This is a genomic window from Agromyces binzhouensis, from assembly GCF_042672355.1.
Lineage (GTDB): Bacteria > Actinomycetota > Actinomycetes > Actinomycetales > Microbacteriaceae > Agromyces > Agromyces binzhouensis.
In genome coordinates, this window is record NZ_JBHXVJ010000004.1 from 168,800 (window position 1) to 225,735 (window position 56,936).

The window sequence follows — 56,936 nt, forward strand, 5'->3', positions numbered from 1 at the left end:
GGTCGGCGGCCTGAGCCGGGCCGCCGACCACGCCTGCGCCCGAATGGGGCGCCGGCGGGACGGCGCGCCTCAGGCCGCGCGCACCGCCCCCGCGTCATCCGCCGCGTAGACGCGCTCGCCGTCGACGAACGTCTGCTCGACGCGCGTCGCGCCGATCTCGTCGGATGCGCCGGCGAACGGGTCGCGGTCGAGCACGACCAGGTCGGCGTACTTGCCCACCTGGATCGTCCCGGTCACGTCGTCGAGGTGGTTCACCCACGCCGAGCCGGCGGTGTATGCCGTGAGCGAGGTCGCGAGGTCGATCGCCTGCTCGGGCAGGAACGCCTCGTAGTCGCCCTCGGCGTAGGCGGGCGCCGACTTCCGGTTCACGGCCGTGTGGATCGCGGCGAGCGGATCGGGCGTCGAGACCGACCAGTCGCTGCCCGCCGCGAGCACCGCGCCGGAGCGCAGCAGGTCGCCGAAGGGGTACTGCCAGGCGCTGCGCGGGTCGCCGAGGAACGGCAGCGTGAGGTCGACCATCTGCGGCTCGAGCGCCGCCCAGAGCGACTGCATGTTCGCCGCGACGCCGAGCTCGCGGAACCGCGGGACGTCCTCGGGGTGGACGACCTGGATGTGCGCGATGTGGTGACGGTGGTCGTTGCGGCCGTTCGCGGCGATGGCGTGCTCGACCGCGTCGAGGCACTCGCGCACGGCCCGATCGCCGATGGCGTGGAAGTGCAGCTGGAAGCCGAGGCGGTCGAGCTCGGCCGCGGCGGGGTTCAGCACGGCGGGGTCGACGAACGAGATGCCGGAGTTGTCGGTGAAGTGCCCGTGGCCGTCGCAGTACGGTTCGAGCATCGAGGCGGTGAAGTTCTCGGCGACGCCGTCCTGCATGATCTTGATGCTCGTGGCGGCGAACCGGTCCGCGCGGTACGCGTCGCGCTTGGCGACGAGGTCGGGGATCTGCTCGATGCCGCGCGTGCGGTCCCACCAGATCGCGCCGACGACGCGGCCGGTGAGCGTCCCGGCGTTGGCTGCCGCGACGTACGCGGGACCGGGGTCGCCGGCGTCGCCGTACGTACCGACGATCGCGTCCTGCCACGCGGTGACGCCGTAGGAGTGCAGGTACCGCTGGCCGAGGAGCACCGCCTCGGTGAGCGTCTCGAGGGTGGTCTCGGGGAGGAGGCGGTTCACGAGCGACATCGCCCCCTCGTGAAGGGTGCCGCTGGGGTGACCATCGGCGTCGCGCTCGATCCGGCCGTCCGCGGGATCCGGGGTGTCGCGGTCGATCCCCGCGAGCCGCAGCGCGGCCGAGTTCACCCAGGCGCCGTGCCCGTCGCGGTTGGGCAGGAAGGCCGGGCGGTCGGGCACGACCCGGTCGAGGGCCGCAGCGGTCGGGGTCCCACCGGGGAACGCCGACATGGACCATCCGCCGCCGAGCACCCACTCGTCGTCGCGGTGCGCTGCCGAGTACTCCGCGATGCGCGACAGGTACTCGTCCTGCGTCGAGAGCTCGGCGAGGTCGCAGCGCATCAGGTCGAGCCCGCCCCAGACCGGGTGGACGTGCGCATCCTGGAATCCGGGCACGAGCAGCCGCCCGCGGAGGTCGACGACCTCGGTCGACGCGCCGATCAGGTCGCGGACGTACTCGTCGGATCCGACCGCGACGATGCGGCCGCCGCGCACGGCGACCGCGGTCGCTCGGGAGCGGACGGTGTCGGCCGTGAAGACGGGTCCGCCCGTGAAGACGAGGTCGGCGTGGGTCATGGCGATGGGCTCCTTCGGATCGCGGACAGGACGGGAGTGGGCGGGGGAGGAGGTGCAGGGGCGGAGCGGATGCCGCGCGGCCGCGGCGTTCGGGTCGGACCGCGGCCGCGCGGGGCTTCAGCCGCCCGACATGGTGCGGGCGATCTGCGTCGCCGAGTCGCCGGCGCGCTTCAGCACGACCGCGACGAGGGCGAGGGCGGCGAGCGTGAGCAGGAGCATCACGGTCGACACGGCGGCGATCTCGGGTCGGAGGCCGCCGCGCAGCGCGCTGAGCACGTACACGGGCCACGGCGTCGAGCCCGAGACCTGGACGAAGGCCGCGACGACGGTGTTGTCGAGGCTCAGCGTGAACGACAGCAGCAGGCCGGCGAGCACCGCGGGCATCGCGAGCGGCAGCGTCACGCGCCGGAAGGTCGTCAGCGGCCGCGCGTAGAGGTCGGCGGAGGCCTCCTCGAGCTGTGCGTCGAGGCCGACCAACCGGGCTCGCACGATGTACGTCACGACCGCGGTCGAGAACAGCGAGTGGCCGACGACGAGGCGCACGGTGCCGTCGTTGAAGATCGACAGCCCGGCGTCCTGGCCGAGGAACACGAGCCACGGCAGGAGGGCGACGGCGTCGACGATCTCGGGCGTGACCGAGACGAGCAGCAGCAGCCCGATGAACCAGAGCGCCCACTTGCCGGGCTTGCGGGCGAGCGCGATCCCGGCGAGCGTGCCGAGGAGCGTCGCGAGCACCGCCGCGATCGCACCGGTCCGCAGCGACACCGCGACCGCGTCGCGCACCGCGGGCTTCTCCCAGAGCGCCCGGTAGGGCTCGAACCCGAACTCGTTCCACGCGATGAGCAGTCGCCCGTTGTTGAACGAGTACACGAGGATCACGATGATCGGCGCGAACAGGAACAGGAAGACGAGCACGCTCCACACCGTCAGGCCGATGTCGACGGGGGAACGTCGCGCGCGACGCGCGACCGGCGCGGGGGGCGTGCGGGGCGCGGATGCCTCGGCGGCGCCGGGCGCGGCATCCGTCAGCGTCGCCTCGGGTGCGGTGGTGGTCATGCCGTGGCCTCCAGGACGACGCGGTTGCGGACGCGGAACGGCAGCGACGCGAGCCAGAGCAGGAACCCCATCGCGGCCGCCGAGACCATGATCACGAGGATGAGCAGCACCGCCATCGCCGAGCCGAGCGCCCAGTTCTGCGCGGCCTGGAACTGGCTGGCCACCAACTGGCCCACCATGTTCCCCTGCGCGCCGCCGAGCACCGTCGCCGTGATGTAGTCGCCCATGAGCGGGATGTAGACGAGCAGCAGGCCCACGATGATCCCCGGACGGGCGAGTGGGAAGGTCACGCGGATGAACGTGCCCACCCGGTTCGCGCCGAGGTCCTTCGACGCCTCGCGCAGCGCGGGCCCGACGCGGTCGAACGCCACGTACAGCGGCAGGATCATGAGCGGCAGGTAGTTGTAGACGACGCCGATCAGCACGGCGGTGCGCGTGTACAGGATCGCGAGCGGGCCGTCGGTGATGCCGACGGTCTGGAGCAGCTGCGACATCCACCCCTCGGGGGCGAGGATGATCTGCCAGCCGATGGTGCGCACGAGGAAGTTCGTCCAGTACGGCACCATCACGAGGGCGATGAGCAGCCCGCGGCGGTGCGCGGGCGCCTTCACGGCCATCCAGTACGCGACCGGGAGGCCGATCGCGAGGCAGAGCAGGGTGCCCGCGATGCCGACCCACAGGGTGTTCATGAACACCTCGAAGAAGGTCGGCGAGAGGGCCTCGGCGTACCGGTCGAACGACAGCACGTCGGTCGCGTGGGTGCCGAAGATGCCCGGCTTGTAGCCGAAGCTGAAGTACAGCACCGCGCCGACCGGTACGACGAAGAAGGTGACGAGCCACGCCCACGCGGGAATCGCGAGGGCGAAGCTCGGCAGGCGGAGACTACGCACCGGCGGCGGCCTTCGCCTTGTTCCAGATGTCGACGTTGACCTGCTGGGCCTCGTTGACCTCGCCGTCGTTCATGGTCGCGATCTGCTCCTCGGTGAAGAACACGAGGTCGAGCATCTCGAGGCCGGCCTCGTTCGCGGCCTCCTCGATGCCGGCGGCGCCGGTGTGGTAGCCGATGTAGTCGACCTGGAGGAGCTGGTTCTCCGGGACCATCGTCCAGTCGATGAACGCGTGCGCCGCCTCCGGGTGCGGAGCGCCGACCGGGATCGCCCAGTTGTCCATCCAGAGCTCGGTCGCGGGCGAGCCGAGCACCCACTGCCAGCGGTCGGGGTCGGGCGACTCCATGATGCCGATGCGGGCGTCGCCGTTCCAGGCCTGCATGAGCACCTGGGTGGCCTGCGGGATCGCCTGGCCGCCGGGGTAGGAGTCGAACGCCGAGATGTGCGGGGCGAGCGTGTTGACGATGAAGTCCTCGCACGCGGCGAGGTCCGCCTCGTCGGTGGTGTTCCAGTCGATGCCGTTCGCCCAGTAGTAGAGGCCGGTGACCTCGGCCGGGTCGTCGAGCACGCTGGTCCTGCCGCTGGCCTCGTTCTGCGCGGCGTCGAGGAAGTCGTTCCAGTCCTTGAGCTCGCGCGTGATGACCGTCTTGTCGTAGACGAAGCCGGTGGTGCCCCACGCCTTGCAGATCGAGTACTCGTTCTCGGGGTCCCAGCTCCGGCCGAGGAACGCGGGGTCCATGTGCTCGATGTTCGGCAGCAGGTCCTTGTTCAGCGGCTGGATGATGCCGTTCTCGATCATCTGGGGGATGAACGCGCCGGTCGGGACGATGATGTCGTAGCCCGACGTGCCCTTCGCGGCGACCAGCTTCGAGATCAGCTCCTCGTTCGAGCCGTAGGAGTCGAACGTGACCTTCGGGCCGAAGTCGGACGTGAACGACGCGACGACGTCGGGCGAGTCGTAGTCGCCCCACGTGTAGATGTTGAGCGAGGCCTCGAGCTCGCCGCCGGTGGCGACCGGCGCCGAGGAGGTGCCGCCGCCGGGCGAGGAGCACGCCGCGAGGAACGCCGTGCCGCCCATGGCGGCGGCGAAGCTCAGGAACCGGCGGCGGTCGATCGCGCGCTGGAGGATCGGCACCTGCTCGGTGCTCGCGAGGATCCGGATGGGGGTGGACTTCTCGGCCATGTCGCTCCTTGGGGGTCGGGCGGATTGCTGGGTTCGGTGGTGCGTCGGGCGGTTCGGGTGCGTTCGGGCGTCGTCAGTGCGTCGGCGGCGCGACGTAGCCGCCGGCCGCGGCCGCGTCGTCGGACGGGAAGACCTGCACGCTCGCGTCGCTCCACGAGCACGAGACCGCCTGGCCGACGGCGAGGTCGGGGGCCTCCGGGGTGGGGCGACGTGCGATGAGGCTCTGGTCGTCGCCGAGCCGGACGAGGTACTGCATCGTCTCGCCGAGGTGGGAGACGCCGAGCAGGGTGCCCTGCACGCGGTTCGCCCCGGTCGCGGGGGCGCCGGCCGCGGCATCCGCCTCGATGCGCACGAACTCGGGGCGCACTGCGGCCTGCACCGACGTGCCGTCGGCGAGGGGGGCGAGGCGGTCCGAGCGGATGCCGCGCACGAGGCCGTGCTCGGACTCGACCGCCGAGCCGCCCTCGGTCGCGGTCCCGCGGAAGAAGTTCTGCTGGCCGACGAACGCGGCGACGTAGGCCGACGTGGGCCGGGCGTAGATCGTGTCGGCGTCGGCGAGCTGTTCGATGCGGCCGTCGCGCATGATCGCGATGCGGTCGCTCATCGAGAGCGCCTCGCCCTGGTCGTGCGTGACGAACACGAACGTGATGCCGAGTCGGGACTGCAGCAGCTTCAGCTCGAGCTGCATCTCCTCGCGGAGCTGGCGGTCGAGCGCGCCGAGCGGCTCGTCGAGGAGCAGCACCGACGGGCGGTTGACGAGCGCGCGGGCCAGCGCCACGCGCTGCTGCTGCCCGCCGGAGAGCTGGGTCGGCTTGCGGTCGGCGAAGCGACGCATCTGGACGAGGTCGAGCGCCTCGGAGACGCGCTGGCGGACCTCGGCCTTCGGCGTGCGGCGCTGCTGGAGGCCGTAGGCGACGTTCTCGGCGACGGTCATGTGCGGGAAGAGCGCGTACGCCTGGAAGACGGTGTTGACGTCACGGCGGTAGGGCGGCGCACCCAGGACGGATCGTCCGGAGATGCGGATGTCGCCCTCGTCGGGCTGTTCGAACCCGGCGATCATGCGCAGGGTCGTCGTCTTGCCGCAGCCGGACGGGCCGAGCAGCGAGATGAACTCGCCGGGCTGGATGGTGAGCGACAGGCCGTCGACCGCGATCGCGTCGCCGTAGCGCTTCGTGACCTGCTGGAGCTCGACGGAGCCCGATGCGGCATCCTGCTGGTCAGGGTGTGAGACGGTCCTCGCCTCGGTCGCTGTCGTCACCTGTGGGCACCTCCGGTTCACTGACGCCGCGTCGCGTCCGGCCATTCAAACCCTTGTTGCACGCGTGTGCAATGGACACGTGGATAACCGGACGAACCTCCGCCCGAGGCGGCTGTACCAGACAGATCGTCCGGAGGATCGTCACGCGGGCGAAACAGTGGGGCCGGATCCGTCATGCGGGCGAAACGCGGCGGCGGCGTCTGCGGTCGGCGGCCGAGGCCTACGCGTCGGAACCCGTACGGCCGGGCGAGGCCGAGTCGGGCTGAACGGGGTCGTCCATCGGCGACGTGCCGACCGACCGCGCCCGTTCGAGGCGTGTCAGCACGCGCAGGCCGGCGAACGTGGCGCCGAAGCCGACGCCCAGGCCGAGGACCACCAGCAGCCACCAGCGGGGATCCTCGCGGAGCCCGACGACCGCTCCGACGACCGCGAGCGCCGTGCCGAGCACCGGCCCGCAGACGAAGAGCGCGACGCCGAGCACGCCCAGCCGCGACCGTCGCCGCTCCAGGCGACGCTCGTCGTCGGTGAGGCCGTCGTCGTGCGTCACGCCCTCATTCTGCCCCCGGCGCCGCCGGGGCATCCGCCCGCCCCGCGGTTGTTCCGCGACGCGGAAGAACCGGGAAAGTTCACCCCCCGATTCGTCGTCGGACCCCGGTGCGGGGCACGCAGCATGGTTCCACAGACCCCCGGACGGCACCGCATGAGGAGCCGGACGGACCACGAGACATCCGCACCGCTGCACCGAAGGAGCACCACGATGAGCACCCAGAACCGCCCCGGCGACCAGACGCAGACCGCCGCCGAGCTCCAGCTCGAGTGGGACGCCGACCCCCGCTGGGAGGGCGTCAAGCGCGACTACACCGCCGAGGACGTCATCGCCCTCCGCGGCCCGGTCCGCGAGGAGCGCACGCTCGCCCGCCGCGGCGCCGAGAAGCTGTGGGAGAACATCCGGAAGAACACCGGCACCGCGTTCGAGCGCATGGAGGACCCGGAGTGGTCGGCCGCGCTCGGCGCCCTGACGGGCAACCAGGCCGTGCAGCAGGTGCGCGCCGGCCTCAAGGCGATCTACCTCTCGGGCTGGCAGGTCGCGGCAGACGCCAACCTGTCGGGCCAGACCTACCCCGACCAGTCGCTCTATCCCGCGAACTCGGTGCCGGCCGTGGTCCGCCGCATCAACAACGCGCTGCTGCGCGCCGGCCAGGTCGAGCAGGGCACCGACGACCGCGACTGGATGGCGCCGATCGTCGCCGACGCCGAGGCCGGCTTCGGCGGCCCGCTCAACGCCTACGAGCTCATGCACCAGATGATCGAGGCCGGCGCGGCCGGCGTGCACTGGGAGGACCAGCTCGCCAGTGAGAAGAAGTGCGGCCACATGGGCGGCAAGGTCCTGGTCCCGACCGGCCAGCACATCCGCACCATCAACGCGGCCCGCATGGCGGCGGATGTCGCGGGCGTGCCCTCGATCATCATCGCCCGCACCGACGCGCTCGCCGCGACCCTGCTGACGAGCGACCACGACGAGCGCGACAAGCCGTTCGTCACCGGCGAGCGCACCGCCGAGGGCTTCTACAACGTGCAGAACGGCATCGAGCCGGTCATCGCCCGCGGCCTCGCCTACGCCGAGTACGCCGACCTGCTGTGGGTCGAGTCGGCCGAGCCCGACCTCGAGCTCGCCCGCCGCTTCGCCGAGGCCGTGCACGCGAAGTTCCCGGGCAAGCGCCTCTCGTACAACTGCTCGCCGAGCTTCAACTGGAAGCGCCACCTCGACGACGACCAGATCGCGAAGTTCCAGCGCGAGCTCGCCGCGATGGGGTACGCGTTCCAGTTCATCACCCTGGCGGGCTTCCACTCCTTGAACCACGGCATGTTCACGCTCGCCAAGGACTACAACGAGCGCCACATGTCCGCGTACGTCGAGCTGCAGGAGGCCGAGTTCGCCTCCGAGGCCGACGGCTACACCGCCACGCGCCACCAGCGCGAGGTCGGCACCGGCTACTTCGACCAGATCGCCACGGCGCTGAACCCGAACAGCGCGACCCTCGCCCTCGTCGGATCGACCGAGGAAGAGCAGTTCCAGCACTGATCGACGGGCGCACGCCCGCGAAGGAGACGAGATCATGACCATCACCATCGAGCGACCGGACGCCATCGGCTCCGCTCGCGCGCAGACGACCACGCCCGAGCCGAAGCCGGCGACGGGCAGCTTCCAGACCGTGCAGCCGCACCTCGAGGTCACCGCGCCGCTCGGGCAGCGCTACGACGAGATCCTCACGCCCGAGGCGCTCGCGTTCCTCGCGAAGCTGCACGACCGCTTCGCGCACACCCGGCACGAGCTGCTCGCCGTCCGCCTGCAGACCCGGGTCGACGCGGCCAACGGCCGCGACCCGAAGTTCCTCCCCGAGACCGAGTGGATCCGGAACGACCGCACCTGGCGCGTCGCCGGCGCCGGCCCCGGCCTCGAGGACCGCCGCGTCGAGATCACCGGTCCGACCGACCGCAAGATGGCGATCAACGCGCTGAACTCCGGTGCGAAGGTGTGGCTCGCCGACCACGAGGACGCCACGAGCCCCACCTGGGCGAACGTCGTCGAGGGCCAGCTCTCGCTCTTCGACTTCCTGCGCGGCGAACTGGAGTACACGAGCCCCGAGGGCAAGGAGTACCGCGTCACGGCGACCGAGACGCCCACGATCGTCTTCCGCCCTCGCGGATGGCACCTCGTGGAGAAGCACCTGAAGTTCCACGACCGCGCGGGGCGTGCGATGCACGCCTCCGGGTCGCTGGTCGACTTCGGGCTCTACTTCTTCCACAACGCCAAGGCCCTCATCGAGGCCGGCCGCGGGCCGTACTTCTACCTGCCGAAGCTCGAGTCGCACCGCGAGGCGAAGCTCTGGAACGACATCTTCACCTTCGCCGAGGAGGAGATCGGCATTCCGCACGGCACGATCCGGGCGACCGTGCTGATCGAGACGATCCAGGCCGCGTTCCAGATGGACGAGATCCTGTACGAGCTGCGCGACCACTGCGCCGGCCTCAACGCCGGCCGCTGGGACTACATCTTCTCGATCGTGAAGACGTTCCGGTCGCGCGGCCGCCGCTGGGTCATGCCCGACCGCAAGTCGATCACGATGACGGTGCCGTTCATGCGGGCCTACACCGAGCTGCTCGTCTCGACCTGCCACCAGCGGGGCGCGCACGCCATCGGCGGCATGAGCGCGTTCATCCCGAACCGTCGCGACCCCGAGGTGACCGAGCGCGCGCTCGCCGCCGTCTCGGCCGACAAGCGTCGTGAGGCGGGCGACGGCTTCGACGGCACGTGGGTCGCGCACCCCGACCTCATCCCGACCGCACGCGCCGAGTTCGATGCGGTGCTGGGCGACCGGCCCAACCAGGTCGACCGCCTCCGCGAGGACGTCCGGGTCACCGCGGCGCAGCTGCTCGACATCCCGTCGATCGGCGGCGAGGTCACCGAGGCCGGCGTGTACGACAACGTCTCGATCTGCATCCGGTACATCGAGTCGTGGCTCCGAGGGACCGGCGCCGCGGCGATCGACAACCTGATGGAGGACGCCGCGACCGCGGAGATCTCGCGCTCGCAGGTGTGGCAGTGGCTGCACGACAACACGGTCACCGCCGAGGGCACGCGCATCGACCAGACGTCGATCGTGCGGATCATGGCGGCCGCCGTGGCCGACCTGCCCCGGTTCGAGGGCGACCGGTTCGACGACGCCATCTCGGTGTTCCGGTCGGTCGCGCTCGAGCCCGAGTTCCCGACGTTCCTCACCGTCGGGGCGTACGCCCGGTTCCTCTAGGCCGGGTCGCGCGTCAGCGCACGACGAGCGGATGCCGCGGGATGGGAAGACCGCGGCATCCGCTTCGTCGTGTCAGCGGAGCGGGACGGGAACGTCGACGCCGCCCTCGGGCGTGACGCGCGAGTTCATCTTCAGCAACGTGGGCGCGGGCACGAACCCGCCCGCGAAGAGCGCCTCGCCCTGCCGGAACCACGGCGACCGCGCGATGAGGCCCGTCGGTGCGTAGCCGAAGTAGGTCGCGAGCCCCTCGAGGTCGATCGGCGAGCTCATCTTCATGAGGGCGAGGTTGTCGCACTGCGAGATGATCCCCGGATGCACCTTCGATGGCCGCTGCGTCGAGAGCAGCAGCCACAGGCCGAACTTCCGGCCCTCCGCGGCGATCTGCACGAGGCGCTCGCGTACGGCGATCGCGACGGGGGAGTCGAGCTGCGGCGAGCAGAGGTTGTGCGCCTCGTCGATCACGAGCAGCACCGGACGGCGCTCCTCGCGCCTCGCCCAGAGCTCGTCGAGCACCGCGAGCGCCACGACGAGCTGCTGCTCGGGCGTCGAGAATCCGCCGAGGTCGAGCACCGTGGCATCCGGTCGCTCGTCGATGACGTCGGTCGCCGCGCGATCCGTGCCGGCCCACACCTCCCATCCCATGAGCCCGAGGTTCTCGATGCGCAGCGCCAGCTCGCGCTTGACCGGGTCGTCGGACGAGCCGAGCGTGGGGAGGATCGCACCCAGGTCGGTCGTGTCGAGCGTCTCGCGCAGGTGCACGAGCGCGTTGTACTCCTGCCGGTCCGCGACCGGATCCAGCTGCAGCACCGCGGCCTTCGAGGCCATCGGCATCCCCACGAACCGGGCGCGCAGCGGCTCGGACCCGGGCACGTTCGGGCGGAGCACCCGGATGTCGCGCTCGCGCAGGGCATCTGCGGTCGGTCCGGACGCACCCGGGTTCAGCTCGCCGAGCCGCACGAAGTCGGAGTTCGGGTCGAACACGACGACCGGCAGCGCGGTGTGCGCGATGACCTGCTCGAGCACGACCCCGAGCGCGTAGGTCTTGCCGGAGCCGCTCTGCCCGCACCAGAACGTGTGCCGGTTGAAGCGGTGCGGGAGCAGCTTCGCCGGACCGCCCGGGGGCGTCAGGTCGGTGCCGACCTCGAGCGCCGCACCGGTCGCCGCGTGCAGCAGGTCCACGGATGCCGGGTCGACCGCGGCCACGCTCGCGGCGACGAACGGCAGCGTCGCGCGGGTCTCGAGGAGGCCGTCGGCGATGACGCCCAGCAGGCGCCCGCGGAGGTGCCCGCGCTCGTCGTCGCGCTGCTCGACGAGCCCGAGCTGGCGGCGCTCGCCGTCGTCGATCACGACGAGCGCGCCCACGACGAAGCCGTCGACCGGGCCCGGGATGTGGAACGAGCGGCCGTCGTCGGAGCGGGCCGTCACGCGATCGAGGGGAACGTCCATGCGCCGATCCTGCCACCCCGCGGGGGCGTCGAGCACTGCCGTGACACACGAGGCTTCCGGAATCGATGGCCGGATCGCGAGCACCCGGGTAGCGTCAGGCGTGTGACCGTGACGATCCGGCCCGCGACGGCGGGCGATGCCGAGGCCCTCGCGCGCCTGGCGGCCGTCACCTTCCCGCTCGCGTGCCCGCCGTCGACGACGGCCGACTCGATCGCCTGGTTCATCGCCGAGGAGCTCAGCGAGGTGCGATTCGCCGAGTACCTCGTCGACCCCGAGCGGACGATCCTCGTCGCCGAGCCCGATGGCACGAGCGGGGCGGGCATCGCGCTGGCCGACGCCCAGGAGGTCGCCGCCACGGGCGGACTGGTCGGCTGGTCGATGCTGGTGTCCACCGAGGGTGGGGTGCCGGCCGACGAGGACGCCGCGGCCAGCGTCTCGACGCGTCCGGCGATCGAGCTCAGCAAGATGTACGTGCACCCGGTCGCCCACGGGGCCGGCATCGCCGGCTCGCTGATGGACGAGACCCTCGCGGCCGCAGCGGCGACGGGTGCGGCGGTCGTGTGGCTCGGCGTGAACCAGGAGAACCGCCGCGCCATCCGCTTCTACGAGAAGCAGGGCTTCGAGGTGGTCGGCACGAAGGGGTTCCGCCTCGGGGACCGGGTCGAGCACGACCACGTGCTCGAGCGCGCGCTGCGGTAGCGGCTACTTCGCGGCCTTCACGCGCTCGTACGCCGCGAGCGCCGCGGCCCGCGTCTCCTTCAGGTCGACGATCGGCTCGGGATACCCGTCGGAGTCGAGCTCCGGCAGCCATCGCCCGACGTACCGGTCGTGGGGGTCGAACTTCGCCCGCTGCAGCTCGGGGTTGAACACGCGGAAGTACGGCGCGGCATCCGCCCCGGAGCCCGCGACCCACTGCCAGCCGAACGGGTTCGAGGCGTGATCGGCGTCGACGAGCGTGTCCCAGAACCACTGCTCGCCCCGACGCCAGTCGATGAGCAGGTTCTTCGTGAGGAAGGACGCGGTGATCATGCGCGCGCGGTTGTGCATGCTCCCGGTGTGCCAGAGCTCGCGCATCGCGGCGTCGACGACGGGCACGCCCGTCCGGCCGCGTTCCCACGCCGTGAGCGCGGTCGGGTGCAGTCGCGGCCACGGGAACGCGTCGAACTCCTCGCGCCAGTTGCGGGTCGCGAGGTCGGGGAAGTGGAAGAGCACGTGCCAGGCGAATTCGCGCCATCCGACCTCGGCGAGGAACTTGCGCGCGCCCGCGGTGCCCGCGGCGCGTTCGCGGGTCGCGTGCCAGACCTGGTGCGGGCTGAGCTCGCCCCATCGCAGGCGCGGCGAGAGCCGGCTCGTCGCCTCGCGATCGAGGCGGTCGCGCGAGGCGGCGTAGTCGGCGAGGTCCGCGGCGAGGAAGTCGCGCAGCCGCCGGTGCGCTCCGCGTTCGCCGGGCTCCCACGTCTCGCGGAGTCCGCCCGCCCAGTCCGGGTGCGTCGGGAGCAGCTCCCAGTCGTCGAGGTCGTCACCGGCCGGGCCGCCTCGCCCGTCGGCACCGCCGTAGCCGTCGAGCTCCGCGGGTGCGTGCAGCGGATGCCGCGGCTCGTCGGCCGCGAGGCACGCCTTCCAGAACGGGGTGAAGACCGAGAACGGCGTGCCCGATGCGGTGCGGATCGTCCACGGTTCGAACAGCAGTGACGCGCCGAAGCTCCGCACCTCGAGCCCCGCGTCGGAGAGGTCGGACTTCAGGTCGGCGTCGATCTCGCGCTCCGCACCGCCGTAGCGGCGGTTCCAGAAGACGGCGCCGGCGCCGACCTCGTCGACGAGCGTGCGGATGACCCGGCCCGCAGGCCCACGTCGGAGCACGAGGCGCACGCCGCGATCGCGCAGATCGCCTGAGAGCGAGGCCAGCGAGTGGTGCAGCCACCACTTCGCGGCTCCGCCGAGCGGGCGCACGCCGCTCGACTCCTCGTCGAGCACGTACACCGCGACGATCGGCTCGCCGCGTTCGACCGCGGCATGCAACGCCGGATGGTCGCCCACGCGGAGGTCGTCGCGGAACCAGACGATCGACGGCGTGGCGGTCATGGTCCGACGCTAGCCGAGGCCGCCGTCGCCGCTGCTGGGGGTTGACTGGGCATCCGGTCGACGCCGCGTGCGGCGGACCGGGCGATCGCCCACGTGCCGAGGCCCGAGGCGAGGAAGATCGCGCCGAGCACCACCCAGCCGGCGAGCCCGTGCTCGAGCGCGGTCGCGGTGACGACGAGCGGCGCGCACATCGCGCCGAGCGAGTAGCCCATGCCGAACACGCCCTGGTAGGTCCCGGCGCGGACGGGGTCGGCGAGCTCGAAGCCGAGTCCCCAGCCGCCGGCCTGCGAGAGGACCTCGGCGAACGCGTGGGTGAGCGCCGCGAGGAGCACGACCGCCACGGCGCCCCAGGCGGGCAGTCCTGCCGAGAGCGCGTAGACGACGCAGGCGGCGGCCATGAGCCAGGCGGCGATCGCCGAGACGCGGCCCGCGACGCGCACGTCGTGGGTGCCGCGCGAGAGCGGCACCTGGAACAGCACGACGATCGCGGTGTTGAGGATCAGCACGGCGGACACGACGACCGTGGGTGCCTCGGTGGCATGCGCCACCCAGAGCGGGACCCCGACGTTCGTGACGGCGAACTGCATGCCGAACACCGCGCTGAGCAGCGTCAGCAGCAGGTAGCGGGGGTCGCGCCAGGGGGAGTGGGCGCGCAGCGCGATGCGCTCTGCGCGGCGGGAGGCCGCGGCATCCGTCGACCCGGTGGCCGTGCTCACGGGCTCGGCCGCGCGCGGCGCGGGCGCGTCGACCGATCGGGGCAGCCGGACGAGTTGCGTCACGCCCAGGAGGGAGGTCAAGCCGGCGATCACGATCGTCGCCCGATACGCCTCCGGCGTCCCGAGTACGAGTGCGAGGGCGCCGATGCTGGATCCGACCGCGATCGAGACGTTCGTGACGGCCCGCAGCGTCGCGCGGGCGCCGACCTGGGCCTCGCCGGTGAACGCGCGGGCGATGATCGCACTGCGGGTCGAGTTCGCGGCCTGGTCGACCGCTCCGACGGCCACCGCGATGACGAGCGCGGTCGCGAGGTCGCTCGCGAAGACGTACGCGATGAGCCCGAGGCCGTCGGCGATCGAGAGCCCGATGAGCAGGCGCCGGGCCGGCACGCGATCGGCGAGCCATCCGCCGGTGAACGACGAGAGCACGCCGGCCGCGCTCGCGAGCGTCAGCACCAGCGCGACCTCGTGCGCGGGCAGGCCGACGACGAACGTGAAGTAGAGGACGGTGACGGTGAGGAAGATCCCGCGCCCGACGCGGCCGATGAGCGTGGCGACCACGAGCGCGCGGAGGACGGGGTCGGCGAGGGAGTCGAGGACGCGCGAGCGGGACGACGGTCGAGGGGGTGCGGTGGTCACGGTTCCGTTCTCGCAGGGCCGCGGCGGCGGTGGAATCGATGTAGCGTTGTGCTACATGTTGCGCTACGTGCTCGACGAGCAGGACGTCGCCGCCGTCCGCTTCGGCATCTCCCCGCTGTGCGAGCTCGGCCTGTCGCTCCGCGCCGTCCACGCACCCGAGTGGTTCCCGCTGCAACTGCCGTGGGTCCGGCGCACCGAGGCCTCGCGCGCCGACCTCGACCACGCGGCGCTCGACGCGCTCATCGACGATCGCATGTGGACGCCGGACTTCCTCAACCCGCGACCGTCATCCCCGCTCACGCGGCTCGACGACGAGCTCGCCGCACTGCGCGACCTGCCCGCAGACCGGTTCCACGCCGACCTCGTGGCGGTGCACGGCCGCGTGCCCGACGCGCTCGCCGGCCCGCCGAGGGCGGCGATCGGTCGCATGGTCGCGGCACTCGAGGAACTCTGGGCGGCGAGCTTCGCTCCGTACTGGTCGCGCATGCGCGCGGTCCTCGAGGCCGACGTCGTGCACCGCGGGCGGCAGATCGCGCAGCAGGGACTCGGCGCGATGCTGAACGGGCTCACCGCGACGGTCGACTTCGACGGCGACGTGCTGCGGGTGCGGCTCCGGGACCCGCGCGACCGCACCCAGGCGATCGTGGGCACGGGCCTCACGCTCGTGCCGACGATGTTCACGCGGCGCGCCTCGGCGCCGGTCGGCGACGGGCCGCCGATGCTCATGTACCCCGCACGCGGGCAGGGGGCCCTGTGGGAGGCCGAGCGGGTCGCGAATCCGGCGGCGCTGGCCGGCATCCTCGGCGACACCCGGGCCTCGCTCCTGGCGGCGCTCGGTGATCCGGCGTCCTCGACCGAACTGGGCGTCCGCTTCGGCGTCACGCCGAGCGCCGTGAACCAGCACCTGCGCGCGCTCCGGGACGCGGGCCTGCTCTCGAGCGCGCGTCACGGCCGGAGCGTCCTCTACCTGCGCAGCGAGCTGGGGTCCGCACTGCTGGAGGGTGCGCTGCCCGCGTCGTGACCGCGCGCGTCGACGCATCGCCCGGGGCCGGCTACTCCGGGTCGTCGGCCACGCGCAGCACGAGCTTGCCGCGCACGTGACCCCCGCCGAGTCGCGTGTGCGCGGTCTCGCCCTGGTCGAGCGGGAAGACCTCGTCGACGTGGACGCGGATGGCGCCGTCGTCGACGAGGCGTGAGATCACCGACAGCGTGCGCGCGTCGGGCGAGACGACGAAGCCCGTCGCGCGGATGCCGCGTGCGGCCGCCTCCTCGGCCATCGTCGGCCACGACTTCGTGGGCACGTTGACGATGAGTCCGCCGCGGCGGATCACGTCGAGCGAGCGCGTGCCGGTGTCGTCGATGACGTTGCCGATGAGGTCGATGACGACGTCCTGTTCGCCGACGACCTCCTCGAACCGCTCCGAGGTGTGGTCGATGACGTGCTGCGCGCCGAGCGACCGGAGGAAATCGGCGTTGCGGGGCGATCCGGTGGCCGTGACCTGGGCGCCGAAGTACGTCGCGAGCTGCACCGCGAAGTGGCCGACCCCGCCGGCGCCCGCGTGGATCAGCATGCGCTGGCCGTCGTGGGCGCGGGCGACGTCGACGACCGCACCCCACGCCGTGAGCGCCGCGCAGGGGATCCCGGCCGCCTCGACGAAGCCCGTCCCGATCGGCATGGGCGCGACCGACATCGACGGGATGCTGACGACCTCGGCGTACGTTCCCGTCATGCGCGGGACGCGGCCCATGCCGTAGACGCGATCGCCGACCTTCAGCGGATGCGCGGCGTACGGGACCTCCTCGACGACGCCCGCGAAGTCGAGGCCGAGGATCGCCGGGTACGACGGGATCGCGGCGGAGACGCCGCGGCCGAGCTTGGTCTTGCGATCGATGGGGTTCACGCCCGCGGCGATCACCCGCACGAGCACCTCGTCCTGCACGCGGAGCGGCTGCGGGACGTCCTCCGCCATGCGGAACACCGCGCCCTCGCCCGTCTCATCGACCACCAGTGCCCGCATCGCGTCCCCCATCCGCTCGGCTCCCGTCGCACCATTCTGCGGCAGATCAGGCGTGCACGCTCGTGCGCGGGTCCGGACGGCGCCGGAGGAAGATGCGACGTCCGCGCCCTCGTGCTCTCGGTGTCCGACGTGCAACCTCCCGTCCAGTTGCCGTTCACCCGATTGGTATCATTCTCGGAGCATCGCCTCCGCTTCCCGGTGACCCGATCCCACCCGGAAGGACCCCCCCGCACGGCGGTGCGGAAGGACCCCCGAATGTCTCCGCGCGCGCCACGCATCTCCCTCGTCTCCGCCGTCTACGGCGTCGAGGCGTACCTCCCCGAATTCCTCGACAGCCTCGCGGCGCAGGAGGGCGGGCTCGAGGACACCGAACTCGTCTTCGTCGTCGACGGTTCGCCGGACGACTCGGCCGGCGTCATTCGACGTTGGATCGAGGCGACCGGCCACGACGCCAACCTGATCGTGCAGGACAACGCAGGACCCGGGGCTGCGCGAAACGCCGGTATCGCGGCGTCGACGGGAACGTGGATCGGGTTCCCGGACCCGGACGACGTGCTCGCCCACGGCTACCTCGAGGCGTTCCGTCGGTTCATCGCCGACGGAAGCGCCGCCGGCATCGACTTCGTCGCGGCACGCGCGATGCGGTTCTCCGAGTCCGTGGAATTCGCGCGGGACGACCACGCACTCGGCTATCGCTTCCGGCGAGGGACCAGGATCGCCGCCCCAGCCGAGGATCCCAAGGTGATCCACCTGCAGATCTCCAGCGCCTTCGTCCGCCGCGACGCGCTCCAGGCGTACGCGCCCGAGGGCTTCGATGCGACCGTGCGCCCGACCTTCGAGGACGGCCACCTCATCGCGAAGCTGTGGCTCCGAAGCGGGACGCCCCCGATCGGCCTGCTCGCCGACGCGATCTACTACTACCGCCAGCGCAGCGACGGCACGTCACTGGTGCAGAGCTCGGTCAAGGACCATGCGCGATATCTCGAGCTCCCCCGTCGCGGATACCTGAGCCTCCTCGAGGAGGCCGCAGCCGGAACCGGCGTGCCGAGATGGCTGCAGTACCTCGTCCTCTACGACCTCCAGTGGCCGTTCCGCGAGGACGACGGGATGGCCTCGCTCACGTCCGGGCTCGACCCCGAGGTCAAGTCGGCGTACCTCGACGCCGTGGAGGCGATCCTCCAGCACATCGACGAGGAGGTCATCCTCCAGTTCAATCCGACGTGGATCCCCCAGCCGATCCGCTTGGCCTGGTTCGTGATGAAGACCGGTCGGCTGCCGGACGAGCTCGATGTGCAGGTCACGCGGCTCGACGCACGCGAGCAGCTGGTTCAGCTGCGCTGGTTCCAGGCGGATCGAGCCGTGGACGAACGCCTCCAGCTGGACGGACGCGATGCGGTGCCGGTCCATGCGAAGACCCGCGCCGTCGAGTACTTCGGGCGTGAGATGCTGTTCGAGCGCATCCTCTGGGTGAGCGCGCTGCACGACATCCGGCTGCTCACGCGGGGCGGCACGCGGCTCGAGCGCGTACGGTTCGGGACGGGGGACCTGCCGTACTACGAGGCGACGGTGAACCGCGTCTGGCGCGGTCGCACATCCGGGCTGCCGCGTGGGCATGTGGAGGCGGCCGCGGCCGCGATCGCTCCCCGCCCGGAGATCGTGCCGTGGTCGAAGCCGTTCAGGCGCGCGCGCCTCGCCGTGCGGTGGCGATACCTCGTGACTCGCGATCGTTTCCGTCGCGCCCGCGAGGCGGACCACGAGCGCCGCGATCGGCGAGCGGTGGATCGGGCGATGGGTCGGGAATCCGTGCGGCGACGCTTCGCCGGTGCGTGGGTGCTCATGGATCGTGACGACTTCGCTCGCGACAACGCCGAGGCGCTGTACCGATACCTGCAGGCCGAGCAGCCCCACGTGAACGCCTGGTTCGTGGTCCGAAGGGATTCCCCGGACTATCGTCGGCTCCGCCGGGAGGGCTTCCGTCTGGCAGCGTTCGGCTCACGCAGGCACCGCGTCCTGATGCGATTCGCCGCGAACGTGATCTCCTCCCAGGCGAACGCGTACGTCACAGCTCCCCACGGCCACCGGGAAGCGGGGTTGGGCGATTGGAAGTTCACGTTCCTGCAGCACGGCGTGACGAAGGACGACCTCTCCCGATGGCTCAACCCCAAGCAGATCGACCTGATCCTCGCGTGCACGCGTCCCGAGTACGACGCCTTCGTCGCCGACGGGTCGCAATACGTCTTCACGACGCGTGAAGTCGCACTCACGGGCTTCCCGAGGCACGATGAACTCCGGTCCGTCGCCGACCACGTCCCCGAGCAGGAGCGCGACGTGATCCTGCTCGTCCCGACCTGGCGCAACTACCTGCTCAAGCGCGAGACGGGGATCGGTTCCGCCCGTGAGATCGTGGACGACTTCTGGGAGTCGTCGTACATCACGAACTGGACTGCGCTCGCGGCCGACCCGCGACTCGCCCGACTGGCGGAGCGGACCGGCTCCCGGATCGTGTTCGCCCCGCACCCGAACCTCCAGGCTCACCTCCGTCCCGAGCACCTTCCGGCGCACGTCGAGTACTTCTCCTACGCGGATGCCGACATCAAGTCGATGATCGTACGGGCGCGGATCGCGGTCACGGACTACTCGTCCCTCGGCACGGAGGCTGCGCTGGTCGGCGTGCCGCTGGTGTACTTCCAGTTCGACCGCGAGGAGTTCTTCACGGGAGCCCACGCCTACCGTCCGGGGTACTTCCGCGCCGAACGCGACGGCTACGGACCCATGGTCGAGGACCTGGACTCGGCGGTCGCAGCGATCGACCGGCTGCTCGGCGACGCCGAGTTCTCGCGCCGCTACCTGGAGCGGGTCGAGTCGGATTTCCGGTACCGCGACACCCGCAACAGTGAGCGTGCGTACCGCGCCATCGCGTCGCTCGATCGTCCGTGGTACGACCGGGATCCCGGTCTGTTCGACGGCTCGACCGTGGAGTACGAGGCGGTGGGGGAGTCGGGCGCGACGGAGGAGGCGTCGAGCACGCGGATCGAAGAACCGACGGCACCGGACGAACCGGCATCGGCCGGGTCGGGGATTCCCGAACCGGCGGCCGCCGAGTCTGCGGATTCCGAGATGGCGCCGGCGTGATGCGCTCCGAATCCCGGCTTCTCGTGCGGCGTTCCGCGCCGGTGATGCGGGGCCCGCTCTGGCGGTTCCGGAACCTCCTCCGCAACATCCTGCTGATGCCGGGCCGCGTCAAGGAACTCCATGAGATCGCGATCGAGACGCAGCACCTCATGCTGCGCGAGCTGCAGGGCCAGCGGGACCTCACCAAGGTGACGCTCGCCCGCACCGCGGAACTCCAGGTGCCGGCCGCGTGGGCCGACGGTCCGATCCGCGTCCTGCTGCTCATCCACTACCCGGAGGCCTGGGCATCGCTCGCGGGTGTCCACCGTGCGCTCGAGGCGGACGCGCGGTTCGCGGTGACCGTCGCGACGATTCCGCGCCGGTTCCCCGGGGCCGACCGCTTCGCCGGAGAGGACGTCACCCATGCGGCGCTCGCGGCGAGCGGCGTACCTCACATCCGGCTCGACTTCGCCGATTCCTTCGAGTCGCTCGATGTGGTGCGAGCACTTCGGCCGCACTTGGTCTTCCGACAGTCGCAGTGGGATTCGGACGTGCCGCCGGCGTTCTCCGCGCAGGCGCTCGGGTTCACGCGCCTCTGCCTCGTCCCGTACGAGACCATGAACCTCATCGAGAACGTGCGGCATGACGCGTCGCCGACGGACTCAGCAGTGGACGCTCCCTACCATCGGGCAGCCTGGCGGATCTTCTGCGCGAACGACGAGGTGAGGTCGGCCGCGGCGTCGAACGGCACACTCGGCGCGGACCGATTCGTCGTGACCGGACATCCGAAGGCCGCCTCGATCGGCAATGCGGCCCCGCACTGGCCGGTGTCCCAGGGCGACGGGCGGCGGGGACGCATCGTCTGGTCCGCGCACCACAGCATCGGCGAGCATTGGACGCGGTTCGGGATGTTCCACCGCATGCACCGGCGGATGCTCCTCTTCGCCGCCTCCCGACCTGACCTCGAGTTCGTGTTCATGCCGCATCCGATGCTGCCGAGCTACGTCGGGCATCCGGATTCCCCGACCGGACGTCGCGAGTTCGCCGCGTTCGTCGACGACTGGGACCGCCTCCCCAACACCGCGCGGTACACGGGCCCCGACTACGCCGGCGTGCTGCGCGCCGCCGATGCGGTGATCACGGACGGGATCAGCATGCTCATCGAGCCTCAGATCGTCCGGCGTCCGGTCGTGTTCATCGAGCGGGACGATCACCGGCCGTTCAACGCGACGGGAAGGGCGGTCATACGCGGGGTCCACAGCCATCACGACATCGAGTCGGCGATCGAGGCGGTCGCCCGATTCGCGCTCGGCGGGCCGGATCCGCTGTCGGAACTGCAGGAGCACAATGTCCGGATGCTGTTCGCGCACCCCGATCCCGAGCGCCGCATCATCGACGCGATCATCGGCGGCCTGCAGCGGGAATCGGGCGGGTCGGCCACGCTCGCGCCGGTGATTCCCATCGGCGATGCGATCGATACGGAGCCGGAAGCGGGCCCGGACCGCGTCACGGCCGGCTGAGCCGGAGCTCCACGACCTCGCGCACCGGCTGCGGTCGGCGCCCAGCCCGTGCAGGAGCACGAAGCTCACGCGAGCGGCCCCGGGCGGTAGAAGGAACGGTCGGCGCCGCCGCCGACGCGAGCCGGTTCGCCGGGGGACTGGGGCCGGATGGCCTCGAGCAGCATGCCGGCCAGGCGCACGAGCTGCGCGATCTGGTCCTCGTCGCGGTCGACCCATCGGCACTGCGGGTCGCCGATCGGCACGAAGCCGTCGTGCTGCTCCCAGACGACGAGCGTGCGCTCGGCGCCGAGCACGTACTGCTGCCACCACACCTGCCGCAGGTAGCCGCGCGGGATGCCGCGCCACGGCTTCGACGTGGTCTTGATCTCGCAGAGCTCGAGCGTGCCGTCGCCGAGCACCTTGAGCCCGTCGGGCGTAGCGAGATGGCGGCGGTCGGACTCGGCGTGGAAGAGCAGGCTCGACGGGGCGATGCCGTGCTCGGCGCGGGCCCAGCGGGCGATGACCGGTTCGCGCTCCCTGCCGTGGTCGGTGTAGCGGCTGCCGCCGAATCCGCGACTGCGGCCGTCGTGGAGCTTCTCGTTCGCCGCGGCGCGGACGGATGACTCCGACGCGAGCTTCGCTGCATCCGTCGCCGTCACGCCCCGGGCGCGCGCCCGGAGCCACGCCACCCGGTCGCCCGAGTCGGCGACGATGCGGGTCTCGTGCGGCAGCGGCGGCTGGCGCAGCGCCGACGCGACGCGGGGTGCGACCGACTCGAGGTCGAACAGCGCGAAGGGGGTGTCGGTCACCCGACCACGGTACCCCCGGCCGCCCCCGGACGACGCGTGCGGCGGACGCGCGGCGCTACTTCACCGCGCGGAGCGCGCCGCCCGCGGACTGCGCGATCATCGCCTCGATGTTCGCCGGCGAGAGCGAGTGGTGGATGGCGAGCATGCTCGCGCCCAGGACCGCGGCATCCGCGCCCGTCTGCGACAGCGTGATGTGCAGCGACTCGGTCGCGAGCGGCATCGAGCGGCGGTACACGACCTCGCGCACGCCGGCGATGAGGTGCTCGCCGGCCTCGGCCATCGAGCCGCCGAGCACGATCACGGACGGGTTCATCAGGCTGAGGCAGGTCGTGAGCACCTCGCCGATGTCGCGGCCGGCCTGGCGGACCGCCTGGATGGCGTTCACGTTGCCGTTCTTGACCAGGTCGACGACGTCGCGCGAGTTGCTCGCCGGGATGCCGGCCGCCGTGAGGGCGCGTGCGATGGCGCTTCCCGAGGCGAGCGCCTCGAGGCATCCGAAGTTGCCGCAGTTGCAGGCGATCTCGGCGCCGCGGGAGACGTAGACGTGGCCGATGTCGCCTGCGGTGCCCTGCGCGCCGCGCTGGAGGAACCCGCCGGAGATGACGCCCGCGCCGATGCCGGTCGCGATCTTCACGAAGAGCAGGTGGTCGGTGTCGGGCCACGCCTTCTCGCGCTCGCCGAGCGCCATGATGTTCACGTCGTTGTCGACGAGCACGGGAACGTCGATCTCCTGGCGGATCCACCCGGCGATGTCGAAGCGGTCCCATCCGGGCATGATCGGCGGGTTGATCGGCCGGCCGGTGCTGAACTCGACCGGGCCGGGGACGCCGACGCCGATCGCGAGCAGGTCGCCGGTCCGTCGACCGGTGTGCTCGATGAGCTCGCGGATGACCGTGAGGACCGCGTCGAGCACGACGCGTGGACCCTCGGAGACCGCGATGACCGAGTTCGTCTCCTCGATGATGCGCCCGGTGATGTCGGCGAGCGCGACGCGGATGTGCGATGCGCCGATGTCGACCCCGACGACGAACCGCTCGCTCGCCGTGATCGCGAAGAGGGACGACGGCCGGCCCCCCGTCGAGGCGGCCTCGCCGACCGGGCCGACGAGGCCCAGGTCGGTGAGGGCGTCGATGCGCATCGCCACCGTCGTGCGTGCGAGCCCGGTGATCGAGGCGAGCTCGCTCCGCGTGCGCGGTTGACCGTCGCGCAGGATCTGGAAGAGATCGCTCATCGCGGTCGAGCCCAGCGCGTTCACGTGGGGTCGCGCGTCGGCGTTCGCGCTTACGTCAACCATCCGTCGATTCTCCCATACTCATCGGCGTAACTCGCATGCACATGCATCCACCGGAATACGTCCGGCGACGTATCGGCGCTGCGGCTAATGCGACTTCGAACCCTGCCCGGCGAACCGCTGCTGCAGGAGCACCGCGACCACGATGATCACGCCCTTCGCGACCGCCTGCACGGACGTCGAGAGGTTGTTCTGCGTGAACACGTTCGTCAGCGTCGCGAAGATCAGGACGCCGAACACGGTGCCCGTGATCGTGCCGCGTCCGCCGACGAGGAGGGTGCCGCCGACCACGACCGCGGCGATCGCGTCGAGCTCGTAGAGCTGACCGTGCGTGGAGGTCCCCGCAGTGGTACGGCCGAGGATCATGACCGCGGCGATGCCCGCCGTCAGCCCGGCGAGCGCGTACAGGTACATCGTGTGGCGGCGGACCGCGAGACCCGCGAGGCGCGCCGCCTCGCGGTTGCCGCCGATCGCGACCGTCCGGCGGCCGAACGTCGTGCGGTTGAGGAGGATCCATCCGGCGACCGCGACGAGCACGAAGATCCAGATCAGCATGTCGATGCCGAGCAGGTCCATGTTCATGAACTCGATGAACTCGGGGATCCGCACGACCTGGGTCGTCCGGTTCGCCAGGATCTCGGCGAGGCCGCGCGCGGCCACGAGCATCGCCAGCGTCGCCATGAAGGCGACGACCTTGCCGTAGGCGATGACGAAGCCGTTGAGGAAGCCGGCCGCGAGGCCGACCGCGAGGGCGGTGAAGACCATCACGAGCCAGGTCGAGTTCTCGGCGAGCGCCTGGACGGCGGACAGCGTCGCGACCACCGATGCGAGGCCCATCACGGAGCCCACCGACAGGTCGATGCCGCCGCCGATGATGACGAACGTCATGCCGACCGAGATGACGCCGATGATCGAGGCGAGCCGGACGATGACGAGGATGTTGTCGATGTTCGTGAAGCGGTCGCCCGCGGTGATCGCGCCGACGACGAAGAGCGCGGCCAGGGCGAGGATCAGGCCGAGGTTCCGGCCGACGGAGCCGCTCAGCAGGCTCCTCGCGGTGAACCGGCGCCGCTGCTCCGGCGGCTCCGGTGATGCGGGGCCGGATTCGGCCTGGGCGATGGTCGGGGACTGGGACTCGCTCACGCGGCGGTTCCTTTCATGACGAGGTCGAGCACCTGGTGCTCGTCGATCTGGTCTGACTTCACTGTCGTGAGGATGCGGCCGTCCCCGACGACGAGGACGGTGTCGGCGAGTCCGAGCACCTCCTCGATCTCGCTGGACACGACGACGACGGCGTCGCCGTTCGCTGCGAGCTCGCGGATGAGGGCGTAGATCTCGGCGCGGGCGCCGACGTCCACGCCGCGCGTCGGCTCGTCGAGGAGGAGCACGGACGTGCGGTTGACGAGCCAGCGCGCCAACAGGATCTTCTGCTGGTTGCCGCCCGAGAGCGTGCGGGCCGGCCGGTCGGGATCGGCGGGGCGGAGCTCCAGCGCGTCGATCTGCTCGGCCGCGATGCGGCGCTCGCGGCGCTCGTCGACGAACCCGCCGCGGGCGAACCTCGCGAACGAGGAGAGCGTGACGTTCCGGAAGATCGGTTCGTCGAGGAGCAGGCCCTGGCTCTTGCGCTCCTCCGGCGACAGCCCGATCCCCGCCTTGACCGCATCGCGGACCGAGCCGCGGCGGAGTTCGCGGCCGTTCGCCCGGACGGTGCCGGTGGTCGCGCGCCGTGCGCCGTAGATCGTCTCGAGGATCTCCGATCGGCCCGAGCCGACGAGGCCCGCGAGTCCGACGATCTCGCCCGCCCGGACCGTGAAGGCCACGTCGTGGAAGACGCCCTCGAGCGAGAGGTCCTCGACCTCGAGTGCCAGCGGCGCGTCGTCGGGGATCGGCGTGGCCGGCGGGAAGACGTTCTCGACCTCGCGGCCGGTCATGCGCCGGATGAGCTCGGACGTGGGCGTCTCGGAGACGTCGAGGCCGTTCGCGGTGCTGCGCCCGTCCTTCAGGACCGTGATGCGATCTCCGATCTCCCGGATCTCCTCCAGTCGGTGCGTGATGTACACGACCGCGATGCCCGCGTTCGTGAGCTCGCGGACGACCCGGAAGAGGTTCTTCACCTCTTCGCCGTCGAGCACCGCGGAGGGCTCGTCCATGATGATGAGCCGCGTGTCGTGCGAGAGCGCGCGGGCCATGCTGACGATCTGCTTGTTCGCCGCGCTCAGCGTCCCGACCTCGCGCGACGGCGGCAGGTCCCCGTGGCCCAGTCGGTCGAGCAGCTGCCGGGTGCGTTCGTTGGCCTCGCCGGCGCGGAGGAAGCCGCCCACGGAGAGTTCGTGTCCGAGGAAGATGTTCTCGGCGATGGTCAGCCCGTCGACGACGTCGAGTTCCTGGTACATCGTGGCGATGCCGAGTTCGATCGCGTCCTGGGGGGAGTGCAGCGAGACCCGCTCGCCGTTCCACTCGATCGTGCCCGAGTCGGGGATGTGCGCCCCGGCGAGCGTCTTGATCAGCGTCGACTTGCCTGCGCCGTTCTGGCCGAGGATGCAGTGGACTTCGCCAGCGGCGATCTCGAGGTCGACGTTCTTCAGCGCCTGCACGCCGGAGAAGTTCTTCGAGATGCCGGTCATGCGGAGTAATGCCGGAAGATGGTCGTCTTTGATCACTTGGGAATCATAACCGGAACTCGCGATGTCGCAAGTGGTTTCGTCGAAATCAGGTCGAGAATCCTCTGGCACATGCGGCCATGCGCCTGGGTGGGCGCCCCATCACTTATAACGCGATACAAACATAAGTTGCGCAGAGTCGGCTACCTTCTGCTACGCTCACGAAACGTCAGCGTGGACTCCGTTGGGTGTGGTGGCACCCGGATGGATACGAGGTCCATCTGGCGGTGCTGCGTCACATCCAATGAGAGGACTACACGAATGAGTGTCACCCGCACTTCACGAGCCCGCATGCTGGTCATGGCGGGCGCATCCCTGGCGGTCGCCGGCCTGCTGGCCGGCTGCACGGCGGGCGGATCCGAGTCGAACATCACGGAGAACCAGAACTCCGCCGAGGAGAACGCCGAGGCGGGCGACACGGTCGTCATCGGCTTCTCGGGCCCCGCGGCCGACCACGGTTGGCTGGGAGCGATCAACTCGGCGGCCATCGCCGCCGCCGAGAGCTACCCCGACGTCGAGCTCCGCGTCGCGGAGGGGACGAACGACGCCAACCTCCAGATCAGCCAGGTCGAGACGTTCGTCAACGACGGCGTCGACGCCATCGTGCTGCTGCCGACCGACGGCGCCGCACTCACCGAGGCGGCGACCGCGGCGATGGAGGCCGGGATCCCGGTCATCAACGTCGACCGCGAGTTCTCCAGCCCCTTCGCCGCACGCGCGACCATCCTGGGCGACAACTACGGCATGGGCGTCAGCGCCGGCACGTACATCTGCGAGCAGCTCGGCGGACAGGACGACGCCGTCGTCGCCGAGATCGCCGGCATCGACTCGCTGCCGCTGACCCAGGACCGCTCGGCGGGCTTCGCCGACGCGCTGTCCGACTGCGGCCTGGAGGTCTCGAACCGCGTCGCCGCGGACTTCACCATCCAGGGCGGCGAGGCCGTGACCTCGCAGCTGCTCTCGGCCGCGCCGGAGATCGACGCGATCTGGAACCACGACGACGACCAGGGCGTCGGCGTCCTCGCGGCCATCGACGCCGCGGGCCGCGACGAGTTCTTCATGGTCGGCGGCGCGGGCAGCGCGAACGCGATGCGCGCCATCCAGTCGGGCGACTCGGTGCTCGAGGCGACCGTCATCTACCCGTCGACGCAGGCGGCCGACGGTATCGCGCTGGCCCGCCTGATCGCTCAGGGCAAGACGATGAGCGACCTCTACACGCCGAGCGTCGCCAACCGGATCGTGCTCGACGCGCCCGTGGTGACTGCGGAGAACGTGGACGAGTACATCCAGTTCGCCTTCGAGTCCTGACCCGATCACCACGTGGCTGGGCGCCCTTCGGGGCGCCCAGCCTCCCCTACCCAGAAAGGCAGTTCGATCTGCATGCGTGAACGACTCCGCGTCGCGATGGTGGGCAACGGCTTCATGGGGGCCGCCCACTCGCAGGGATGGCGCGTCGCCCCGAGGTTCTTCGACCTCACGGCCGAGCCGACGATGGATGTCCTCGTCGGTCGAGATCCGGATCGGGCCGCCGCCTCCGCCGAGAAGTGGGGCTGGCGGGAGTCCGCGTCGGATTGGCGCGAGGTCGTCGCGCGGGACGACATCGACGTCGTCGACATCGTCACCCCGGGAGACAGCCACGCGGAGATCGCCATCGCCGCGCTCGAGGCGGGCAAGCACGTGCTGTGCGAGAAGCCGCTCGCGAACTCGTCCGCCGAGGCCGAGGCGATGACCCGGGCGGCCGAGGCCGCCGCCGCACGCGGCATCCGCTCGATGGTGGGCTTCACGTACCGTCGCCTCCCGGCGACGGCCTTCGCGCGGCACCTGATCGCCGAGGGGCGCATCGGCGAGGTCCGCCACGTGCGCGCCTCGTACCTGCAGGACTGGCTCGTCGACCCTGCGTCGCCCATGACCTGGCGGTTGCAGAAGGACCGTGCCGGATCGGGCGCCCTCGGGGACATCGGCGCGCACGCGGTCGACATGGCCGAGTACCTCACGGGGCTCCGGGTCGCCGAGGTGTCGGGCCTGCTCGAGACCTTCGTCCGCGAGCGGCCGATCGCCGGTTCCTCGTCCGGAGCCATCTCGGGCGGATCGACCGCTCCCCCCACGGGAGTGGGCGAGGTCACCGTCGACGACGTCGCGTTCTTCCACGGGCGCTTCGCATCGGGCGCGCTGGGCTCGTTCGAGGCATCGCGCATGGCGACCGGCCGCAAGAACGCCCTGCGCGTCGAGGTGTCGGGATCACGCGGCGCGATCGCGTTCGACCTCGAGCACCTCAACCGCATCGAGTACTACGACGCGTCGGCGCCCGCGAGCGAGCAGGGGTTCACGTCGATCATCGTGACCGAGCCGGAGCACCCGTGGGTCTCGGCGTGGTGGCCGGCCGGCCACCTGCTCGGCTACGAGCACGGCTTCGCCAACCAGGCGAGGGACTTCGTCGAGGCGATCGCCACGGGCGCCGACCCGAATCCGTCCTTCGCCGACGGGCTCCACGTGCAGCGCGTCCTCGACGCGGTCGAGGAGAGCGCCGCATCGACGGGTGCGTGGGTGGGGGTCGCCTCCGAGGCGGCCTCGGTGGCCGGCTGACGCGGCCCCGATCGGCCGGTATCCGCGAACGAGGGGAAGGTGCGGGATGTCGTCCACCGCATCCGTGCGACTCGATGAGCGGGCCGGGCGGCGAGCCGAGACCGTCGATGGCGTGACCGGAGGGGTGGACGAGGTCGAGCACGGTGCGGCCGGACTCGCCGCGCGCGTCGAGAAGGCGGTCGCACGCGCGCCGGCCGCGACGGCGGCCGCCTGGGCCGCCCTCGTCGCCCCCGCCGACGACCAGCCCGAACTGCGGGAGCTCATCGACGGGCTCGCCGCGCAGCGCGGGGGCAAGTACCTCCGCTCGAGGCTGGCCGCGGCGGCCTACCTCGGCATGGGCGGCAGGGACGCGGGGGCCTGCGACGGGCTGTCCGCGGCCGTGCAGTTGCTGCATCTGGGGCTCTGCGTCCACGACGACCTGATCGACGGCGACGACCGCCGTCACGGTCGCCCCAACCTGTTCGGCGTCACCCGGGAGACGCTGCGATCGATCGGCGCGGCATCGACGGCCGAGCACCGTGCGGCGTCGGCCGCCGTCCTCGCCGGCGACCTCGCGATCGGCGAGTGCATCGGGCTCCTCGCCCGCGCTCCCGTGCCTGACGGGATCCGGGTCTCGCTCGTGCTCGAGGTCGTCACCGCGCTCGGGCAGGCGGTCTCGGGCGAGCTGATGGACGTCAGCGGGGAGGGCCTCCCGGTCGAGGCGGCTCGACCCGCCCGCACGGCCGAACTGAAGACCTCGGGCTACAGCGTCGTCCTGCCGCTCCGGCTCGGCGCCCTCGCGTCGGGGCGAGCGGATGCCGCCGCGCTCGCCGCGCTCGGGGAGTTCGGACGCCACCTCGGGGTCGCGTACCAGTTCATGGACGACGAGCTCGCGGTCTTCGGGGATCCGGAGCGGACCGGCAAGTCGACCAGCTCCGACATCCGCTCGGGCAAGCGCACCTTCCTGCTCCAGCTCGCCTACGCCGGGTCGTCGGAGCAGCAGCGGGCGAGCCTCGACCGCGACATCGGCCGTGCCGACCTGTCCGATGCGGGCGTCGAGCGCGTCCGAGCCGTCATGCGCGACAGTGGCGCGCTCGAGCGGCATCGCGCCTGCATCGTGCGTCGGGCGGCCGATGCGGTGGCGGCGCTCGAGGGCGCCGGGCTTCCGGCGGAGCTCGAGGCGTACCTCGGGGTGCTCGCCAGGAGCGTGCCCGGCCGCTCGGCCTGACTTTCAACTGAACGTGAGCGGGTTATCGCGAAAGCAGTGCAACTTCTGATTGACCGAGGATTCAAGCTCGGCTAGCTTCGAGATCGGGGCCACGGCGCCCACGCGCAACGGTGCACAGGGAATGGAGTTCGACGATGAACGAAGGACGGACCGGGATCTGGTTCGTGGGCGCTCGAGGGAGCGTCGCGACCACCGCGACCGTGGGCCTCGCCGCCCTCGCCGACGAGCTCGTGGCGCCGGTGGGGCTCACGACCTCGGGGCCCGAGTTCGACGGCGTCGCGCTCCCGGCGTTCGGCGACCTGGTGGTCGGCGGCCACGACGTCGACGACACCCCGCTCGCCGATCGCGCACGCTCGCTCGCCGCCGGCGGAATGCTGCCCTCACGGATCGTCGACGCCGTCGGCGCCCGGCTCGACGCCGTCGACGCCGACATCCGCCTGCTCGCTCGCACCCCGCGCGGCACCCAGCGCGAGGAGATCGAGCTCCGCGCCGCCGACATCCGCGACTTCCGCGACCGCCACGGCCTCGCCCGGGTCGTGGTCATCGACGTCGCCTCGACCGAACCGCTCCCCGCCGATCGACCCGAATTCCACGCCCGTGCAGCGCTCGACGCCGCGCTCGACGACCCGGCATCCGAGCCGCTGCCCTCCAGCACGCTCTCGGCGATCGCGGCCGTCGCCGGCGCCGGTGCGCCCTACGCGTGCTTCACGCCGTCGCTCTCGCTCGGCGTCCCGGCGCTGCGCGACCTCGCCGCGGAATCCGCCGTGCCGATCGCCGGCCAGGACGGCAAGACCGGTGAGACGCTGCTCCGCACGGTCCTCGCGCCCATGTTCGCATCGCGTGGGATGCGCGTGCTCTCCTGGGCCGGCGCCAACCTCCTCGGCGGCGGCGACGGAGCGACGCTCGCCGATCCCGCCGCGGTGCAGTCCAAGCTCGTCTCGAAGAACCGGGGCCTGCACGACCTGCTCGGCGACGACGTCGTGACACCGCTGCACATCGACAACGTGCCCGACCTCGGCGACCTCAAGACGGCGTGGGACCACGTGCACGCCGAGGGCTTCCTCGACACCCGGATCACGCTGCAGACCACCTGGAGCGCGTACGACTCGACGCTCGCGGCGCCGCTCGTGATCGACCTCGCACGACTGCTCTCCCTGGCCGACGGCGCCGGCGTCACCGGCCCGGTCGCCGAACTCGGCTACTTCTTCAAGGACCCGTGGGGGAGCGACGAGCACGCGTTCGCCCGCCAGGCCGACGAGCTGGTCTCGTGGGCGCTCCGGACGGCGGTCCGGAGGTCCGCGGCGCAGGTGGCGTGACGTGGACGCACCCACGTTCCTGCAGCTGGTCCGGGCGCCCGCCGGCCTGACGGTCCTCGGCGACGCGACCACGGGCATGGCCGCGACCGGGCGTCGGGGCATCCTGCCCAGGCTCGGACTGCCCGTCGCCTCGGTGCTGCTCTACTGGGGCGGGATGGCGCTGAACGACGCGGCCGACGCGGACCTCGACCGGGTCGAGCGGCCCGAGCGGCCCATCCCCTCCGGCCGGGTGACGCGGCGCGCTGCCCTCGCCACGGCCGGCGCACTGACGACGGCGGGGATCGCGGTCGCCTGGCTCACCGGCGGCCGGTCCTCCCTGGCCGTCGCCCTCCCGCTCGCCGGCTCCATCTGGGCGTACGACCTCTCGGCCAAGCGGAACGTGCTCGGCCCGTTCGTCATGGCCGCCTGCCGGGGGCTCGACGTGCTGCTCGGCGCGGGGTCCGACGGCGCTCGGGTCGCCGCGCGGCCCGCGCTCGTGATGGCCGGGCACACCGCGAGCGTCACGGCGCTCGCCCGCGGCGAGGTGCACGGCACGAGTCCCGCCGTGGCGGCGGCCGCCGCCGTGGTCACCGCCGGGTCGGCCGTCGCCGCGGTGCGGCCGAAGGCGGATGCCGCGGGCATCGTGTCGTGGGTCGCGGCCGCCCGGTTCGCGCTCCCGACCCTCCGTGCCCAAGCCGGCGCGGTCGGCACCCCGACCGGTCCGGTCGTCCGCGACGCCACGCGCCGGGGCATCCTCGCGATGGTGCCGCTGCAGGCGGCGCTCACGGCCCGCGCCGGTCGCCCGATCGACGCGGTCGTCCTCCTCGCGGTCGACGCGCTCGGCATCCTGCTCATGCGCCGCGGTGCGAGGGGACGTGAGATCACGTGACCGGGTCCACGACGCTCGTCCGGCCCGTTCTGGGCTACGGCACGAACGGGCTCGCCGACCATCCGCTCGGCGCCGCGCTCGATGTGGTGCAGCGAAACGGGTACGGCGCGGTCGCGCTGACCCTGGGGCATCCGCACCTCGACCCGTTCGCCGACGGATGGCGCGATGACGTCCGACTCCTGCGCGACGACCTCGAGGCGCGCGGCCTCCGGGTCGTCGTCGAGACCGGCGGACGCTACGTGCTCGACGCCTTCCGCAAGCACCGCCCGAACCTGCTCGACGACGACGGCGAGGCCGAGCTGCGCGTGGCCTTCCTCGTCCGCGCGATCGAGATCGCCGAGGTCCTCGGCGCCGACTGCGTCTCGCTCTGGTCGGGCGTGCTGCCCGAGGGGGCCGACGCGGCGGGTGCGTGGCGTCGTCTCGTCGACCGGATGTCCCGGCTCGTCGTCACGGCCCGGGCCCACGGCGTGCGGCTCGGCTTCGAGCCCGAGCCGGGGATGCTGGTCGAGACCGTCGCCGATGCGCTGCGGCTGCACGGCGAGCTCGGCGATCCGCCGGAGTTCGGGATCACGGTCGACCTCGGCCACTGCGTGGTGGTCGAGCCGGGCGGCGTCGAGGGCGCCCTCCGCGCCGCGGGCGACCTCCTCGTGAACGTGCAGGTCGACGACATGCTGCCGCACGCGCACGAGCACCTCGAACTCGGCACGGGTGCGCTCGACCTCGACCTCGCGTTCCGCACGCTCGCCGAGCTCGAGTACGGCGGGATCGCCGCCGTCGAGCTGCCGCGCCACTCGCACGCGGCGCCGCGCCTGGCGCGGGAGAGCATCGCACGGCTGACCGAGGTCATGGAGAGGATCGGGTGAACCGCATGGAGGAATCGATGGGATCGAGGGCCGGTGCGCCGGCGATCGTCGTCGCCGACGAGCTCGAGACGCGCTACCGGGCCGGCGACACCGATGAGCGGATCCTCGTGCTCGGCGCGCTCGACCGGATCGTCGCGGAGCAGCCCGCGCCCGACCTCGTGCGCGCCGTCGGCGTCGACCTGGTGCGCGACGCGCTCCGCACCAACGACCCGCGACTCGTCGCGGCCGCGATGGGCCCGTTCGCCGGTCGCCACCTCGGCGATCACGACTGGCGGCACGGCGTCGTGAAGCTCGTCTTCATGGGCGTGCCGCTCACGGGCGTCGCCCGGCTCGACGAGCGCGCCGACGACGAGCTGGCCCGCATGGCCGAGGACCTCGCGGAGGAGCGCGCGGCCGCCGGGCGCCCCATCCCCGACGACCTCCGCGCGCTGCTCCCCGCGGCCGCCGACGCATCCCACGAGACAGGACGCTGACATGCGCATCTTCGACCCGCACATCCACATGACCTCCCGGACGACCGACGACTACGAGGCGATGTACGCCGCGGGCGTGCGCGCGGTCGTCGAGCCGGCGTTCTGGCTCGGCCAACCGCGCACGGGCGTCTCGAGCTACCTCGACTACTTCGACGCGATCACCGGGTGGGAGCGGTTCCGTGCGTCGCAGTTCGGCATCCGCCACCACGCGGCGATCGCGCTGAACCCGAAGGAGGCGAACGACCCGCGCTGCCGCGAGGTCATGCCCGAGCTCGACCGCTACCTCGGGCGCGAGTCGGTCGTGGCGGTCGGCGAGACCGGCTACGACTCGATGACCCCCGAGGAGGACGAGGTCCTCGAGGCGCACCTCGACCTCGCGATCCGCCACGCGCTGCCCGTCGTCGTGCACACGCCGCACCGCGACAAGAAGCACGGCACGCAGCGCACCCTCGACGTGATCGCGAACTCGGGCATCGCACCCGAGATGGTCGTGCTCGACCACCTGAACGAGGTCACGGTCGACCTGGTGGCGGAGCGCGGCTGCTGGATGGGCTTCTCGATCTACCCCGACACCAAGATGGACCCCGGTCGCATGGTCGCGATCCTCCAGCGGCTCGGCACGGAGCGGATGCTCGTGAACTCCGCCGCCGACTGGGGCCGCTCCGACCCGTTGCTCACGGCGAAGACGGGTCGCGCCATGCTCGAGGCGGGCTTCGCCGACGCGGAGGTCGACACCGTGCTCTGGGGCAACCCGGTCGCGTTCTACGGGCAGAGCGGCCGCCTCGACGTGAGCCCGCTTCCGGGGTTCGAGCTCGGCGGCGAGGCCGAGCTCTTCGAGGGCAACTCGATCCTGCGCGGTGCCGCCGCGGTGCCTGCGGAGGCGCCTGCCGGCGCGGGGGCGAACTGAGGATGCACCTCTCCTACTGCACCAACGTGCACCCGGCGGAGGACCTCGACGGGGTGATCGCGCAGCTGCACGCGGCGGCGGGTCCGATCCGTCGCGCGGCCGGCCTCGACCTCCTCGGCGTCGGCCTGTGGCTGTCCGCGCCGCTCGCGGCGCGCCTGGCGAACGAGACCGCCGCACCGGCCCGGCTGCGCGCCGCGCTCGAGAAGGAGGGGCTCGAGGTGCGCACCCTGAACGCGTTCCCGTACGAGGCCTTCCACGCGGAGGTCGTGAAGCTCGGCGTGTACCGGCCCGACTGGACCGACCCCGCACGCCTGGAGTACACGGTCGATGCGGCGCGAGTGCTCGCCGAACTGCTGCCGCCGGACGGCGAGGGCAGCATCTCGACACTGCCGCTGGGGTGGCGCGAGGGGTGGGATGCCGCGGCCGACCGTGCGGCGACGGACGCGCTGGTCGCACTGTGCGCCGAGCTCCGCGCCATCCGTGCGGAGACCGGACGCGTCATCCGCCTCGCCATCGAGCCCGAGCCGGGCTGCGTGCTCGACGACGTCGCCGACACGGTCGCGTGGCTGGATGCGCACCGCGACCGGGTCGACCTCGAGCACGTCGGCATCTGCCTGGACACCTGCCACCTCGCGGTCTCGTTCGCCGACCCGCGCATCGAGGTGGAGCGGATCGCGGCGGCTGGCATCCGGATCGTGAAGGTGCAGGCGTCGGCGGCGCTGCACGTCGAGCACCCCGGTGCACCCGACGCGCGGCGAGCGATCGCCGAGTACCGCGAGGACCGCTACCTGCACCAGGTCCGAGAGCAGGCGGCGAGCGGTCCGATCCGCATCGACGACCTCCCCGAGGCCCTGGAGGTGCTGCCCGCGTCGGCGCCGTGGCGGGTGCACTTCCACGTGCCGCTGCACCTCGAACCCGAGCCGCCGCTGCGGGCGACCACGGAGGTCCTCGAGGCCGCCCTCGACGCGGTCGTCGCAGTGCAGCCGGTGGACCAGCTGCACGTGGACGTCGAGACGTACACGTGGTCGGTGCTCCCGGGCGTCGACGCCGACCATCCCGTCGACCTCGTGGACGGCGTCGCGGGCGAGCTGCGGTGGGCCGCGACCCGCCTGGCCGAACGTCAGGGGCAGCCGGCATGACCCGCCGTGTGCTGCTGCTCGACGTGGTCGGGTTGACCGCCGACGTGTTGCGGTCCATGCCGCGCCTGTCCCGGATGGCCTCCGCCGGTTCGCGGGCCGAGCTCGGGACGGTGCTGCCCGCCGTGACGTGCTCGGTGCAGTCGAGCGTGCTGACCGGGCGGATGCCGTCCGGGCACGGCATCGTCGGCAACGGATGGTACTTCCGCGAGCTCGGCGACGTGCTCCTCTGGCGGCAGCACAACCGGCTGGTCGAGGGCGAGAAGCTCTGGGAGACCGCGCGACGCCGGGCCGACGGCGCGTACACCAGCGCGAACCTGGGCTGGTGGTACGCGATGGGCGCGAGCACCGACCTGACCGTCACGCCCCGCCCGATCTACCACGCCGACGGCCGCAAGTCGCCCGACTTCTACGCCCGTCCTCCCGCCCTCCACGACGATCTCCGCGACGCGCTCGGCGAGTTCCCCCTCTTCCAGTACTGGGGTCCCACGGCGAGCATCCGCTCGACGCACTGGATCGTCGACGCCACCCGCCGCGTGCTCGACCGGCCCGACGCACCCGAACTCACCATGGCGTACCTGCCTCACCTCGACTACGACCTGCAGCGCTTCGGCCCCGACGCCCCGGAGGCGGCACGCGCCGCCGCCGACCTCGACCGGGCGATGGCCCCGCTGCTCGACCAGGCCGACGCGCAGGGCGTCACCGTCGTCGCCCTCGCCGAGTACGGCCTCGCCGCCGCCGACCGCCCGGTCGACGTGAACCGCGCGCTGCGCCGCGAGGGACTGCTCGAGGTGTACGTCCAGGACGGCCGCGAGCAGCTGGACCCCTGGACCTCCCGCGCGTTCGCCGTCGCCGACCACCAGGTCGCGCACGTCTACGTCGCAGACCCGGCCGACGTGCCCCGCGTCGCGGCGATCCTGCAGGACCTCGACGGCGTCGACGAGGTCCTCGACCGGGACGCGCAGGCCCGGTACGGCCTCGACCACGCCCGCTCGGGCGAACTGGTCGCGGTCGCCGCACCCGGCGCGTGGTTCACGTACTACTTCTGGCTCGACGACGACGCGGCGCCCGAGTACGCGCGCGGCGTCGACATCCACCGCAAGCCCGGCTACGACCCCGCCGAGCTGTTCTTCGACCCGGCCGACCGGCTCGCGAGGGCCAAGGCCGCCGGCAACCTGGCGCGCAAGGCGCTCGGGCTCCGCTACGCGATGAGCACGGTGCCGCTCGATCCGTCGTGCGTGCGCGGCACGCACGGGCGCCTGCCCGACTCCGCCGCCGACACCCCGCTGCTGCTCGCCTCCGACCCGGCGTTCCTCGACGGCGCCGGCGAGCGCGTGCCGGCGACCGCGGTGCGCGACCTCGTGCTCCGCCACCAGGGCCTCGGCGAGCGCATGCCGCAGCCCGCCGGGCGCGACCGTGTCGCGCCCCGATGACCACCGAACACCGAGAGAGGATCCGAGAATGACCGACACTCCCGCCACCCACCCCGTCACCCTGTTCACCGGGCAATGGGCCGACCTGCCGTTCGAGGAGGTCGCGCGCCTGGCCTCCGAGTGGGGCTACGACGGCCTCGAGATCGGCGTCGGCGGCGACCACCTCGACACGAAGCTCGCCGACGAGGAGCCCGGCTACCTGAGGGAGAAGCAGGAGCTCCTCAAGCGCTACGACCTGAAGGTGTACGCGATCTCGAACCACCTGACCGGCCAGGCCGTGTGCGACGACCCGATCGACTTCCGCCACCAGGCGATCGTGCGCCCGTACACGTGGGGCGACGGCGACGCCGAGGGCGTGCGCCAGCGCGCCGCGGAGGACATGAAGCGCACCGCGCGCGTGGCCCGCAAGCTCGGCGTCGACACCGTCGTGGGATTCACCGGCTCGAAGATCTGGCAGTACGTGGCGATGTTCCCGCCCGTGCCGGCCTCGGTCATCGACGCCGGCTACGAGGACTTCGCGAACCGCTGGAACCCGATCCTCGACGTCTTCGACGACGAGGGCGTCCGCTTCGCGCACGAGGTGCATCCGTCCGAGATCGCGTACGACCACTGGACGAGCGTGCGCACGCTCGAGGCGATCGACCGGCGCCCGGCGTTCGGGTTCAACTGGGACCCGAGCCACATGATGTGGCAGGGCGTCGACCCGGTCGGCTTCATCTGGGACTTCCAGGACCGGATCTACCACGTCGACTGCAAGGACACGCGCATCCGAACGGCGAACAGCCGCTCCGGCATCCTCGGTTCGCACCTGCCGTGGGGCGACCCGCGTCGCGGCTGGGACTTCGTCTCGACCGGGCACGGCGACGTGCCGTGGGAGGACGCGTTCCGCGCGCTCGACGCGATCGGCTACACCGGTCCGATCTCGGTCGAGTGGGAGGACGCGGGCATGGACCGCCTGCACGGCGGTCCGCAGGCGCTCGAGTACGTGCGCTCGCTCATCTGGCCGCGCCCGACCGCGTCGTTCGACGCGGCCTTCTCGAACCAGTAGCGAGCGGATGCCGCGGGCCGCGCGCCCGGCCGTACGATCGAGACCATGCGTCCCGAACCGACGGCCGCGCGACGCGGCCCGCGACCGTCGCCCCGCGGCGATCGGGGTGCGCGGCCCTCGCGGCCCGACCGCGACCTGTCGCGTCCGCTGCCACCCGGGCTGAGCTGGGGTGCGCTCGCCGCGTTCGCGACGGCGCTCACCCTCGGACTGCTCCTCGACGTCCTCCCCTGGTGGCTCGCGGCGTGGTACGGCGCGGCGAGCCTCGTCGCGTTCGCCGCCTACGGCATCGACAAGGCGGCGGCGCGCCGCGACGCATCCAGGATGCCCGAGCAGACCCTGCACCTGATCGACGTCGCGGGCGGATGGCCCGGGGCGCTCGTCGCCCAGCAGCTCTTCCGGCACAAGACGCGCAAGCGCACCTTCCGGCGTGCGTTCTGGCTCACGGTCGTCGTGAACCTTGCCCTCGCCGCCGGCCTGGTCGCGCTGCTCGGCTCGCCCGACCTCGTCGCCGGCGGCGTCACGGATCGCCTGGGCGGCTGAGGGTCTCAGGTCCCAACGGCGTTCGTTCGCCCCGTGGTACCGTCCGCGCGGAATCGGCCGTCGGTCGAGCCCGGCATGAGGTCGGGCGAACCGGCGCCGGCAAGGGGGAGGAACATGCAACGCCATGCCCGGGTCAGCACCAGGCTGACCAGAATCGCCGCGCTCGCCGCCTCGGCCGCCGTCGCGGTGGTCCTGTCCGCCGTCGCACCTGCGGCCGCCGCACCGCCGTCGGGCAACAACGGGGGCAAGGACATCGCCTCGACGACGGAGAACTACGTCACCACCTTCTATCCGATCTGGTTCACGCACTTCCAGACCACCGCGCTCCCGGTGCCGGTGAACCACTTCATCGGGCCGAACGAGATCTCGCCGGTGTACCAGGCGGTCGTCGCCATCAACGACGACACCCTCTACGCGAGCACGCCGCTCGACGTCAGCGGGGGCCCGGTCGGCGTCGTCGTGCCGGCCACGCCGGTCGCCTACTCGGTCCTGCTCGTCGACCCCTACGGCAACGTCTACCCGTCGGGCATCCCGTCGCGGAAGGCGGGCGAGGGCACCCAGACCATCGAGTACGCCCTCATCGGACCGGACGCCTCGGACGACCTCCTGGGCGCCGAGGTCGTCCGGCTGCCGCTCGACCACATGATCATGATCTTCCGCGTGGACAAGCACATCGGCACTGAGGACGTGACGACCGAGGCGGAGGAGTTCCGGAAGGGCATCCTGGCGAACGGCGTCCCGACGGCCGTCAAGCCCGTCGAGGAATTCGGGGTCCCGGTGAAGACGATCGCCGACGACCTCGTCCGCCTCGCTCCGATCGAGTTCCTGCGCCAGACGCAGGTCGCGGTGGCCGACGACGGCTGGACCCCGCCGCTGAACCGGCAGGAGCAGAAGCTCTCCGACGACTTCGACGCGCTCTTCGGCGACGGTTCGAGTCTCACGGATGCCGAACGCGCGCAGTTCGCGGAGGGCGCCCGGTCGGCGCACGACGCCCTCATCGCCAACTACCTGGACCATCGGGGCGCGACGAACTGGACCCACTTCACCAACATCGGCGCGTGGAAGAAGAACGTCCTCGACCGGGCGTCGATCACCGAGTTCTGCCAGTACTGCAACACGATCGAGACGGCCGCGTACTACCACGCGTTCTACGACGGCAACGGCGCGCCCCTCGACGGCTCGAACCCGGGCGGCTACGTGCTGACCTTCCCGGCCGACGCGATCCCCGACGCGGAGCGCTTCTGGTCGGTGACCGCCTACACGCCGAACGCGATCCAGCCGATCCCGAACGCCCTCGACAAGTACCTCGTCGCGAGCTACACGGAGGGCCTGGAGACGAACCCCGACGGCTCGATCTCGATCTACCTGGCGGTGACGCAGCCCGACGGCGTGCCCCAGGCGAACTGGCTCCCGGTGCGCGACGGCGCGTTCAACGTGATGCTGCGCGTCTACGGCGTCGTGCCGAAGAGCGACATCGCCAAGGACAAGTACCTCCCGCCGGCGATCCAGCTGCACTGACGCGACGGCCCACGGCACCCGCCCGCCACGCCGGTGGGCGGGTGCCCTCGCGCGCTGAGGCCACGTCGCGGATGGCCCGGATCGGCCATGGGCGGATGGCCCGGACTCGCGATGTGCGCGGGGCCGGATCGGAGTGGACTCGAAGGGTCGATCAGCCCCGCCCGGGGCCGGAGAACCAGGAGTCATCATGTCCACCGCCGTCGCACCCGCATCCGTCGCACCCGCGCCCGCGCCCGCCGCGCCGGCCCGCGTCGCGGTCCCATCGATCGTCCCGCCGTCGCCGTCGCCGTCGCCGTCGCCGTCGCCGGCGTCCGCCGACGCATCCGCGCTCGCGTACGCCTCCATCGCGCACGGCACCGTGCGCGGCTACTACCGCGTGCTGTTCGAGGCGGGTCCCGTCGACGCCGCCGCGTTCGCTGCGCTCGCGGGCGTGTCCCGCCGCGAGTCGCAGCGCTGGCTGGCCGAGCAGCTCGAGCTCGGGCTGCTGCGTCCGGTCGCCCCGACCGTCGCCCCGGTCACCGAGGTGTACCTGCCCGGCGAGTTCGCGCCGGTGCTGCTCGACGGCCACGGACCGGCCGAGCTCGCCGCGGCGCGACGCATGTTCGCGGAGCACGCCGACGAGCTGCCCGAGGTGCTCCGCACGCTCTGGACGGTGACCGAGGATCCCGCCGACCACCTGTCCCGCGGCATCGGCCGTCTCTGGTCGCGGATGTTCGCCGGCGACCGCTGACCGGCCGACCCGGGCCCGGATGGTGGCCCGAGCATCCCTCGCCTTCCTAGACTGAGGCCGTGGAGGCCGCAGACCAGGTCATCCGGTACGCAGAGCACGACGGCGCGCCGGTCGCGTGGTCCGCGATCGGCCGCGGTCCGCCGCTGGTGCTCGGCGGATGGTGGTGCAGCCACCTCGACCTCGACTGGCGCCAGCCCCGCTTCCGGCGCTTCGCGTCCGGTCTCGCGCAGGGTCGGACGATCATCAGGTACGACCGGCCCGGAACCGGTGCATCCGATCGAGGGCGGGTGCCGCCACGCACGCTCGACGAGGAGCTCGCCGTGCTCGAGGCGGTGCTCGCCGCCGCAGGGGTCGCGCGCGCGTCGCTCTTCGGCGCGTCGTCGGGCGGCGGCGTCGCGTCGCTCTTCGCCGCGCGGCATCCCGACGCCGTCGATCGCCTCGTGCTCTACGGCACCTACGCCCGAGGCGCCGACCTGGCGCCTCCCGCCGCGCGCGACGCCCTGCTCGCCGTCGTGCGGCAGCACTGGGGGATCGGCTCGCGCGTCCTCTCCGACCTCTTCGAGCCCGATGCGACGGCCGCGGAGCGCGACGAGTTCGTCGAGTTCCAGCGTCGTGCCGCGACGCCCGAGGCCGCCCTCGCCTCGCTCGCCGAGGTCTACGCGATGGACTCGACGGCGCACCTCGGCGAGGTCCGGGCGCCGACGCTCGTGCTGCACCGTCGTGAGGACCGCGCGATCGCGTTCGCGCTCGGTCGGGACGTCGCGGACCGGATCCCGCACGCCGGCTTCGTGCCGCTCCACGGCGAGGACCACTTCCCGTGGCGGGGCGACGCCGACGCGATCGTGCGGGAGACCCGTCGGTTCCTCGGCGACCGGGTCGAGCCCGCAGGCGACGCCCCGGCGGCCGCGACCGGCGACGCGGGCGCGGCGGCGAGCGGGACACCGCACCTCACCGAGCGCGAGCGCGAGGTGTTGCGGCTCGTCGCCCGCGGCGAGACCGATGCCGAGATCGCCGCGCACCTCGTGCTCTCGGTCCACACGGTCCACCGGCACGTCGCGAACATCCGCTCCCGACTGGGGGTGCCCTCGCGAGCCGCGGCGGCGGCCTGGGCCCTGCGGACCGGGCTCATCTGAGCCCGGTCACACCCGCTCGGTCACCGTTCCGTGCGTGAGGTGCAGCCGACGTTCGGCGCGCCTCGCGACGGCCGAGTCGTGGGTGACGATCACCACCGTGAGCCCGCGGTCGCGGTGGAGCCCCTCGAGGAGGTCCATGATCTCGTCGCGCGTCTGCTCGTCGAGGTTGCCGGTGGGCTCATCGGCGAGGAGCACCTCCGGTTCCTTGACGAGCGCGCGGGCGATGGCGACGCGCTGCTGCTGCCCTCCCGAGAGCTCGCTCGGGACGTGGTGCGCGCGGTCGCCGAGTCCGACGGACTCGAGGGCCGTGGTCGCGCGGCGACGGCGCTCCTCGGTCGGGACGCCGAGGGGCTCGAGCGCGGTCTCGACGTTCTCCCGCGCCGAGAGGGTGGGGATGAGGTTGAAGCCCTGGAACACGAAGCCGATCTCGCTCGCCCGGATCCGGCCGAGCTTCGCATCGCGCATGCCCGACAGGTCGGCCTCGCCGAGTGCGATGCGCCCGGACGTCGGACGGTCGAGCGCGCCGAGCATCTGCAGCAGCGTGGACTTGCCGCCGCCCGTCGGGCCCTGGATCGCGACGAGCTGACCGGTCGGGATCGTGAGGCTGACGTCCGTCAGCGCGTGGATCGTGCGGTCCTTCCGTCGATAGGTCTTCGTGACGTTCTCGAGGGTGTACATGCGGGTGGTCCTTTCCGGTGTCCGGTGGTCTGGCGACGGATGCCGCGGTGCGCGTCGGTGCGGTCGGAGTCGTCAGGCGACGCTGCGCAGCGCCTCGGCGGGGCGGAGCCGGCTGGCGCGCCATCCGCCGATCGCCCCGGCGAGGAGGCCGCCGAGGACCGCGAGGCCGACCGCGAGCGCGACGACCGTCACGGTGACGGGGGCGTTGAGGATCACCTCGGTGGTCTGCTGCGCTGCCGCGAACGGGCCGCCCTGGCCGCCGAAGCCTCCGGGGCCGCCCTCGCCGCCCGGGCCGGCGGCCATGGGGGAGGAGGTGGTCGCGAGGCTCGGGGAGATCGCGTTGATGACGCCGATGCCGATGAACCCGAGCGCGAGGCCCGCCGCGCCGCCGATGAGCCCCTGCACGAGCGACTCGCCGGCGACCTGGCCGACGATGCGGCGGTTCGACCAGCCGATCGCCTTCAGCGTGCCGAACTCGCGCGTGCGCCGGGTGACGCCCTGGATGGTGAAGAGGATCGCGATGAGGAACGCGGCCGCGAGCACGGCGACCGAGAGCCAGAGGCCGAGGCTCGAGACGAGCGCGCTCGCGCTGCCGAGCGAGCCGGAGACGCTCGCCGCGAGGTCCTCCTGCGTGCTCACGGTCTGGTCGGGGAGGGCCGCCTCGAGGTCGGCCTTCACGGCGGGGATGTCGGAGGCCGACGCGGCCCTGACCGAGACGACGGAGACCCGGCCGTCCATGCCGGACAGCTCCTGTGCCACGTCGAGCGGGATGTAGGCGTTCGACGCGGTCGCGGCATCCGCCGACGTCGAGGCGACGGTGCCGACGACCTCGAACTCGGTGCCGCCGAGGTCGATGGCGTCGCCGACTGCCACGCCCTCGGCCGTGGCGTACTCGGCATCGAGGACGACGACGTGCTCGCCCGTGTCGCCGGAGTCGAGGCCGCGGCCGTCGGCGAGCGCGACCGCGCTGAGCGGCCCGATCGCCTCGTCGGCCGGGTCGACGCCGGTCACGCTCACGCTCGTCACGTCGAACGCGCCGCCGCCGAAGCCGCCGCCCTCGCCGGGCCCGGGCATCGTGCCGCCCGCCGCCCGGTCCCCGGCCGACTGGTCGGTCGGGGGCTCGGGCAGCTCGCCGTCGAACGTCACGTTCGTGAGGGCGAGCGTGGCGGATGCCGCGGCCACGCCGTCGACGCCCTCGACCGTGTCGAGCGCGGAGGCGTCGAACGTGGACGTCCCGGGGTCGACGGTCAGGCGCGAGTTGCTGAGCGTGGTGCCGCCGTCGCTGGTCTCGCCGTCCGCCGCCCCGAACTCGAACCGGACGCCGGGCCCGCCTCCCTCGCCCTCCTCGGGCGGGCCCGCCGCCTGCGAGATCGCGAGGTCGGTGCCGACCCCGTAGACTGACTCGAGCACGGCGGCCTGCGCATCGCGCACGCCCGCCGAGACGGCGTCGACGATCATGACCAGCGCGATGGCGAGCGCCATCCCCACTGCGATGATCGCCGTCTGCCTGCGGCGCCCGGCGAGTTCGCGCCGGAGGTAGGTGAAGAACATGCGGGGTCCTCATCTGGTCGTTCGGCCCGCGGCGATCGCGGGCCCGACTCGGACGCTACGAACGCGGGCTGTGCCGCACCGTTGTCGCACCTATGGATCGCGTATGAGCGAGGGACGCATCGGTTCATCGCGAGGTCACAGGCCGCATCCGCTCGGGTCATAGGAAGTCCACAGGAATTCCCGCATACTCGGAAGGCATGAGCATGGAGACCGGGACCGGGACCGCGCACCGACCGCAGATCGGGAAGGCGGACGGCAGCCCTGTGCGCGTCCTCGTCGTCGACGACGAGAACTCCCTCACCGACCTCCTGAAGATGGCGCTCCGCTACGAGGGCTGGGAGGTGCGCACCGCGTCGGACGGCCTCGGCGCCGTGCGGGCCGCGCGGGAGTTCCGCCCCGACGCGATCGTGCTCGACATCATGCTCCCCGACATCGACGGGCTCGAGGTGCTGCAGCGCGTGCGCGCCGACGGCACCGAGACGCCCGTGCTGTTCCTCACCGCCAAGGACTCGCTCGACGACCGCATCGCGGGGCTCACCGCCGGCGGCGACGACTACGTCACGAAGCCGTTCAGCCTCGAGGAGGTCGTGGCGCGGCTGCGCGGCCTCATCCGGCGATCGACGCTGACGCTCGCCCAGGCGAAGGATCCGGTGCTCCGCGTCGGCGACCTCTCGCTCGACGAGGACTCGTACGAGGTCGAACGCGGCGGCACGGCGATCGAGCTCACGGCGACCGAGTTCGAGCTGCTCCGCTTCCTCATGCGGAACCCTCGCCGCGTGCTCTCGAAGGCGCAGATCCTCGACCGGGTCTGGAACTACGACTTCGGCGGCAGGGAGTCCGTCGTCGAGCTGTACATCTCCTACCTGCGGAAGAAGATCGACGCGGGTCGCGACCCCATGATCCACACGGTCCGCGGTGCGGGCTACATGCTGAAGGCGGCGGGATGACGCACCCGGGCGAACCGGGATACGCGTCGGCCGCACGGCGTGCCGCCTCCGAGCGCACGCGGTCGATGGACGACGCCGGCGGCACCGGCGACGGATCCGCCGTGCGTCGTCGACGGGCGCCGCAGACGCTGCGGCGCCGGCTCCTCGTCGTCATCGCCGGGCTCGTCGTGCTGGTCAGCGCGATCGTCGGCCTCGTGAGCGTCGCGTCGCTGCACGACCAGCTCATGGCGCGCATGGACGCGCAGCTCGTCCAGGCCACCGACCGCGCGGCGCGGACGCTCGGCGAGGAGCGGGAGGAACGCGAGGATCGGGTGCCGCTCCCGCCCGAGGGCGCCGAGGCGCTGCTCCGCATCCCCGGCCAGCCCGTCGGCGCGATCGCCGCACTCGTCACGGATCGCGCGGTCGTGACGTTCGGCGCGATCGACGAGGAGGGCGACTTCGTCGATCCGCCCGAGGCGATCGCACCGGTCCTCGCCTCGGTCCCGGCCGACCGGACGCCCGTGACGGTCGAGCTCGACGAACTCGGGGAGTACCGGGCGATCGCCGCGCCCACCGACGGCGGGTTCTCGTTCGTCGTCGCCTTCCCGCTCGCCGAGGTGAACGCGACGACGGCACAGCTCGCGGTCACCGTGGGCGTGGTCGCGATCGCCGGCCTCGCCGCCGCCCTCGTGCTCGGCGCGGTGATCGTGCGGCGCGCGCTCGTGCCGCTCGACCGCGTCACCGAGACCGCGACACTCGTCTCCGAGCTGCCGCTCGCGCGCGGCGACGTCGAACTGCCCGACGAGGTCCCCGTCGACGACGAGCGGACCGAGGTCGGGCGGCTCGCGACATCCTTCAACCGCATGCTCGGCCACGTGGCCGCATCGCTGTCGGCTCGCGAGCAGTCCGAGCGCAAGGTGCGCCGGTTCGTCGCGGACGCCAGCCACGAGCTCCGGACGCCGCTCGCCTCGATCCGCGGCTACTCCGAGCTTACGCGCCTGCACGGCGGCGAACTGCCGCCCGACGTGGTGCACGCGCTCGGCCGCATCGAGTCCGAATCGCTGCGGATGACGGAGCTCGTCGAGGACCTGCTCCTGCTCGCCCGGCTCGACGAGGGGCGCGAGCTCAGGCGGGAACGGGTCGACCTCACCCGGCTCGTGATCGACGCGGTCGGCGACGCCCAGGTGGCGGCGCCCGACCACGAGTGGCGCGTCGAGGTGCCCGACGACGAGGTGACCGTGACCGGCGACGCCGGCCGCCTGCACCAGGTCGTGGCGAACCTCCTCGCGAACGCCCGCGTGCACACGCCCGAGGGCACGGAGGTCGTCGTCCGCGTGGCGCGTGTGCCCGCGGCATCCGGGGCGCCCGACCCGACCCGCGTGCGCGTGACGGTCACCGACGACGGACCCGGCATCGACCCCGCCGTGCGGGCGACCCTGTTCGAGCGGTTCGCGCGCGGCGATGCGTCGCGCTCGCGCCGGGCCGGCAGCACCGGCCTCGGCCTGGCCATCGTGAAGGCCGTCGTCACCGCGCACCGCGGCACCGTCGAGGTCGAGAGCGAGCCCGGCCGCACGGTCTTCGCCGTCGACCTCCCCGCCTGACCCCCGGCCCCCCGCCCCGCCCCGCCCCCCGCCCCCGCCGGGCGGTGAGATGACGCGAATGGTCGCACGACCGACGGTTCGCGTCATCTCGGCGCCGACCCTGCGGGCGGGCGAGGGGGGGTGAGGTCAGCCCTCGGCGACGATGCGCAGCACGTCGGCGACGGAGCGAAGCTCCTCGATCGATCGCCCCTGCAGCGCGTTGCGGAGTCGCGCCTGGTTCGCTGCGCGCACGCTCGCGACCCGCTCGCGCGCGGACGGCGTCGGCACGAGCACCCTGGCACGGCCGTCCCGCTCGTCGGCACGGCTCTCGACGAGCCCGAGCTCCTCGAGCTGCCGGATCTGCCGGCTGATGGCGCTCTTGTCCATGTCGTAGAGCTCCGCGAGCGCGTGGGCGTTCGTCGAGCCCGCGCGCACGATGCTGCTGAGGAGCTTGTAGCCCGCGGGCTGGAGCTCCGGGTGCACGAGCTTCGCCGACTCGGCCCACACGATCCGTGCGCGGTTGAAGACGATGCCGAACTGGTCCTCGACGGCCGCGATGGCGGCGTCGAGCTCGGGGTCGGCGGTCATGACGGCCATGCTATCGACGCGACCCCGAGGCATCCGTGCCATCCGCCGAGGCGACCGAGCCGGTCGCCGTCGAGACGAGCTCGCGGCGCGCGCCCGCCTCGAACGACTCGGCCGACGGGACGGCCGCGCCGATCTCGGCCTCCGCGAGCTCGATCACCGCGTCCTCGGCCTCCTCCGCGAGCGACTCCGCCGCGGTCTTCGTGGAGAGCGGCCGGTTGGGGAGGAACGCGATCGCGATGAGCGAGAGCACCGCGAGCGGCACGGCGATCCAGAACACGTCGGCGATGCCGTGGCCGTAGGCCGACTCGATGACCACGCGGATCGACTCCGGCAGTTCGTGCACGTTCGGCACGGCGCCGCTCGAGAGGCCCTGCAGCGCCTCGGCCTCCTCGGGCGTCGAGGGTGCGAAGCCCGCGAAGCCGCTCGAGATGCGCGCCTGCACCTGCGTGGCGAGGAGCGAGCCCATGATGGTGACGCCGATGGTGCCCGCGATGGATCGGAAGAAGTTGACGTTCGACGACGCTGCGCCGAGCTGCGACACCGGGGTGTCGTTCTGCACGACGAGGGTGAGGTTCTGCATCACCATGCCCAGTCCCGCGCCGAGCACGACCATCGCGACGCTCACCCACGCGTAGGCGGTGTCGTACCGGAGCGTGGTCATCAGGAAGGAGCCGGCGACGATGAGCGCGGCGCCGACGACCATGAAGCCCTTCCACTTGCCGAACCGGCTGATGAGCGCGCCGATGAGGATCGAGGCGCCCATCTGGCCCACGATCAGCGGGATGGTCATGAGCCCGGACTCGGTCGGCGTCGCGCCGCGCGCGAGCTGGAAGTACTGCGCCAGGAAGACGCTCGTCGCGAACATGGCGACGCCGATCGCGATCGACGCGACGACCGCGAGCGTGAACGTGCGGTTCCGGAACAGGGCCATGGGCACGATCGGCTCGGCCACGAAGAACTCGACGACGACGAAGGCGATGAGGGATGCCGCCGCGATGCCGACCATGACCAGGCTCGCCACCGAGTCCCACTCGAACTGGTTGCCGCCGAGGGTGACCCAGACGAGCAGCAGCGAGACGCCGACGGCCATGAGGACGGCGCCGGCGTAGTCGATCTTCACCGCGCGCTTCGGCAGCTGCGGCAGGTGCAGCGTCAGCTGGATGAGCACGAGCGCGATGATCGCGAGGGGCAGCGGCAGGAAGAAGTTCGCTCGCCAGCCCCACGCGTCGGTGACGACGCCGCCGAGGAGCGGGCCGCCGATCGTGGCGACGGCCATGATGCCGCCGACGACGCCCATGTACTTGCCGCGCTCGCGCGGGGAGATGATGAGCGCGACGATGATCATGACGAGCGACATGAGGCCGCCGGCGCCGAGGCCCTGGATGACGCGGACGGCGATCAGCGTGGTCGTGTCCTGGGCGAACCCGGCGATCGCCGTGCCGACGACGAACAGGGCGATCGCGAGCTGGAGCAGCACCTTCCGGTTCACGAGGTCGGCGAGCTTGCCCCAGATCGGGGTCGACACGGCCGTCGCGAGGAGGCTCGCGGTGATGACCCAGGTGTAGGCGGCCTGGTCGCCGCCGAGGTCGGCGATGATGCGCGGCATCGAGGTCGAGACCACCGTGCCCGAGAGCACCGCGACGAACATCGTCACGATGAGGCCCGAGAGGGCGATGAAGACCTCTCGCGGCGTGCGCGACGGCGCGTCGGCCGAGGTGGGGGTGGTGGCTGCTGCTGACAAGGGCGTGTCGTCCTCCGGGAAAGTTGATCGGGGTCAACCATAGGTCAGATGGTTGAGATACGTCAACTTTGGACTTCGGTCAACTATTCCCGTGCGATGCCGGCGCGGGGGCGGCGAGCGGCCCGCAAGCCGGAGTCGGGCCGATTTGGCCGCGGTCGAGGCATCCGTTATGGTGGTCTGAGCCGAAGACCGCTGGTTGTCGTGTTCGCGTGCGAACTCGACCGAAGTCCTGTGAGAACAGGTGCCCGCGCAGGTGTGACGAAGACTTTCCACTCTTCCCGAATGGTTCGAGCTCCGCGCGTCTGCGCCGGAGCTCTTTTTCTTTCTCTGAACCTCCAGCGCTCCGAGGCCGTGCATCGCCACCGCGGTGCATGCAGGAGACACAAGGAGTGGCCATGGCGAACAAGGAAGCCTCGGTTGCCGAACTCACGAACCTCTTCGAGAGCTCGACCGCCGTTCTGCTGACTGAATACCGCGGCCTCACGGTTGCCCAGCTCAAGCAGCTGCGCACGTCCATCCGTGAGGACGCGAGCTACGCCGTGGTGAAGAACACGCTGACCAAGATCGCGGCGAACAACGCCGGCATCTCGTCGTTCGACGACGAGCTCGCCGGTCCGTCGGCGATCGCATTCGTGCACGGTGACCCGGTCGCCGTCGCGAAGGCTCTGCGCGACTTCGCCAAGGCGAACCCCCTCCTCGTGGTCAAGGGCGGCTACTTCGATGGCAAGCCCCTGACCGCCGAAGAGGTAGGCAAGCTCGCCGACCTCGAGTCCCGCGAAGTGCTGCTGGCGAAGCTCGCCGGCGCCTTCAAGGCCTCGCTGTTCGGAGCCGCATATCTGTTCAACGCACCGCTCTCGAAGGCCGTTCGCACGGTCGACGCGCTGCGTGAGAAGCAGGAGTCCGCTGCGTAGGCGCGAGCCTCTCAAGCGGTGAGTTACCAGGAAATCTAAGGAGAAGAATCATGGCGAAGCTGTCCACTGAGGAACTGCTCGAGCAGTTCAAGGGCCTGACCCTCATCGAGCTCTCGGAGTTCGTCAAGGCGTTCGAGGAGACCTTCGAGGTCACCGCGGCCGCCCCCGTCGCCGTTGCCGGCCCGGCCGCCGCCGGCGGTGGCGCTGCTGCCGAGGAGGTCGAGGAGAAGGACTCGTTCGACGTCATCCTCGAGGCTGCCGGCGACAAGAAGATCCAGGTCATCAAGGTCGTCCGCGAGCTCACCTCGCTCGGCCTCGGCGAGGCGAAGGCCGTCGTCGACGGTGCTCCGAAGGCCGTGCTCGAGGGCGCGAACAAGGAGACCGCCGACAAGGCGAAGGCCTCGCTCGAGGAGGCCGGCGCGACCGTCACCCTCAAGTGATCGCGGCCCTCGCGAGAGGGCGCAGCTTGAGGTGACCTGCGTCACCTGAACACGCGGATGCCCCGTGCCGATTCGTTCGGCACGGGGCATCCGTCGTTCCACGCCTGCTCAGTCGTGCTCGCTCCGTACGAGGAGCGCCTCGATCCCGGCGTACGTGTTCGGGCCGGGGACGCCGTCGATCGGGCCCGAGTACCCGCCGCGCCGGGCGATGCGCTGGAGTCCCCGCCAGGTGTTCGGCCCGGGGACGCCGTCGATGGGCCCGGTGTAGCCGGCGCCGGCGAGGATCGTCTGGATGCCTCGCCAGGAGTTCGGCCCCATGACGCCGTCGTAGGGCCCGAAGTACCCGCCGATGCGGCCCATGGTCTGGAGTGCGCGGTAGGTGTCCGCGTCCGGGACCCCGTCCACCGGCGCCACGTAGCTGAACGGCGAGAGCAGCCGCTGGACGCCCATCCAGGACTGCGCACCCATCACGCCGTCGATCGGCCCGGAGTACCCGCCGAGCGCCGCGAAGCGCTGGAGCGCCCGCCAGGTGTTCGTGCCGGGTGCGCCGTCGATCGCGCCGGTGTACCCGTAGCCGGTGGCGAGCTGTTGCAGCGCCCGCCAGGTGCTCGGGCCCGGGACACCGTCGTTGGGCCCGCCGTACCCGCCTGCGCGGGCCAGCCTCTGCAATGTGATTCCGTCGTCGGACATCATGCCCTCCCTCATCCGTTCCGGGCCCGGTGCCACCCGGTCGGTGCCGGATGACGACCCGCGGTGGACGCTACGGGCGGGCCGAGCGGGGCGCCACCGGGCTGTCCCTGAGACTCCCCCCCCGCTCGCTCAGCGAGCGACGAGCGACCTCACCGACGGCGCGGTCGTGCTGCTGCGCACGACGAGCCGCGTCTCCAGTGGACGATCGAAGTCGGGGAGGCCGTCGGGCGTCACCGGGTCCGCGTCGCCGGTCGTCTCGCCGAGCAGCCGCATGACGGCGTCCACCGCGTAGCGGCCCTGGACGCGCGGGAACTGCTCGATCGTCGTGAGCCCGAACAGCTCCGCGTGCTCGTGGCCGTCGAAGCCGACGATCGAGAGGGCTCCGGGCACCGACAGCCCCAGCCGTTCGGCCGCACGCATCGCCCCGAACGCGATCTCGTCGGATGCCGCGAAGATCGCGGTCGGTCGGGTGGACGGATGGCCGAGCAGTTGGAGCGCCGCCACGTACCCGCCGGGGAGGGTCATCTCCGCCTCCACGATCCCGTCGGACTCGCCGACCGGGCTCAGGTCCGCTTCGCGCATGGCATCGGCGAAGCCCGCCCTGCGGAGCGCCTGCACGCTGCGCGCCGCGGAGCCCGTGCCCGCGCCGGCCACGTGCGCGATGCGCTCGTGGCCGAGGTCGATGAGGTGCTCCGTGGCGAGCCGGGCGGCGCCGCGATCGTCGACGGCGAGCCGCGGCGCGCCGGGGCAGGTGCCGCCGAGCGCGATGATGGGCTTGCCGCGACCCTGGATGACCTCGACCTCGCGCTCGGTGAGGTCGACGCCCACCGCGATGACCGCGTCGACCCGCTTGCGCGCGAGGAAGAAGTCGAAGACGCGGTCGCGTTCCGGGCCGGCGAGCGCGAGGTTGTAGAGCGTGAGGTCGTAGTTGGCTGAGAGGAGCGTCCGCTCCATGCCCTCGAGCGCCTCGCCGAAGAACCAGCGGTTGACGAACGGGATGACGACGCCGACGTTCTTGGTGCGGCCCGTCACGAGGCTCGCGGCGTTCGGCGATGCGATGTAGCCGATGTCGGCCGCGGCCTCGACGACCCGGCGCCGCGTCGCCTCGGAGACGTAGCCGCGGCCCGACAGGGCCCGGGAGGCCGTCGACTTCGAGACGCCGGCCAGGCGCGCGACATCCGAGATCGCGGTCATCACGCTCCCTCCGTCGGGCTCGTGAACGGAGTGTACGCGAATCCCCGGGAGTGTGGAACCGGTGCCACAGTCCGGGCATCCGTCACTCGATCGTGACCCGACGCACTCTTGCCGGGCGCCGCCGCGGTCGCCTAGCGTGGGGTCTGGAACCGGTTCCCGGTTCCGCCCTGCACCACACTCAACGAGGAGATGACATGAGACTCACACGGCATCGCCGTTGGGCGGCGCCCGTCGCGGTGGCCGCGGCGGCCGGCTTGGCGCTCACCGCCTGTACCGGCGACATCGGGAGCGAGGACGCGGCAGACGTCGATTGTTCGGACTACGAGGAGTACGGCACGTTCGACGGCGCCGAGGTCACGATCGGAGGCACGATCCTCGACCTCGAGGCCGACCGGCTCGTCGAATCCTGGTCCGACTTCGCCACCTGCACCGGCATCTCGATCGACTACCAGGGCTCGAGCGAGTTCGAGGCCCAGATCGCAGTGCTCGCCGAGGGCGGCAACGCGCCCGACATCGGCTTCGTTCCCCAGCCTGGCCTCGTCCAGCGCCTCTCGGACGGCGGATGGCTCATCCCGGCGTCGGAGGGCGTCGAGGCGAACGTCGACGAATGGTGGTCGGAGGACTGGAAGGGCTACGGCACCTACAACGACACCTTCTACGGCGCGCCGCTGATGGCGAGCATCAAGGGTTACGTCTGGTACTCGCCGGCGGAGTTCGAGGAGAAGGGCTACGAGATCCCGCAGACCCTGGACGAGCTCAGCGAACTGTCGCAGACCATCGCGGACGAGGGCGATCACAAGCCCTGGTGCGTGGGTCTCGAGTCCGGTGAGGCCACCGGCTGGCCCGGCACCGACTGGGTCGAGGACTACATGCTGCGCCTGCACGGCGCCGACGTCTACGACCAGTGGGTGACGCACGAGATCCCGTTCAACGACCCGCGCGTGGCCGAGGCCTTCGACGCGGTCGGCGAGTACCTGAAGAATGAGGACATGGTGAACGGCGGCATCGGCGACGTGTCGACGCAGATCACCGAGGCGTTCCAGACCGCCGGCCTGCCGATCCTCGACGGCTCGTGCTCGCTGCACCACCAGGCGTCCTTCTACGAGACGTTCTGGAACCCCGAGGGCGGCGACGAGAACACCGTGGCGTCCGACGGCACCGTGTTCGGCTTCCTGCTCCCGCCCGCCGACGCCGACGACCCGCTGTCGGTGACCGGTGGCGGTGAGATCGTCGTCGCGTTCACCGAGGCCGAGGAGGTCGAGGCGGTGCGCACCTTCCTGTCGAGCGACACGTGGGCGAACAACCGCGTCAGCCTCGGCGGCGTCATCAGCGCCAACCAGGGCGTCGACCCCCAGAACGCGTCGAGCGAGCTGCTCGTGCAGTCCATCGAGATCCTGCAGGACCCCGAGACCACGTTCCGGTTCGACGGCTCCGACCTGATGCCCGGTGCCGTCGGTGCCGACTCCTTCTGGAAGGGCATCGTGGCGTGGGTGAGCGGTGACAGCACCGAGCAGGTGCTCGACACCATCGAGGCGAGCTGGCCCAGCAGCTGATCGCCAGCGCGCCGCGCGCGTCCTTCGGGTCGCACGCGGTATGACCGAGGGGCGGGGTGAGGCACCCCGCCCCTCGGGACCCCCAGATTCAACGACGAACCGGGAGGCATGATGACCACGGGCGACCTGCTCGGCAAGATCCTCCAGGTGGTGATGGGGCTCGCGATCTTCGCGGCGATCATCGGCCTCCTGATCTTCTTCATCGACAAGGCACCGAAACGGGGCCGTGACTACTGGCAGCTCGCGGGATTCCTCACCCCGGCGCTGCTCTTCCTCGCCGTGGGCCTCGTGTACCCGGCGATCCGCACCTCAATCCTCGCGTTCCAGGACTCCGGCGGCGACTGGACCTTCGACAACTTCATCTGGACCTTCACGCAGCCCGCGGCGATCCGCACCCTGATCAACACGATCATCTGGGTGCTGCTCGTGCCGACGATCTCGACCGCGATCGGCCTCGCCTACGCGATCTTCATCGACAAGTCGCGCGGCGAGAAGTACTACAAGGTGATCCTGTTCATGCCGATCGCGATCTCGTTCGTCGGCGCCGGCATCATCTGGCGCTTCGTGTACGAGTACCGCTCGGGCGAGCGCGACCAGATCGGCCTGCTGAACGCGATGGTGGTGGGGTTCGGCGGCGAACCCGTGCAATGGCTGCAGACCGACCCGATCAACACGTTCCTGCTGATCGTCGTCATGATCTGGATCCAGACGGGCTTCGCGATGGTCCTGTTGAGCGCGGCGATCAAGGGCGTGCCGACCGAGCAGATCGAGGCGGCGCAGCTCGACGGCACGAACGCGTGGCAGCGCTTCATCAACGTGACGGTGCCGGGCATCCGAGGTGCACTGGTGGTCGTGATCACCACGATCTCCATCGCGACGCTGAAGGTCTTCGACATCGTCCGCACCATGACCGCCGGAAACTTCAACACCAGCGTCATCGCGAACGAGATGTACACCCAGGCGTTCCGTGCGAGCGAGATCGGGCGAGGCTCGGCACTGGCGCTGATCCTGTTCCTCCTCGTCCTGCCGATCGTCGTCTACAACGTCAATATCCTGCGGAAGCAGAGGGAGATCCGATGAGCAGCGTCGCACCCGCCGACCTCCCGGTCAGCAAGGACAAGGGCTCGATCGAGGCCGCCGAGGAGGCCGAGTACGGCCAGAAGCCGAAGACGGCGCGCGTGAAGCAGCGCCTGACCTCGCGCACGGCGACGATCGTCTCCCTCATCATCGCCGTCCTCTGGACGATCCCCACCTTCGGCCTGTTCATCTCGTCGTTCCGGCCCGCGGAGCTGATCCGCACGACCGGATGGTGGACCATCTTCCAGAACCCGGGCTTCACGTTCGACAACTACGCAGAGGTCCTCCTCTCGCCGTCGGCGTCGTCGCCGCAGCTCGGCGCGTACATCGTGAACTCGATCGCGATCACCCTGCTCGGCACCCTGATCCCGCTCGTGCTCGCGACCATGGCCGCGTACGCGTTCGCGTGGATCAAGTTCCGGGGAGCGAACGTGCTGTTCATCTTCGTGTTCGCCCTCCAGATCGTGCCGCTGCAGATGGCGCTCGTGCCGCTGCTCCAGATCTTCTCGACCTGGCTGAGGCCGATGCAGGCTTGGGTGCACGACGTGATCCCGATCATCCCGGAGCAGAACTACGCGCCGGTGTGGCTCGCGCACGCCATGTTCGCGATGCCGTTGGCGATCTTCCTGCTGCACAACTTCATCGCGGAGATCCCCGGCGACGTCATCGAGGCCGCTCGCGTCGACGGCGCCACGCACGGGCAGATCTTCTTCCGGATCGTGCTCCCGCTGGCCACCCCGGCCATCGCATCGTTCGCGATCTTCCAGTTCATCTGGGTGTGGAACGACCTGCTCGTCGCGTTGATCTTCTCCGGCGGCACACAGGACGTGGCGCCACTCACCCAGCGATTGGCGGAGTTGACCGGTACGAGAGGCCAGGCGTGGGAGCTCCTCACGGCGGGCGCGTTCATCTCCATCGTGATCCCGCTCATCGTGTTCTTCAGTCTCCAGAGGTACTTCGTCCGGGGCCTCCTGGCGGGCGCCACGAAGGGCTGATCGACCGGCGCGGATGCCCCGGCATCCGCTGCACGACGGCGGGGCGGATGCTGCGGCATCCGCCCCGTCGCGGCACCCGGGGACCTTGACGCAGGTGAGCAGGCCTCATATCGTGCGCACGTACGGTATCCGTCAAGGGGGAAGGGGAACCGCACGATGAAGAGGATGATGCTCGCAGGAGCGGCCGCCGTGGCACTCGCGATCGGAATGGCGTCGCCGGCCGCGGCCGCGCCGCCGGAGTGCAACTGGGGCGAGGCGACGCGCGACTTCGTCGCCGCCGAGGGCGGGCAGACGCAGGGCGCCCACGCCGCCGATCCGAGCGGCAACGGCCGCGGCTACGAGGCGAGGGTCGGGCTGCCGAACCTCGACCCGTCGGCCGAGGGCCAGGGCAAGCTCGTCGCGACCTGCCTGATCGTCACCGGCGGGTAGTCGGCGGCGCGACATGATGCGGCGGGGGCTCCGGCTCCCGCCGCATCGTCGTCAGCCCCGCCGTCACGCCGTCGGCGAACGCGCGCCTGCTCGCCGCGGCGGGCGGCCGACCCGTCGGCGGGCCAGCCTAGGCTCGATGCATGAGCATGCACGCGAGCTCCCCGGGCGGGCAGTCGGGGCGGATGGGCAAGCCCCGCACCCGCATCAGCGGGGCCGATGAGTCGGCGCAGCGCGCCGAGAACGCGGAGGCGCCGAAGATCCCGCACCTCATGCGGCGCATCGCCGAGCTGTTCGCCCCGCACAAGGGCGCACTCACGGCCACGATCGTGCTGGTGCTCGTCGGCGCCGCGCTGAGCGTCATCCCGCCGCTGCTCACCGAGCGGGCCTTCGACGAGGGGCTGTTCCCGGTCGGCGCCGACGGGCAGGTGATGGGGCCGAACCTGCCGGTCCTCACCACGATCGTCGTCGCGATGCTCGCCGTGTTCATCGTGTCGTCGCTCCTCGGCGTCTGGCAGACCTGGCTCACCGCGACCGTCGGCAACCGGGTGATGGGTGCGCTCCGGGTGCGGATGTTCACCCACCTGCAGCGCATGGAGCTCAGCTTCTTCACGCGCACCA

At 71.6% G+C, this 56,936-nt stretch carries 51 protein-coding genes (2 of these 51 running past the window's edge); 31 read left to right on the forward strand and 20 right to left on the reverse strand.

The window, feature by feature from the left end:
• A protein-coding gene (locus ACFVHK_RS08620) for an NAD-dependent epimerase/dehydratase family protein (protein ID WP_376928451.1) crosses the window boundary here: on the forward strand, window positions 1-14 show its 3' portion. 841 nt of this gene lie to the left of the window's left edge; the window shows 14 of its 855 coding nt (coding positions 842-855); its start codon lies off the left edge, out of view; the stop codon is at window positions 12-14.
• A gap of 55 nt (window positions 15-69) precedes the next feature.
• On the opposite strand, the gene ACFVHK_RS08625 is transcribed toward ACFVHK_RS08620, so the two are convergent.
• From ACFVHK_RS08625 to ACFVHK_RS08650, 6 genes are all read right to left on the reverse strand, one after another.
• Window positions 70-1,746 carry an amidohydrolase gene (locus ACFVHK_RS08625; protein ID WP_376928452.1) on the reverse strand — a complete coding sequence of 559 codons (1,677 nt, stop codon included), beginning with the start codon at window positions 1,744-1,746 and terminating at the stop codon, window positions 70-72.
• 117 nt (window positions 1,747-1,863) lie between these two features.
• The gene (locus ACFVHK_RS08630; RefSeq protein WP_376928453.1) at window positions 1,864-2,802 is read right to left on the reverse strand and encodes an ABC transporter permease; all 939 of its coding nucleotides are present in this window, start codon (window positions 2,800-2,802) and stop codon (window positions 1,864-1,866) included.
• A complete protein-coding gene (locus ACFVHK_RS08635) occupies window positions 2,799-3,692 on the reverse strand; it encodes an ABC transporter permease (RefSeq protein ID WP_376928454.1) in 894 nt (297 codons plus the stop codon). Before ACFVHK_RS08635 ends, ACFVHK_RS08630 begins: the two co-directional genes overlap by 4 nt.
• Window positions 3,685-4,872 (reverse strand): polyamine ABC transporter substrate-binding protein, encoded by a 1,188-nt coding sequence (locus tag ACFVHK_RS08640; protein WP_376928455.1) that lies wholly within the window; start codon window positions 4,870-4,872, stop codon window positions 3,685-3,687. The genes ACFVHK_RS08635 and ACFVHK_RS08640 overlap by 8 nt, the downstream gene beginning before the upstream one ends.
• 73 nt (window positions 4,873-4,945) lie before the next feature.
• Entirely contained in the window at window positions 4,946-6,130 is a 1,185-nt protein-coding gene (locus tag ACFVHK_RS08645) for an ABC transporter ATP-binding protein (protein WP_376928456.1), read from the reverse strand.
• A 220-nt stretch (window positions 6,131-6,350) separates the two neighbouring features.
• A complete protein-coding gene (locus ACFVHK_RS08650) occupies window positions 6,351-6,677 on the reverse strand; it encodes a hypothetical protein (protein WP_376928457.1) in 327 nt (108 codons plus the stop codon).
• Window positions 6,678-6,887: 210 nt separating this feature from the next.
• Here ACFVHK_RS08650 and aceA point away from each other — a divergent pair, with 210 nt between their 5' ends.
• Both aceA and aceB read left to right on the forward strand, forming a co-directional pair.
• Window positions 6,888-8,213: an isocitrate lyase gene (gene aceA / locus ACFVHK_RS08655; protein ID WP_376928458.1), complete on the forward strand. Its 1,326-nt coding sequence runs from the start codon at window positions 6,888-6,890 to the stop codon at window positions 8,211-8,213.
• A gap of 34 nt (window positions 8,214-8,247) precedes the next feature.
• Entirely contained in the window at window positions 8,248-9,939 is a 1,692-nt protein-coding gene (gene aceB, locus ACFVHK_RS08660; RefSeq protein WP_376928459.1) for a malate synthase A, read from the forward strand.
• Between the two features lie 72 nt (window positions 9,940-10,011).
• On the opposite strand, the gene ACFVHK_RS08665 is transcribed toward aceB, so the two are convergent.
• Window positions 10,012-11,385, reverse strand: a complete 1,374-nt coding sequence (locus ACFVHK_RS08665) for an ATP-binding protein (RefSeq protein WP_376928460.1) — start codon at window positions 11,383-11,385, stop codon at window positions 10,012-10,014.
• Window positions 11,386-11,487: 102 nt separating this feature from the next.
• Between ACFVHK_RS08665 and ACFVHK_RS08670 the strand changes: the two genes are divergently transcribed.
• A complete protein-coding gene (locus tag ACFVHK_RS08670) occupies window positions 11,488-12,084 on the forward strand; it encodes a GNAT family N-acetyltransferase (protein WP_376928461.1) in 597 nt (198 codons plus the stop codon).
• Between the two features lie 3 nt (window positions 12,085-12,087).
• Here ACFVHK_RS08670 and ACFVHK_RS08675 read toward each other — a convergent pair whose 3' ends face one another.
• Both ACFVHK_RS08675 and ACFVHK_RS08680 read right to left on the reverse strand, forming a co-directional pair.
• Window positions 12,088-13,467, reverse strand: a complete 1,380-nt coding sequence (locus ACFVHK_RS08675; protein WP_376928462.1) for a cryptochrome/photolyase family protein — start codon at window positions 13,465-13,467, stop codon at window positions 12,088-12,090.
• Window positions 13,464-14,822, reverse strand: a complete 1,359-nt coding sequence (locus ACFVHK_RS08680; protein ID WP_376928463.1) for an MFS transporter — start codon at window positions 14,820-14,822, stop codon at window positions 13,464-13,466. The genes ACFVHK_RS08675 and ACFVHK_RS08680 overlap by 4 nt, the downstream gene beginning before the upstream one ends.
• Before the next feature lie 55 nt (window positions 14,823-14,877).
• On the opposite strand from ACFVHK_RS08680, the gene ACFVHK_RS08685 reads away from it, so the two are divergent.
• Window positions 14,878-15,843 carry an ArsR/SmtB family transcription factor gene (locus ACFVHK_RS08685; protein WP_129235667.1) on the forward strand — a complete coding sequence of 322 codons (966 nt, stop codon included), beginning with the start codon at window positions 14,878-14,880 and terminating at the stop codon, window positions 15,841-15,843.
• Between the two features lie 31 nt (window positions 15,844-15,874).
• On the opposite strand, the gene ACFVHK_RS08690 is transcribed toward ACFVHK_RS08685, so the two are convergent.
• Window positions 15,875-16,828, reverse strand: a complete 954-nt coding sequence (locus ACFVHK_RS08690) for an NADP-dependent oxidoreductase (RefSeq protein WP_376928464.1) — start codon at window positions 16,826-16,828, stop codon at window positions 15,875-15,877.
• Window positions 16,829-17,095: 267 nt separating this feature from the next.
• On the opposite strand from ACFVHK_RS08690, the gene ACFVHK_RS08695 reads away from it, so the two are divergent.
• A complete protein-coding gene (locus ACFVHK_RS08695) occupies window positions 17,096-19,972 on the forward strand; it encodes a bifunctional glycosyltransferase/CDP-glycerol:glycerophosphate glycerophosphotransferase (protein WP_376928465.1) in 2,877 nt (958 codons plus the stop codon).
• A 44-nt stretch (window positions 19,973-20,016) separates the two neighbouring features.
• A complete protein-coding gene (locus ACFVHK_RS08700) occupies window positions 20,017-21,471 on the forward strand; it encodes a hypothetical protein (protein WP_376928466.1) in 1,455 nt (484 codons plus the stop codon).
• A 65-nt stretch (window positions 21,472-21,536) separates the two neighbouring features.
• Here ACFVHK_RS08700 and ACFVHK_RS08705 read toward each other — a convergent pair whose 3' ends face one another.
• From ACFVHK_RS08705 to ACFVHK_RS08720, 4 genes are all read right to left on the reverse strand, one after another.
• Entirely contained in the window at window positions 21,537-22,259 is a 723-nt protein-coding gene (locus tag ACFVHK_RS08705) for a YqaJ viral recombinase family protein (RefSeq protein ID WP_129234407.1), read from the reverse strand.
• A gap of 55 nt (window positions 22,260-22,314) precedes the next feature.
• Window positions 22,315-23,553: an ROK family transcriptional regulator gene (locus ACFVHK_RS08710; protein ID WP_376928467.1), complete on the reverse strand. Its 1,239-nt coding sequence runs from the start codon at window positions 23,551-23,553 to the stop codon at window positions 22,315-22,317.
• 84 nt (window positions 23,554-23,637) lie between these two features.
• Complete coding sequence (locus tag ACFVHK_RS08715) at window positions 23,638-24,597, reverse strand: ABC transporter permease (protein WP_376928611.1); 960 nt, start codon at window positions 24,595-24,597, stop codon at window positions 23,638-23,640.
• Window positions 24,598-24,689: 92 nt separating this feature from the next.
• On the reverse strand, window positions 24,690-26,174 hold the full coding sequence (locus tag ACFVHK_RS08720; protein ID WP_376928468.1) for a sugar ABC transporter ATP-binding protein: 1,485 nt from the start codon (window positions 26,172-26,174) through the stop codon (window positions 24,690-24,692).
• 336 nt (window positions 26,175-26,510) lie between these two features.
• On the opposite strand from ACFVHK_RS08720, the gene ACFVHK_RS08725 reads away from it, so the two are divergent.
• The 15 genes from ACFVHK_RS08725 (at window position 26,511) to ACFVHK_RS08795 (ending at window position 41,965) form a co-directional block, all read left to right on the forward strand.
• Window positions 26,511-27,518 carry a substrate-binding domain-containing protein gene (locus ACFVHK_RS08725; protein ID WP_376928469.1) on the forward strand — a complete coding sequence of 336 codons (1,008 nt, stop codon included), beginning with the start codon at window positions 26,511-26,513 and terminating at the stop codon, window positions 27,516-27,518.
• A gap of 72 nt (window positions 27,519-27,590) precedes the next feature.
• The gene (locus ACFVHK_RS08730) at window positions 27,591-28,793 is read left to right on the forward strand and encodes a Gfo/Idh/MocA family protein (protein WP_376928470.1); all 1,203 of its coding nucleotides are present in this window, start codon (window positions 27,591-27,593) and stop codon (window positions 28,791-28,793) included.
• Window positions 28,794-28,839: 46 nt separating this feature from the next.
• Window positions 28,840-30,000 (forward strand): polyprenyl synthetase family protein, encoded by a 1,161-nt coding sequence (locus ACFVHK_RS08735; RefSeq protein ID WP_376928471.1) that lies wholly within the window; start codon window positions 28,840-28,842, stop codon window positions 29,998-30,000.
• A gap of 134 nt (window positions 30,001-30,134) precedes the next feature.
• A complete protein-coding gene (locus tag ACFVHK_RS08740) occupies window positions 30,135-31,316 on the forward strand; it encodes an inositol-3-phosphate synthase (protein WP_376928472.1) in 1,182 nt (393 codons plus the stop codon).
• Between the two features lies 1 nt (window position 31,317).
• The gene (locus ACFVHK_RS08745; RefSeq protein ID WP_376928473.1) at window positions 31,318-32,184 is read left to right on the forward strand and encodes an SCO3242 family prenyltransferase; all 867 of its coding nucleotides are present in this window, start codon (window positions 31,318-31,320) and stop codon (window positions 32,182-32,184) included.
• Window positions 32,181-33,047, forward strand: a complete 867-nt coding sequence (locus ACFVHK_RS08750; protein ID WP_376928474.1) for a sugar phosphate isomerase/epimerase family protein — start codon at window positions 32,181-32,183, stop codon at window positions 33,045-33,047. Before ACFVHK_RS08745 ends, ACFVHK_RS08750 begins: the two co-directional genes overlap by 4 nt.
• A 17-nt stretch (window positions 33,048-33,064) precedes the next feature.
• Window positions 33,065-33,520: an EboA domain-containing protein gene (locus tag ACFVHK_RS08755; protein ID WP_376928475.1), complete on the forward strand. Its 456-nt coding sequence runs from the start codon at window positions 33,065-33,067 to the stop codon at window positions 33,518-33,520.
• A 1-nt stretch (window position 33,521) separates the two neighbouring features.
• Window positions 33,522-34,427 (forward strand): TatD family hydrolase, encoded by a 906-nt coding sequence (locus ACFVHK_RS08760; protein WP_129235099.1) that lies wholly within the window; start codon window positions 33,522-33,524, stop codon window positions 34,425-34,427.
• A 2-nt stretch (window positions 34,428-34,429) separates the two neighbouring features.
• The gene (gene eboE, locus ACFVHK_RS08765) at window positions 34,430-35,566 is read left to right on the forward strand and encodes a metabolite traffic protein EboE (RefSeq protein WP_376928476.1); all 1,137 of its coding nucleotides are present in this window, start codon (window positions 34,430-34,432) and stop codon (window positions 35,564-35,566) included.
• Window positions 35,563-36,996 (forward strand): nucleotide pyrophosphatase/phosphodiesterase family protein, encoded by a 1,434-nt coding sequence (locus tag ACFVHK_RS08770; protein ID WP_376928477.1) that lies wholly within the window; start codon window positions 35,563-35,565, stop codon window positions 36,994-36,996. Before eboE ends, ACFVHK_RS08770 begins: the two co-directional genes overlap by 4 nt.
• Window positions 36,997-37,024: 28 nt before the next feature.
• Window positions 37,025-38,044 (forward strand): sugar phosphate isomerase/epimerase family protein, encoded by a 1,020-nt coding sequence (locus ACFVHK_RS08775; protein ID WP_376928478.1) that lies wholly within the window; start codon window positions 37,025-37,027, stop codon window positions 38,042-38,044.
• A 45-nt stretch (window positions 38,045-38,089) separates the two neighbouring features.
• Window positions 38,090-38,584, forward strand: coding sequence for a DUF1294 domain-containing protein (locus ACFVHK_RS08780; RefSeq protein WP_376928479.1), 495 nt, complete (start codon window positions 38,090-38,092; stop codon window positions 38,582-38,584).
• A 114-nt stretch (window positions 38,585-38,698) separates the two neighbouring features.
• Entirely contained in the window at window positions 38,699-40,102 is a 1,404-nt protein-coding gene (locus ACFVHK_RS08785) for a DUF1214 domain-containing protein (RefSeq protein ID WP_376928480.1), read from the forward strand.
• A 187-nt stretch (window positions 40,103-40,289) separates the two neighbouring features.
• Window positions 40,290-40,832: a hypothetical protein gene (locus ACFVHK_RS08790; protein ID WP_376928481.1), complete on the forward strand. Its 543-nt coding sequence runs from the start codon at window positions 40,290-40,292 to the stop codon at window positions 40,830-40,832.
• Window positions 40,833-40,891: 59 nt separating this feature from the next.
• Complete coding sequence (locus ACFVHK_RS08795; protein WP_376928482.1) at window positions 40,892-41,965, forward strand: alpha/beta fold hydrolase; 1,074 nt, start codon at window positions 40,892-40,894, stop codon at window positions 41,963-41,965.
• 6 nt (window positions 41,966-41,971) lie between these two features.
• On the opposite strand, the gene ACFVHK_RS08800 is transcribed toward ACFVHK_RS08795, so the two are convergent.
• Together ACFVHK_RS08800 and ACFVHK_RS08805 are read right to left on the reverse strand one after the other, a co-directional pair.
• Window positions 41,972-42,643 carry an ABC transporter ATP-binding protein gene (locus ACFVHK_RS08800; RefSeq protein ID WP_376928483.1) on the reverse strand — a complete coding sequence of 224 codons (672 nt, stop codon included), beginning with the start codon at window positions 42,641-42,643 and terminating at the stop codon, window positions 41,972-41,974.
• A gap of 72 nt (window positions 42,644-42,715) precedes the next feature.
• Window positions 42,716-44,194 carry an ABC transporter permease gene (locus ACFVHK_RS08805; protein ID WP_376928484.1) on the reverse strand — a complete coding sequence of 493 codons (1,479 nt, stop codon included), beginning with the start codon at window positions 44,192-44,194 and terminating at the stop codon, window positions 42,716-42,718.
• A 197-nt stretch (window positions 44,195-44,391) separates the two neighbouring features.
• On the opposite strand from ACFVHK_RS08805, the gene ACFVHK_RS08810 reads away from it, so the two are divergent.
• Together ACFVHK_RS08810 and ACFVHK_RS08815 are read left to right on the forward strand one after the other, a co-directional pair.
• The gene (locus ACFVHK_RS08810; RefSeq protein WP_376928485.1) at window positions 44,392-45,141 is read left to right on the forward strand and encodes a response regulator transcription factor; all 750 of its coding nucleotides are present in this window, start codon (window positions 44,392-44,394) and stop codon (window positions 45,139-45,141) included.
• Window positions 45,138-46,721 (forward strand): sensor histidine kinase, encoded by a 1,584-nt coding sequence (locus tag ACFVHK_RS08815; RefSeq protein WP_376928486.1) that lies wholly within the window; start codon window positions 45,138-45,140, stop codon window positions 46,719-46,721. Before ACFVHK_RS08810 ends, ACFVHK_RS08815 begins: the two co-directional genes overlap by 4 nt.
• Before the next feature lie 126 nt (window positions 46,722-46,847).
• Here ACFVHK_RS08815 and ACFVHK_RS08820 read toward each other — a convergent pair whose 3' ends face one another.
• Window positions 46,848-47,288 carry a MarR family winged helix-turn-helix transcriptional regulator gene (locus tag ACFVHK_RS08820; protein ID WP_376928487.1) on the reverse strand — a complete coding sequence of 147 codons (441 nt, stop codon included), beginning with the start codon at window positions 47,286-47,288 and terminating at the stop codon, window positions 46,848-46,850.
• 10 nt (window positions 47,289-47,298) lie between these two features.
• A complete protein-coding gene (locus tag ACFVHK_RS08825; protein ID WP_376928488.1) occupies window positions 47,299-49,029 on the reverse strand; it encodes an MDR family MFS transporter in 1,731 nt (576 codons plus the stop codon).
• A 395-nt stretch (window positions 49,030-49,424) separates the two neighbouring features.
• Between ACFVHK_RS08825 and rplJ the strand changes: the two genes are divergently transcribed.
• Both rplJ and rplL read left to right on the forward strand, forming a co-directional pair.
• Window positions 49,425-49,940, forward strand: a complete 516-nt coding sequence (rplJ, locus tag ACFVHK_RS08830; RefSeq protein WP_129234139.1) for a 50S ribosomal protein L10 — start codon at window positions 49,425-49,427, stop codon at window positions 49,938-49,940.
• Window positions 49,941-49,990: 50 nt separating this feature from the next.
• A complete protein-coding gene (gene rplL / locus ACFVHK_RS08835) occupies window positions 49,991-50,380 on the forward strand; it encodes a 50S ribosomal protein L7/L12 (RefSeq protein ID WP_067947898.1) in 390 nt (129 codons plus the stop codon).
• A 108-nt stretch (window positions 50,381-50,488) separates the two neighbouring features.
• Here rplL and ACFVHK_RS08840 read toward each other — a convergent pair whose 3' ends face one another.
• Together ACFVHK_RS08840 and ACFVHK_RS08845 are read right to left on the reverse strand one after the other, a co-directional pair.
• Window positions 50,489-51,070, reverse strand: coding sequence for a peptidoglycan-binding domain-containing protein (locus ACFVHK_RS08840; protein WP_376928489.1), 582 nt, complete (start codon window positions 51,068-51,070; stop codon window positions 50,489-50,491).
• 129 nt (window positions 51,071-51,199) lie between these two features.
• On the reverse strand, window positions 51,200-52,264 hold the full coding sequence (locus ACFVHK_RS08845; RefSeq protein ID WP_376928490.1) for a LacI family DNA-binding transcriptional regulator: 1,065 nt from the start codon (window positions 52,262-52,264) through the stop codon (window positions 51,200-51,202).
• A 194-nt stretch (window positions 52,265-52,458) separates the two neighbouring features.
• Between ACFVHK_RS08845 and ACFVHK_RS08850 the strand changes: the two genes are divergently transcribed.
• The 5 genes from ACFVHK_RS08850 to ACFVHK_RS08870 form a co-directional block, all read left to right on the forward strand.
• On the forward strand, window positions 52,459-53,817 hold the full coding sequence (locus ACFVHK_RS08850) for an ABC transporter substrate-binding protein (protein ID WP_376928491.1): 1,359 nt from the start codon (window positions 52,459-52,461) through the stop codon (window positions 53,815-53,817).
• A 111-nt stretch (window positions 53,818-53,928) separates the two neighbouring features.
• Complete coding sequence (locus ACFVHK_RS08855) at window positions 53,929-54,897, forward strand: carbohydrate ABC transporter permease (protein ID WP_376928612.1); 969 nt, start codon at window positions 53,929-53,931, stop codon at window positions 54,895-54,897.
• Window positions 54,894-55,889: a carbohydrate ABC transporter permease gene (locus ACFVHK_RS08860; protein WP_376928492.1), complete on the forward strand. Its 996-nt coding sequence runs from the start codon at window positions 54,894-54,896 to the stop codon at window positions 55,887-55,889. Before ACFVHK_RS08855 ends, ACFVHK_RS08860 begins: the two co-directional genes overlap by 4 nt.
• Window positions 55,890-56,054: 165 nt before the next feature.
• Complete coding sequence (locus tag ACFVHK_RS08865; RefSeq protein WP_376928493.1) at window positions 56,055-56,318, forward strand: hypothetical protein; 264 nt, start codon at window positions 56,055-56,057, stop codon at window positions 56,316-56,318.
• Window positions 56,319-56,458: 140 nt separating this feature from the next.
• On the forward strand, window positions 56,459-56,936 hold the beginning of the coding sequence (locus tag ACFVHK_RS08870; RefSeq protein WP_376928494.1) for an ABC transporter ATP-binding protein. It continues 1,463 nt past the right edge of the window; only the first 478 of its 1,941 coding nucleotides appear in the window; its start codon is at window positions 56,459-56,461; its stop codon lies beyond the right edge, outside the window.

Bases quoted from the DNA above. Each gene is read 5' to 3' on its own strand.
- ACFVHK_RS08860 (WP_376928492.1), top strand. From the start codon at position 54,894: ATGAGCAGCGTCGCACCCGCCGACCTCCCGGTCAGCAAGGACAAGGGC.
- rplL (WP_067947898.1), top strand. From the start codon at position 49,991: ATGGCGAAGCTGTCCACTGAGGAACTGCTCGAGCAGTTCAAGGGCCTG.
- ACFVHK_RS08755 (WP_376928475.1), top strand. From the start codon at position 33,065: ATGGGATCGAGGGCCGGTGCGCCGGCGATCGTCGTCGCCGACGAGCTC.
- ACFVHK_RS08855 (WP_376928612.1), top strand. From the start codon at position 53,929: ATGACCACGGGCGACCTGCTCGGCAAGATCCTCCAGGTGGTGATGGGG.
- ACFVHK_RS08840 (WP_376928489.1), bottom strand. From the start codon at position 51,070: ATGTCCGACGACGGAATCACATTGCAGAGGCTGGCCCGCGCAGGCGGG.
- ACFVHK_RS08805 (WP_376928484.1), bottom strand. From the start codon at position 44,194: ATGTTCTTCACCTACCTCCGGCGCGAACTCGCCGGGCGCCGCAGGCAG.
- ACFVHK_RS08780 (WP_376928479.1), top strand. From the start codon at position 38,090: ATGCGTCCCGAACCGACGGCCGCGCGACGCGGCCCGCGACCGTCGCCC.
- ACFVHK_RS08845 (WP_376928490.1), bottom strand. From the start codon at position 52,264: ATGACCGCGATCTCGGATGTCGCGCGCCTGGCCGGCGTCTCGAAGTCG.
- ACFVHK_RS08665 (WP_376928460.1), bottom strand. From the start codon at position 11,385: ATGGACGTTCCCCTCGATCGCGTGACGGCCCGCTCCGACGACGGCCGC.
- rplJ (WP_129234139.1), top strand. From the start codon at position 49,425: ATGGCGAACAAGGAAGCCTCGGTTGCCGAACTCACGAACCTCTTCGAG.
- ACFVHK_RS08785 (WP_376928480.1), top strand. From the start codon at position 38,699: ATGCAACGCCATGCCCGGGTCAGCACCAGGCTGACCAGAATCGCCGCG.
- ACFVHK_RS08760 (WP_129235099.1), top strand. From the start codon at position 33,522: ATGCGCATCTTCGACCCGCACATCCACATGACCTCCCGGACGACCGAC.
- ACFVHK_RS08730 (WP_376928470.1), top strand. From the start codon at position 27,591: ATGCGTGAACGACTCCGCGTCGCGATGGTGGGCAACGGCTTCATGGGG.
- ACFVHK_RS08710 (WP_376928467.1), bottom strand. From the start codon at position 23,553: ATGGTTGACGTAAGCGCGAACGCCGACGCGCGACCCCACGTGAACGCG.
- aceA (WP_376928458.1), top strand. From the start codon at position 6,888: ATGAGCACCCAGAACCGCCCCGGCGACCAGACGCAGACCGCCGCCGAG.
- eboE (WP_376928476.1), top strand. From the start codon at position 34,430: ATGCACCTCTCCTACTGCACCAACGTGCACCCGGCGGAGGACCTCGAC.
- ACFVHK_RS08850 (WP_376928491.1), top strand. From the start codon at position 52,459: ATGAGACTCACACGGCATCGCCGTTGGGCGGCGCCCGTCGCGGTGGCC.
- ACFVHK_RS08790 (WP_376928481.1), top strand. From the start codon at position 40,290: ATGTCCACCGCCGTCGCACCCGCATCCGTCGCACCCGCGCCCGCGCCC.
- ACFVHK_RS08815 (WP_376928486.1), top strand. From the start codon at position 45,138: ATGACGCACCCGGGCGAACCGGGATACGCGTCGGCCGCACGGCGTGCC.
- ACFVHK_RS08630 (WP_376928453.1), bottom strand. From the start codon at position 2,802: ATGACCACCACCGCACCCGAGGCGACGCTGACGGATGCCGCGCCCGGC.
- ACFVHK_RS08740 (WP_376928472.1), top strand. From the start codon at position 30,135: ATGAACGAAGGACGGACCGGGATCTGGTTCGTGGGCGCTCGAGGGAGC.
- ACFVHK_RS08775 (WP_376928478.1), top strand. From the start codon at position 37,025: ATGACCGACACTCCCGCCACCCACCCCGTCACCCTGTTCACCGGGCAA.
- ACFVHK_RS08685 (WP_129235667.1), top strand. From the start codon at position 14,878: ATGTTGCGCTACGTGCTCGACGAGCAGGACGTCGCCGCCGTCCGCTTC.
- ACFVHK_RS08625 (WP_376928452.1), bottom strand. From the start codon at position 1,746: ATGACCCACGCCGACCTCGTCTTCACGGGCGGACCCGTCTTCACGGCC.
- ACFVHK_RS08675 (WP_376928462.1), bottom strand. From the start codon at position 13,467: ATGACCGCCACGCCGTCGATCGTCTGGTTCCGCGACGACCTCCGCGTG.
- ACFVHK_RS08800 (WP_376928483.1), bottom strand. From the start codon at position 42,643: ATGTACACCCTCGAGAACGTCACGAAGACCTATCGACGGAAGGACCGC.
- ACFVHK_RS08735 (WP_376928471.1), top strand. From the start codon at position 28,840: ATGTCGTCCACCGCATCCGTGCGACTCGATGAGCGGGCCGGGCGGCGA.
- ACFVHK_RS08640 (WP_376928455.1), bottom strand. From the start codon at position 4,872: ATGGCCGAGAAGTCCACCCCCATCCGGATCCTCGCGAGCACCGAGCAG.
- ACFVHK_RS08700 (WP_376928466.1), top strand. From the start codon at position 20,017: ATGCGGGGCCCGCTCTGGCGGTTCCGGAACCTCCTCCGCAACATCCTG.
- aceB (WP_376928459.1), top strand. From the start codon at position 8,248: ATGACCATCACCATCGAGCGACCGGACGCCATCGGCTCCGCTCGCGCG.
- ACFVHK_RS08810 (WP_376928485.1), top strand. From the start codon at position 44,392: ATGAGCATGGAGACCGGGACCGGGACCGCGCACCGACCGCAGATCGGG.
- ACFVHK_RS08865 (WP_376928493.1), top strand. From the start codon at position 56,055: ATGATGCTCGCAGGAGCGGCCGCCGTGGCACTCGCGATCGGAATGGCG.
- ACFVHK_RS08720 (WP_376928468.1), bottom strand. From the start codon at position 26,174: ATGACCGGCATCTCGAAGAACTTCTCCGGCGTGCAGGCGCTGAAGAAC.
- ACFVHK_RS08770 (WP_376928477.1), top strand. From the start codon at position 35,563: ATGACCCGCCGTGTGCTGCTGCTCGACGTGGTCGGGTTGACCGCCGAC.
- ACFVHK_RS08725 (WP_376928469.1), top strand. From the start codon at position 26,511: ATGGCGGGCGCATCCCTGGCGGTCGCCGGCCTGCTGGCCGGCTGCACG.
- ACFVHK_RS08695 (WP_376928465.1), top strand. From the start codon at position 17,096: ATGTCTCCGCGCGCGCCACGCATCTCCCTCGTCTCCGCCGTCTACGGC.
- ACFVHK_RS08820 (WP_376928487.1), bottom strand. From the start codon at position 47,288: ATGACCGCCGACCCCGAGCTCGACGCCGCCATCGCGGCCGTCGAGGAC.